Raw genomic sequence first — 57,458 nt, 5'->3', positions numbered from 1 at the left:
GCTACGACTCGCACAAAGGCCCGGTAGTGTTCCGTCACCGTGAACATATGCAGCGTCTGCACGACTCCGCAAAAATCTATCGTTTTCCCATCAAAGCCAGCGTCGATGAGCTGATGGAAGCCTGCCGCGAAGTGATCCGCGTTAACAATCTGAAGAGTGCCTATATCCGCCCGCTGGCGTTTGTCGGCGATGTAGGCCTGGGCGTTAACCCGCCGGACGGTTTTACCACTGACGTGATTATTGCGGCTTTCCCGTGGGGAGCCTACCTCGGTCCGGAAGCGCTGGAGCAGGGTATCAACGCCATGGTCTCTTCGTGGAATCGCGTGGCGCCTAACACACTGCCTACCGCAGCCAAAGCGGGCGGTAACTATCTCTCCTCCCTGCTGGTGGGCAGCGAAGCACGCCGCCACGGCTATCAGGAAGGGATCGCGCTGGATACGCAGGGCTACATCTCTGAAGGCGCAGGCGAAAACCTGTTTGAAGTCAAAGATGGCATCCTGTTTACGCCGCCGTTTACCTCTTCCGCTCTGCCAGGCATCACCCGTGATGCAATTATCAAGCTGGCGCACGATCTCGGTATTGAAGTGCGCGAGCAGGTGCTGTCACGCGAGTCGCTCTATCTGGCCGATGAGATCTTCATGTCAGGCACCGCTGCTGAAATCACCCCGGTGCGCAGCGTTGACGGCATTCAGGTCGGCGAAGGCAAGCGTGGTCCGGTGACCACCCGAATTCAGAAAGCGTTCTTTGGCCTGTTTACCGGCGAAACCGAAGATAAATATGGCTGGCTGGATCAGGTTAATCCGTAACAAGAGATCAGCGCGGGGGCAGCAGCGCCCGCGTCATTTTTCAGACTGGAGTAAATAGAGCATGCCTAAGTACCGTTCAGCCACCACCACCCACGGCCGTAATATGGCGGGTGCCCGTGCCCTGTGGCGCGCCACCGGAATGACCGATGATGATTTCGGCAAGCCGATTATTGCGGTAGTGAACTCATTCACACAGTTTGTACCAGGGCACGTGCACCTGCGCGACCTCGGCAAGCTGGTTGCAGAGCAGATTGAAGCAGCGGGCGGTGTGGCAAAAGAGTTCAACACCATCGCGGTAGATGATGGTATCGCCATGGGACATGGCGGCATGCTGTATTCACTTCCGTCACGTGAGCTGATCGCCGACTCCGTAGAGTATATGGTCAACGCCCACTGCGCGGATGCGATGGTCTGTATCTCCAACTGCGACAAAATCACCCCGGGCATGCTGATGGCGGCACTGCGCCTCAACATTCCGGTGATCTTTGTCTCCGGCGGCCCGATGGAAGCGGGGAAAACCAAACTCTCCGACCAGATCATCAAGCTGGATCTGGTAGATGCGATGATTCAGGGGGCGAACCCCAACGTCAGCGACGCCGACAGTGAGCAGATTGAGCGCTCAGCCTGCCCAACCTGCGGCTCCTGCTCCGGAATGTTTACCGCTAACTCCATGAACTGCCTGACAGAAGCGCTGGGCCTGTCACAGCCGGGCAACGGCTCGCTGCTGGCCACCCACGCCGATCGTAAAGCGCTGTTCATCAATGCCGGTAAACGCATTGTGAGCCTGACCAAACGCTACTACGAGCAGGATGACGCCAATATGCTGCCGCGTAATATCGCGACCAAAGCAGCATTTGAGAACGCCATGACGCTGGATATCGCCATGGGCGGCTCCACCAATACCGTACTGCATCTGCTGGCGGCGGCGCAGGAGGGCGAGATCGACTTCAATATCTCCGATATCGACCGCCTGTCACGTAAAGTACCGCAGCTGTGTAAAGTGGCGCCCAGCACTCCGAAATATCATATGGAAGATGTGCACCGCGCCGGCGGCGTAATCGGTATTCTTGGCGAGCTGGATCGGGCTGGCCTGATTGACACCAGCGCGCGCAATATTCTGCAGCAGACGATGCGTGAAACGCTGGATCAGTACGACATCATGCTGACGCAGGACCAGGCCGTAAAAGATATGTTCCGCGCCGGTCCGGCGGGCATCCGCACCACGCAGGCTTTCTCGCAAAGCTGTCGCTGGGACACGCTGGATGACGATCGCGCTGAGGGCTGTATCCGTACGCGCGAACACGCCTACTCACAGGATGGCGGCCTGGCGGTTCTGTACGGTAACCTGGCAGAAGATGGCTGTATCGTTAAAACGGCGGGCGTCGATAAAGAGATCCTGACCTTTAAAGGGCCGGCTAAAGTCTATGAAAGCCAGGATGATGCCGTTGAAGCGATCCTGGGCGGTAAAGTGGTGGCCGGTGATGTCGTCGTCATTCGCTACGAAGGGCCAAAAGGGGGGCCGGGCATGCAGGAGATGCTTTATCCGACGACCTATCTGAAGTCGATGGGCCTTGGCAAAAGCTGCGCGCTGATCACCGACGGGCGCTTCTCTGGCGGCACATCTGGCCTCTCTATCGGCCACGCCTCGCCGGAAGCGGCAAGCGGCGGCACCATTGCGCTGGTAAAAGATGGCGATCTGATTGAGATCGATATCCCGAATCGCGGCATTAAGCTGGCGGTACCGGATAATGAGCTGCACGCCCGTCGTGAAGAAGAAGCTGCGCGCGGAGAAGCCGCCTGGACGCCGCATAATCGCGAACGTCAGGTCTCTTTTGCGCTGCGTGCTTACGCCTCACTGGCGACCAGCGCGGATAAAGGCGCAGTGCGCGACAAGTCGAAGCTGGGAGGCTGATGGTATGGCTGAGTCTCAACCCCTGTCTGCGTCGCCTGGCGGCGCGGAATACCTGCGTGCCATTCTGCGTGCGCCGGTTTATGAAATTGCGCAGGTAACGCCGCTGCAGAAGATGGAGAAACTCTCATCAAGGCTCGGCAACACCGTTCTGGTGAAACGTGAAGATCGGCAGCCGGTGCACAGCTTCAAGCTGCGCGGTGCCTATGCGATGATCGCCGGATTAAACGAAGAGCAGAAAGCGCGCGGCGTGGTGACCGCTTCTGCCGGTAACCACGCGCAGGGGGTTGCACTCTCAGCCAGCACGCTGGGAATTAAATCGCTGATTGTCATGCCGGTCACCACGGCGGATATCAAAGTCGATGCGGTGCGGGCGTTTGGCGGCGAAGCCTTTCTGTTTGGCGCAAATTTCGATGAGGCGAAAGCCAAAGCGATTGAGCTGGCGCAGCAGCAGGGGTACACCTTTGTGCCGCCGTTTGACCATCCGGCGGTGATTGCCGGGCAGGGCACGCTGGCGATGGAGCTGCTGCAGCAGGATGCGCATCTTGATCGCGTATTTGTTCCGGTTGGCGGCGGCGGGCTGGCAGCCGGCGTGGCGGTGCTGATTAAACAGCTGATGCCGCAGATCAAAGTCATCGCGGTGGAGTCTGAAGACTCCGCCTGCCTGAAAGCTGCGCTGACGGCGGGCGAGCCGGTGGATCTGCCGCGCGTCGGGCTGTTTGCCGAGGGCGTGGCGGTGAAACGTATCGGCAGCGAAACTTTCCGGCTCTGCCAGGAGTATCTCGACGACATCATCACCGTTGACAGCGATGCCATCTGTGCGGCGATGAAAGATCTGTTTGAGGATGTGCGGGCCGTGGCGGAACCCTCAGGTGCGCTGGCGCTGGCGGGAATGAAAAAGTATATCCAGCAGCACGACATCAAAGGCGAGCGCCTGGCACACGTGCTGTCGGGCGCCAACGTCAACTTCCACGGCCTGCGCTATGTTTCCGAACGCTGCGAGCTGGGAGAGCAGCGGGAAGCGCTGCTGGCGGTGACCATTCCTGAGCAGCAGGGCAGCTTTCTGACGTTCTGTCAGACGCTGGGCGGCCGATCGGTCACGGAATTCAACTACCGCTATGCGGATGCGGACAGCGCCTGCATCTTTGTCGGCGTGCGTCTGACGCGCGGCCTTGAAGAGCGCGGCGAGATCATCAGTCAGCTTACTGAAGGGGGCTACCAGGTGGTGGATCTCTCTGATGATGAGATGGCCAAGCTGCATGTGCGTTATATGGTCGGCGGGCGTCCGTCAAAACCGCTGCGCGAGCGGCTGTTCAGCTTTGAGTTCCCGGAGGCGCCGGGCGCGCTGCTGAAGTTTCTGCAGACGCTGGGCGCGCACTGGAATATCTCACTGTTCCACTACCGCAGCCACGGCACCGATTTTGGTCGCGTGCTGGCGGCATTTGAAGTGAATGATAAAGAACCCGATTTTGAAACTCACCTGACGGCACTGGGTTACGAGTGGCACGATGAGGCGAATAATCCGGCGTTCCGTTTCTTTCTCGCCGGGCAGTAATCAGAGCAGGTGCCAGAACGCGTGAATCAGCGGCTCCCCGAGCCGCTTTTTTTGTACGCAAACGCCCAGCTGCAGCGGCGCCACTGACTCCACGTTCTCCAGCGTCATAACCCGGTTTCGCACCGGCTCAGGGCTGTTCTCCAGCACCACATCCGGCACCAGCGCAATTCCGCAGCCCAGCGCCACCATAGAGATAATCGCCTCATGGCCCGCCACCGTAGCGTAGATCTGCGGATTAGCGAGACGATAGCGCCGGAACCAGAGATCGATGCCGCGCCGCGCCGGTCCCTGATCCGGAATAATAAACGGGATCTGCGACCAGTCGGGCTCCGTCTGCGTGGCCTGGCTGCGTACCGGGCAGGGCAGCGCCGGTGCAATCAGCACCAGCGGGATCAGCCCCAGCGGTGTAAAGCCGATGCTGGCGGGCAGCGACTCCGGCCGGCCGGCGATGGCCAGATCCGCCTCGCCAGACTGCACCATCTCAATGGCGTCCGCCGCGTCGCCGGTCGTGAGCTTGATCTCCACCTGCGGATGTTCAGCGCGAAAGCGATCGAGAATCGGCGGCAGATGGCTGTAAGCGGCAGTCACCGAGCAGAACAGACGCAGCTCACCGCTTAGCGAGGGGCCGTTGAGATCCATGACGTGACGCAGCTGCTGATACTGCAGCAGCGTCTGCTGGGCAAACTGGCGCAGCCGCTCACCCGCTTCCGTCAGCGTCACGGTGCGGTTATCACGCAGAAACAGCGCATGGCCGACATCCTCTTCCAGCCGCTGGATCTGGCGCGACAGCGTAGAGGGGCTGACGTGCATGGCGCGTGCCGTACGGCCAAAATGGCAGCTTTCTGCCAGATGCAGAAAGAGTTTTAAATCGCGTAAATCCATCCGGGATCTCCTGACATTTCGTATTGCAAAAATTGCAACGTAACGTTGTTAATATATCAATTTAAGCAATGGATTTCCTGTCATATGATGGGGTCATTCGCAGCGCTGAAACAGGCGCCGCTATCAGACAATAATGCAAACACAACATTGATGCGGAGTACCCCATGGCTAACTACTTCAACACATTAAACCTGCGCAATCAGTTAGCGCAGCTGGGCAAATGTCGCTTTATGGCGCGCGATGAGTTCGCCGATGGCGCCAGCTTCCTGAAAGGTAAAAAAGTAGTGATCGTGGGCTGCGGCGCACAGGGCCTGAACCAGGGGCTCAATATGCGCGACTCCGGGCTGGATGTAGCCTATGCGCTGCGTGCAGAAGCAATTGCAGAGAAGCGCGCCTCGTTCCGCAAAGCAACAGAAAACGGTTTTAAAGTCGGTACCTATGAAGAGCTGATCCCGCAGGCGGATCTGGTGGTTAACCTGACGCCAGACAAACAGCACTCTTCTGTTGTAAAGGCGGTTCAGCCCCTGATGAAAGATGGCGCTGCGCTGGGCTACTCGCACGGCTTTAACATTGTTGAAGTGGGCGAAACCATCCGCAAAGACATCACCGTGGTGATGGTGGCACCGAAGTGCCCGGGTACAGAAGTGCGTGAAGAGTATAAACGCGGTTTTGGTGTTCCGACGCTTATCGCCGTGCACCCGGAAAACGATCCGAAAGGCGAAGGCATGGCTATCGCGAAAGCCTGGGCTGCGGCTACCGGCGGTGACCGCGCAGGCGTGCTGGAATCCTCCTTTGTAGCGGAAGTAAAATCGGATCTGATGGGTGAGCAGACCATTCTGTGCGGTATGCTGCAGGCGGGTTCGCTGCTCTGCTTCGACAAGCTGGTGGCTGAAGGGCACGATGTCGCCTATACCGAAAAACTGATCCAGTTCGGCTGGGAAACCATCACTGAATCACTGAAGTTTGGCGGTATTACGCTGATGATGGATCGCCTGTCTAATCCGGCAAAAATCCGTGCCTGGGCGCTTTCTGAGCAGCTGAAAACGATCATGGCTCCGCTGTTCCAGAAGCATATGGATGATATCATCTCGGGTGAATTCTCCTCCGGTATGATGGCTGACTGGGCGAACGATGATAAAAACCTGCTGACCTGGCGTGAAGAGACCGGTAAAACGGCGTTTGAAAATGCGCCACAGTTTGAGGGCAAAATCGAAGAGCAGGAGTACTACGACAAAGGCGTGGTGATGGTCGCGATGGTAAAAGCGGGCGTTGAGCTGGCGTTTGAAACCATGGTAGATGCCGGCATCATTGAAGAGTCTGCATACTATGAGTCGCTGCATGAGCTGCCGCTGATTGCTAACACCATCGCACGTAAGCGCCTGTATGAGATGAACGTGGTGATCTCCGATACCGCTGAGTATGGCAACTACCTGTTCTCATTCGCCGCTGTACCGCTGCTGGAGGAGTTTATGACCACGCTGCAGCCGGGCGATCTGGGCAAAGCGACAGAAGGCACTCAGGTTGATAACGCACAGCTGCGCGACGTTAACGAAGCGATTCGTCAGCATCCGATTGAAACCGTTGGTCGCAAGCTGCGTGGCTACATGACCGATATGAAACGTATCGCGGTAGCTGGCTAAGTTCCCACCGACAATTTTCAGCCTTATCAAACCCCGGCTTGCCGGGGTTTTTTATTGCGCCACACCTCCCGTAGGGGCGCCATTAATGGCGCCCAACGCCGCACCGTCCCGGTACAACGGGCCGCATAAATGCGGCCCCTGTACGATATACCCCGCGCCGCACCGTCCCGCGGCATTACGCAATAAAAAACCCGGACTGGCCGGGTTTTTATGCTGCATCAGGATACGCGTTTACGCCGCATCATACAGCGTCTGGTGCCGCGTCTCTTTACAGGCGATCAGGGCAATCAGCGTCAGCACCGCCATGGCGGCAAGATAGAAACCCACTGCCTGCAGGCCATAGTTTGCATTGAGCCAGGTGGCGATATAGGGTGCTACGGACGCTCCCAGAATAGATGACAAATTATAAGAGAAAGAGGCACCGGTATAGCGCACTTCGGTCGGGAACAGCTCCGGCAGCAGCGCACCCATCGGGCCAAACGTCAGGCCCATAATGCTCAGGCCCAGCAGCAGAAAGCCCATCACCAGAATCTGCGAGCCGGAGCCGAGCAGCAGCGGGAACATCAGCGCAAAAGCGATAATCATCAGCGTGATAGTGATCATCGTTCTGCGGCGACCAAAGCGATCGGCCAGCAGACCGGCAATGGGCACCATCACGCCAAATCCGATTACCGCCACCATCAGCATCCACAGGAAACTGTTGCGCGAGTAGCCCAGTCCGACCGGCGCCGGCGCGGTGCCGTAGCTCATTGAGTAGACGGTCATGATGTAGAACAGCGTGTAGGTAGCCAGCATGATAAAGGTGCCGAGTATGGTCGCCGTCATATGTTTGCTCAGCAGCGTGCCAATAGGCATACGCACCTGCTTCTGCTCCTTCTGCACTTTGGCAAAAACCGGACTCTCATGCAGCGAGACGCGCACGTAGAGGCCGATCAGCACCAGTACTGCAGAAAGGATAAACGGCACGCGCCAGCCCCACTGCATAAACTGCTCGTCGGTCAGCAGCCAGGAGAGCAGCAGGAACGTACCATTGGCAAAGAAAAAGCCAATCGGCGCGCCCAGCTGGGGGAACGATCCATACAGCGCGCGCTTTTTCGCCGGCGCATTCTCCGTTGCCAGCAGCGCGGCACCGCCCCATTCGCCGCCCAGTCCCAGCCCCTGACCGAAGCGCGCCAGCGCCAGCAGCAGTGGCGCGGCAACGCCAATGGTTTCATAGCCAGGCAGCAGGCCAATCAGCACCGTTGAGACGCCCATCGTCAGCAGCGAAGCGACCAGCGTCGCCTTACGACCGACGCGATCGCCAAAGTGACCAAACACCGCTGAGCCGATTGGCCGCGCGACAAAGGCGATGGCAAAGGTTGCCAGCGACTGCAGCGTCGCAACCGTGGCGTCCCCCTGAGGAAAGAAAATATGCGGAAAGACGATAACCGCTGCGGTGGCGTAAATATAGAAATCGAAGAACTCGATAGCCGTACCGACCAGAGAAGCTACGACAACTTTACCGCGCGAATTGACCGGCGCTTCGTCGTGCAGCGCGTCAGGTGTTTCTGTGATGGAGGCTTGCATAAATGTTTCTTAATTGTAAATGTAAACCAGAAATATTACGCACCTGGTATGCGGCATTCAATGAGCAAAAAGCGTCGCAAAACGACGATTTTCGGCGAAAAAGAGGATAATGTCTGAGTTAACCGGAATGGTGGCGAATGGCAGCGGCAGGAAACGTTTTTCTGGCGTGAATCGCTGCTAAACCGCTAAATAAAAGTGACTGGCTGGCGTTTCCTGCTGGCGGGAGCGCTAAAATTCGCCAGCAGGAAACAGGTTTTACTGTTCAGGTGGTTGCCCTGTGCCCGTTGTCAGGAGGGCTGGCGCGGCTGCGGCATCTCCGTATCACCTTTATATTTCGCCGTGGCGATCCACGCAGCGCAAAACAGCGTCAGGCGGGCAAAGAAGTAGAAAAATGCCATCAGGCCGAGTACTGAACCAAAGGCAGCGCCTGAAGGAGAGGTCGCCAGCTTCGGCAGCGTCAGCGTCATAACAAATTTAATCACCTCAAAGCCGATAGCTGCCAGCAGCGTACCGCGCAGCAGCGCTCTTTTACGCGGCTTATGGCGCGGCAGGATCCAGAAAATCCACAGGAACAGCAGATAGTTCGCCAGCACGGAGATGGAGAGGGCAATAATTGTCATTACCGGACGCAGCCAGTCGATGCCATCCAGCCCCAGCGCGCTGACGATCGCTGCCTGAGCCGCACCGGCAATCGACGTCAGCGAAAGGGTGATCACCAGCGCCAGCATCAGCCCCAGGAGTGAGAAGAGATCGCGCAGATATTTTTTCCAGAACACCTCTTTATCATCCGGCGTTCGCTCCCAGACATCGCGCGACTGCGCGCGAACCGCTTCGCGCAGGTTGCCCATCCAGTTGATACCGGAATAGAGTGCCAGCAGCAGACCGGTCAGACCCACGGTAGCGCGCTGCTGAATCGCAGTGTTCACGGTATTTTTTAACGTGGTGGCGAGCGTAGGATCGCTGATGCTGCTGACAATTTTGTTAATCAGCTCCGACAGCAGATCCTGATTAGAGGCCAGCACAAACCCCACGGCGGCAAACGACACCATCAGAATCGGGATCAGCGATAAAAAGGAGAAGTAGGTGATCGCCGCGCCAAACTGGCTGCCCAGCCGGTCATTAAAGCGATCCAGCGCCCGGATAAAGTGCGCGACGGCCGGAATAGACTGAAACCACGTGGCGAAGCGCGACACGCGACGAATTGAGCCATCCACGGTTTTGTTACCGGTGTGGATATCGATCAGCGGCTTTGGATCGGCGGCTGACTCCTGGGTTGTTTTGTCTGTCATAGACGATAGGCATCCTGTTCACTGCGAAACTGAAATTATATACCGTAAATAACGGCGGCGGCGGATGTGTCAGGTGACATACTCCTGCAGCACCTGACTCAGCCACTCCATAAACACCCGCACGCGGCGCGCCACGTTGCGGCGGTGCGGATAGAGCAGCGTAATCGGCATCGGTTTTGCCGGAAAAGCGTGCAGCACTTCCACCAGATGACCCGACTCCAGCAGCGGCTGAACGCCCATTGCCGGCACCTGAATAATCCCCAGCCCGGCGAGGCAGGCGGCACGGTAGGTTTCAGTACTGTTTACCGTCACCACGCCGCCGGTCTGCACATAGTGACACTGGCGGCCATCGAAATATTCAAATCCCGGCGCAGGCTGACCCAGCTGCTGGGTATAGTGCACCATGGCGTGCTGCGACAGCTCCTCCAGCCGTATCGGACGGCCAAAGCGGGAAAGGTAGTCGGGACTGGCGCAGTTGATCAAGGCATAGGTGCCAATTTTTCGCGCAATCAGACCGGAATCTTTCAGCTCGCCCACGCGCACTACGCAGTCAAATCCTTCCCGAATCACATCCACCTCGCGATCGCTGCTGCTCAGCTCAATCTCAATGCCGGGATAGTGCTGCAGAAACTCCGGCAGGCGCGGCAGAATAAAGCTGGTGGCCATCGCCACCGACATATCGACCCGCAGCTTGCCGCTCAGCGTCGCCGGGTCATGCTGAAACAGACTGTCCATATCCTCCATCATCGACAGCAGATCGAGGCAGCGATCGTAATAGACCAGTCCATCCTGGGTGAGGTGCACGCGCCGGGTGGTGCGATGCAGCAGGCGCGTGCCCATCTGGTTCTCCAGCGCCTGCAGCTGACGCGACACACTGCCTTTTGGTAAACCCAGACTTTCCGCTGCCCGGGTAAAACTGCCCATCTCCGCGACCCGTACAAAAACCTGCATTGCATGAATTTTATCCATGTTGTTCACCGATTGTTGTTGTTATTGAAACAGTGCTGCGCAGTTATCTGCGTTTATAGATCACTTTGGTTTGAATATCTTTATCAGACGTTCACTTTTGCAGCAGGAGAGAGTTATGAATCACAAAATAGCGCTGATTACCGGCGGAAACCGCGGCCTGGGACGTAATGCAGCCCTGAAACTGGCCGCACGCGGCACGCATATTGTGTTTACTTACCGAAGTCACGCTGATGAAGCGCAGAAAGTGGCAGAGGAGATCGAAGCGCTGGGCGTGCAGGCGGCTGCGCTGCCGCTGGACGTTGGCGACAGCAGCCAGTTCGCTGCCTTTGCACAACAGCTTACGCAGACGCTGCAGCGCGTCTGGCAGCGCGACCGGTTCGATTTTCTGGTGAATAACGCCGGTCATGGTCACTATCAGCTGCTGACCGATACCACTGAGGCGGAGTTTGATGCGCTGGTCAATGTGCACCTGAAAGGCCCGTTTTTTCTGACCCAGGCGCTGCTGCCGCTGCTGAACGACGGCGGCCGTATTCTGAATATCTCCAGCGGGCTGACCCGTATCACGCAGCCTGGCTCCGGAACCTATGCCGCAATGAAAGGCGCCATGGAGGTGCTGACGCGCTATCAGGCGAAGGAGCTGGGCGCGCGCCGCATTCGCGTCAATATTCTGGCACCGGGCGCCATTGAGACTGACTTTGGCGGCGGACGGGTGCGCGATACGCGTGAACTTAACGCGCAGATTGCGTCCGTCACCGCGCTGGGGCGGGTCGGGCTGCCGGACGACATTGGGGACGCTATCTGCATGCTGCTGAGCGAGGAGAGCGGCTGGATCACCGCCCAGCGCATTGAAGCATCGGGCGGTCAGGCGTTGTGATCGCCTGCTGACGTAAGAGCGGCGCGTCAGAGCGTGATGGTACCGTCGATAACCGTTACCGTCTGGCCGCCGATCCAGATCGCCTCTTCCGTATAGGTAACGTCAATACGGCCGTTGCGCTGGATCGCGCTGCCCTGGCGCGCCCGGTAGCTGCGCGTCTGGCCCTGGGCCGCCAGGTAGCGAGCCAGACAGGCGTTGGCGCTGCCGGTGACCGGATCTTCAGTCAGGCTGCCATTCTCCACAAGCAGCGCGCGGACCTCATACTGCTCCGGTTCCCCCGGCGGCAGCGCGCCGAAAATCAGCGCGCCGCTGACGCCCGCCCGCTGCTGCAGCTGCTGCAGATCGGCCACGGAAGCCGTGACGTCGACGACCGCCTGCGCGCTGCTGAGCGGGATCAGCAGCCAGCGAATACCCATATCCGCTACGGCAGGCGACTGCGTCAGATCAAAGGCCTCGCTGTTAAGCGCGCGGCTCATCAGCGCATCGCTGAACGGCGTCAGGGTTGCCGCAGGGGCAGCGAATGCCAGTGCGCCATCGGCGGCGATACGCACCTCAACCAGTCCGACACCGCACTCCTGAACAATACAGCCGGCGTTTTTCCGCGGCCAGCCCGCTTCCAGCAGCGCATGGGCTGTACCCAGCGTCGGGTGACCGGCAAACGGCAGCTCACCCGAAGGGGTAAAAATGCGGATGCGATAGTCCGCCGCGCTGCTCTCTGGCGGCAGCACAAACGTGGTCTCTGACAGATTGGTCCAGCGCGCAATCGCTGCCATCTGTTCGTCAGCTAATCCCTGTGCATCCATAATCACGGCCAGCGGATTTCCCCGAAATGCCGTTGCGGTAAAGACATCCACCTGTTTAAACGCCACTCTCATAACAATTCCTTTTCTGTCAGCCAATATGTGGAATGATACCCTGCGCATGGTAAAAGCGCGCTAACAGGGCTATGAATAGATTAATAATTCTGCAGGCGGAGTCCGCGATGTTAAAAATTTTAGGCCGTAAAACGTCAATCAACGTGCGCAAGGTGCTGTGGCTCTGCGCTGAGCTGAATATCACCTATAAGCATGAAGCCTGGGGCGACGAGGGTCTGTCGCTGCATGCACCGCAGTTTATGGCGCTGAACCCCAACGCCCTGGTGCCGGTCATCATCGACGACGGGCTGGTGATATGGGAATCCAACGCTATTCTGCGCTACCTGGCCAACAGCTACGGTGGTGCATGGCTCTATCCGGAGGAGCCGCGCTTACGCGCGCCGGTGGATCAGTGGATCGACTGGCAGGCTACCGAGCTTAACACCTCCTGGCGCTACGCCTTTATGTCGCTGGTACGAAATTCACCAGCGCATCAGGATCCCCGTCTGCTCGCAGCAGCGGTGAAAGGCTGGACGCACACCATGGGGATACTCAATCAGCAGCTGGAAAAATCGGGCCGCTATGTGGCCGGGCGTCACTTTAGCCTGGCGGATATTCCCATTGGACTGGCCGTAAACCGCTGGTTTGAAACGCCGCTGGATCACCCCGATTTTCCGGCAATACAGACCTACTATGAGCGGCTGACCGAGCGCCCCGGATTTACCACCTGGGGACGCAACGGCACGCCTTAAGACGCAGCAGGGGCAATGCCGCTCATCTCGCACGCCAGAGCACCCGTGCGCGCTAAGGCACGGGTGTAACGCGCGTCGAACGGATAACAGCAGGAGAGGCGCAGCGCATGCCGGTAGCGTTCGCTCAGCGTGTAGAGCGCGCCTGGCGTGACGCAGATCTGCTCCTGCAGCAGACGATTAAACAGCAGCACGGTATCAATCTTACCCGGCAGCTCGACCCAGAAGACAAAGCCACCGCGCGGCAGCGTGGCGCGTGTTCCCTGCGGAAAATGGCGCGCCAGAATGCCCCGCGCCGCATCCAGATTTGCCGCATAGCGCCGGCGCAGCGAGCGCAAATGATGATCGTACCCCCCGCTGGCGAGGAACTCTGCCAGCGTCTCGCTCAGCAGCCGCGATTCAGTCATCGACGAGACCGCTTTCAGCCGCGCAATGCTGGCATGAAACCGGCCCGCGGCGGTCCAGCCGATACGAAAATCAGGCGCCACGGTTTTGGTAAAGCTGGTGCAGTAAATCACCCAGCCATCGCGATCGAACGCCTTAACCGGCGGTGACAGCGGCCAGTCAAACTGCAATTCATCGTAGAGCCCGTCTTCAATCAGCGGAATGCGATAGTGATTCATCAGCGCAGCGAGCCGTTTTTTGTTCTCCAGCGGCATCACGTAGCCCAGCGGGTTTTGCGCGCCCGGCATAGCGATCAGCGCCTGAATGCGCTGCTCCTGCAGCAGCATCTCCAGCGCGTCCAGCGAAAGACCGCGCTGCGGATCGGTGGGGATCTCCAGCGCTTTCAGTCCGAGCGAGGCGAGCAGCGGAAACAGGAAAAAATAGGTGGGGGATTCCAGTCCGATACAGTCGCCGGGCTGCGTGACAGCGCGCAGCGCCAGCTGCAGCGCCTCCATGCAGCCGTGGGTCAGGGTAATCGCCTGAGCGGTAAGGTTCAGTCCGGTATGCACGCTGCGCCGGGCGATCTCCTCGCGCAGCCGCTCGCTGCCGGGAGGCAGCGCATAACGACCGATAATGTCGCCCTGGCGCCGGATCAGCGCGGCGGTGATACGGCCCAGCTTCGCTGAAGGAAAAAGCTCACTGTCCTGCGGACAGGCCAGCGAAATATTGGTGTAGTCGGGATTATTCTGCGCGGCAAAAACCTGTTCAATCAGCGCCAGCTTCTGTGCATCCGGATCGCCACTCTCTGCGGTGGGCGGCTGCGGCTGCAGCGTAACGGCAGGCAATACGCCGCGAACGTAATAACCTGACTGCGGCCGCGCCTCAATCAGGCCGCGATCTTCCAACAGTTGCCAGGCGCTGATCACGGTATTTACGCTGAGCTGGTGCGACTGCGCCACTCGCCGGATAGCGGGCAGGCGGGCACCCGGCCGCAGCGAACCCTGATGAATAGCGTCGGCAAATTTTGCTGCCAGCTGCTGGTAGCGCGGTTGATCGTCAGTAAACGCGAGGGACACAATGGCCTCCGGAAGTGACAGGTACAAAGCAGAAAAAGTGTGACTGTACCCATTACAATACTGAATTACTGTCTCTGTTGCCATTGCGGTGACGGCATTACGATGGAGTCAGCTTATTCAGTCCGGAGAACGTCTATGCTCGATCCCGCCTTTTTCAGTTATGTCACCATCATGTCTATTACGCCCGGCCCGAACAATCTGCTGCTGGCCACATCAGGGGTCAATTTCGGCTTTCGTCGCACGCTGCCAGTGCTGGGCGGTATACTGCTCGGCTGCGCGCTGCAGATGCTGCTGGCAAGCGTGGCGCTGGAGCTGCTGCTGACGTGGATGGCAGCCGTGCGCCTGCCGCTGACGCTGGCGGGCTGCGGCTATCTGCTGTGGCTGTCATGGAAAATTTTTCGCGCCGGTGCGCCGCAGGCCAGCGTCCGTCCGCGTCCGATGACGCTGCTGGGCGGCATGGCTTTTCAGGCGGTTAATCCCAAGGCCTGGCTGATGGTGACCAACGTTGCGCTGCTTTACGCCAGCAGCAGCAACGTCTGGCTGGTGCTGACCGGTTTTGCCGCGCTCAATCTGCCCTGCATTCTGCTCTGGGCAGCGCTGGGCGATCGGCTGCGGACGTACCTGCAGACGCACTGGAAGCGGCGCCTGTTTAACACGCTGATGGCGCTATCGCTGCTGGCAACGACCGGCTGGATGGGGTATGACGCGCTGAGCGCAATATAGAGCAGGTGCGCCGGGCGGCGCACCTGAGCAGTCAGCTATTTGCCGACCACGTGAGCGGTGATCCGCGCTTCGTCGTTTGCCGCATGCGAGGTGATCACCGGCTCATATTCCAGCTGCAGTATGCGACTGGTATCGGCCAGTACTTTCTCAGTCAGCGCCACGTCACCATTAAGTTTGCGGCCCCAGGACGGAATAACGGCCCGGATTTTAGTCTGCCACTCCGGTGAGCGCATCTGCTCAGGGAAAGCTTTTGCCATCAGCTCCAGCATAATCGGTGGCGCGGTCGATGCGCCTGGTGAGGCGCCCAGCAGCGCAGAAATAGAGCCATCAGCAGACGTCACCACTTCAGTGCCGAGGCGCAGCACGCCGCCTTCCAGCTCATCATTTTTGATGATCTGCACGCGCTGGCCCGCCGTGACCAGGCGCCAGTCTTCCTGTTTCGCCTGCGGCACATAGGCGCGCAGCGCCTCCATGCGATCGGCATCGCTCTGCAGCACCTGATCAACCAGATATTTCACCAGGTCAAAACTCTTCAGGCCGACCTGCATCATCGGCAGCAGGTTGCTGGTGTTCATCGCGCCAAACATATCCAGCAGCGAACCCTGTTTCAGGAACTTAGTGGAGAAGGTGGCGAACGGGCCAAACAGCAGCACCTGTTTGCCATCCAGCACGCGCGTATCAACGTGCGGCACTGACATAGGCGGTGCGCCGACGCTGGCTTTGCCGTAGACCTTGGCCATATGCTGCGCGACCACATCCGGATTTTCAGTGACAAGGAAAGAGCCGCCTACCGGGAAGCCGGCGTAACCTTTGACCTCAGGAATGCCTGACTTCTGCAGCAGCGGCAGCGCCGCACCGCCGGCACCGATAAACAGCTGGCGGGTAATCAGGGTGCGCTGTTCACTGGTATCCAGGTTCATCAGCGTAACCTGCCAGCGGCCATCGTTCAGGCGCACCAGGTCACGCACTTCCTGCCGCATACGCAGGCGGAAATGCGTTTTTTTCTCCAGGGCGGCGATCAGCTGACGCGTCACTTCACCAAAGTTGACGTCTGTACCCATATCGGTCCAGGTGGCGGCTACCTTCTGCTGCGGATCGCGTCCTTTCATCACCAGCGGGATCCACTGCGCAATCTGATCGCGATCTTCGGAATAGCGCATGCCGCGAAACAGCGTGCTCTTCTGCAGCGCCTGGAAACGCTTGCGCAGGAAGTCGACGTTAGCGTCACCCCAGACAAAACTCATGTGTGGCGTGGTATGGATAAAGCTTTTGGGATCCTGCAGGTTGCCTTTCTGCACATGATGCGCCCAGAACTGACGCGACATCTGGAAAGATTCGTTGATGGCTACTGCTTTAGCGATATCGATCGAACCATCCGCCTTTTGCGGCGTGTAGTTAAGCTCCGCCAGCGCGGCGTGACCGGTACCGGCATTATTCCAGCCGTTAGAGGACTCCACTGCGACGTCATTCAGACGCTCAACCATTTCAATGGACCAGTCTGGCTCCAGCTCCTGCAGCCAGGTGCCGAGCGTAGCGCTCATCACGCCTGCGCCAATCAGCAGGACATCAACTTCTTTCCGTTCCTGACGTTTTGCACCATCCATTGCAGCGCTGCTCAGCGCCAGGTTTACCGCAGTGTTGCTCATGAGGCGACATCTCCTCTTCTGTTGACCTGAAGCTCAACAGGTTGGCAGGCAAAATAGCCGCGCGGCTTACGCGCGCTGCGCTATCTCAAAGGGTTAAGACTCAGGTTAAGCCAATGGGGCGATAACGGTTAACTACACGTTATGCATATGCTTCTGAATATAACATTCTCGTATTGGAATTAAACGTTTGTTTATTTTTTAAATGCCGAAATGATTCAGCATAAGAATTAATCAGCCTGAGCGGCAGCTTATAAGATATTTTTATCCGCTAATCAGCAGGTTATGCAGATATCAATGTTATGTAATTGTGACGAGGTCGCAGAGGTTGAAAGTTGAACAGTGACAGGTATCACAAAATAACATTCTGAATAATAAGAAATATTTATGGTGAGCTGGAAACGGGGATTTTTTGTTGCGTGATATGTCGCCCGTTTGTGTAAAAATAGTGTTACATTTCTGTGATTCTGATTTTAACGGGCGAAGCGTTTGAGAGAGGGGTCAGCGCATCTGAAACCAGCGACGCCAGATAAAACGGATAACAAAAAACTCCAGCGTGCCAAGCAGCAAAAACCACAGGCAAAATACCAGCGTATAGAGCTGGTTGAGATCCTGGAGGTGTAAGCTCTGCTGCAGTCGCTGCGCCCATATCAGACCAAAAGAGGGGGCGGGCAGCAGAAGCGCCGAAAGAAAGCCCAGCAGCAGGATCCCGCCTGGAATAATCAGTGTTTCGAAAGGGTTTTTCATCGCTCTTTTCCTGTCAATATTGCGCGTGCATTAGCGCATAAAAGGGGCGGGCAGTGCAATCTGTGAATCAGATGACGCCAGGAAATTTCTGCGATTCCATCAACTTAGCGTTAAAAATAGCGGCAGTTAAGAGTTATAGCCTTTGCTATACTTAAGCCCCTGATTTTGTTGTCTTTTTTTTGGGGTATTTGCATGCTAGACTGCGCGCACTTTTTTATGACTGACTTATTAATACGAACAAAGCAGAGGATTTACGCATTTGTTCGCTAACTGGCTAAAAACCCATGACATTCATCGCAACCCTGATCCTGGCTTTTGGCATGTCAATGGACGCCTTTGCCGCTGCACTGGGTAAAGGTGCGTCGTTGCACCGTCCGGGAATAAAAGAAGCCTTACGCACTGGCCTGATTTTTGGTGCCATCGAAATGCTGACGCCGCTGATCGGCTGGGCAATCGGCCTGGCGGCCAGTCACTACATCATGGCGTGGGATCACTGGGTGGCCTTTGGTCTGCTTAGCGTACTGGGCGGCCGTATGATTATGGAAGGGTTCCGCCAGACAGCAGATGAGCCCTGCGAAGCGCCGCAGCAGCACGGCTTTATGGTGCTGGCGCTGACGGCGGTTGCCACCAGCCTTGATGCGCTGGCCGTCGGCGTCGGTCTCGCTTTCCTGCAGGTTAATATTTTGTTCACCGCGCTGACCATTGGTGCTGCAACCACGCTGATGGCGACAACCGGTGTGCTGGTGGGACGCTTTATCGGCCCGGTGCTGGGCAAGTGGGCAGAAGTGCTGGGGGGTGTGGTCCTGATCTGTATCGGCAGCACGATTCTGATCGAGCATCTGGGATTGATGAGCTGAACGTTAATTTTGTGATCTGGCTCAAATAAAATTGCATGAAAAACGTGCTGCCGCTATAATTTGCGCGTAATTTTTCAACAATATTTGAGTCAGGTGTTTCATGAAAGCTTTTTTCCGTTATGTGTTTCGCGCCTATGTCGCAACCTTTAAACACGTACCGCCGGGCGCGCTTTCTTAAGCGTCCAGAGTTACCCTCGATAATCGCCTTCAGGGATCGAAGGATGATTATCACCTCTCATCTTTGTCCTTTCCCGCACGCAGACTGACACAAACCTTCACCACTTTCTTTGCAGGTCATACCGCATTTCTGGCTGGCTTTTGATACGCTGCGCGCCATTTCTTATTATAACGAGGCGGTTATGCAGCTTTGCAGTTTTTATCTGATTGATTGTGCACGCAAAAGCTATGGCATCGTGCAGGAAGAGGGTGTTGTTGATCTTGGGCTGCGCCTGGGTGACGCCTGTTCCGATCTGAAAACCCTGCTGGCGCGCGGCGGTATCAGCGATCTGGCCGCATTTGAGCATCTGCCAGCGGATCATGCGTTTAGTGCCATTCGTTTTCTGCCGGTCATTGAGCAGCCGGGAAAAGTTTTCTGCGTCGGTATGAACTATGCCGATAAACGTAAAGAGTTTGCGGAAACGCTGGAGGCGCCCACGCTGTTTGTCCGTTTCGCTGACTCACTGGCGGCGCATGAACAGCCGCTGCTGAAGCCTGCGACCACCGAAGAGTTTGATTATGAGGGCGAGCTGGCCGTGATTATCGGCAAAGCCGCCTCGCAGGTGTCGGCAAGCGACGCGCTGGCGTATGTGGCGGGCTATGGCTGCTTTATGGATGCCACTGTCCGCGATATGCAGTTTACCTGGTTTACCGCCGGAAAAAACTGGCAGCAGACCGGCGGCTTTGGCCCGTGGATGACCACGGCTGATGAGATCCCCGATCCGCAGCAGCTGGCGATCAAAACCTGGCTTAACCAGCGCGAAGTGCAGAACGACACCACGGCCAGTATGGTGCATCCGGTGGCGAAAATTATTGAGTATATCTCTGCGTTTAGCCCACTCTCGCCGGGAGACGTTATTATTACCGGATCGCCCGGCGGCGTCGGCAAAAAGCGTACGCCACCGCTGTTTATGTTCCCGGGTGATGAGATTGAAGTGGAGATTGAAAAAATCGGTCGTCTGCGTCACCGGGTGGTCTGACCGTAACCCGGCGCTGCTGCCGGCAGGGTGATCGTTTACCGGCGATAGCGTATTATCTCAGCACGGGTGATGGCGTACCACCCGATCCAACCGCCGCTGTTTTCAGACGGCTGATGACGCCTGACTATACGCTTATCCCTGCGCGGAGAGGGCGGCGGGTCAGGCGTTTTTCGTATCCTGCTGCCGTTACGCGCGCTTCATTCCGGAGATCAAATTATGCTGAAGTCGCTGTGTGCCGTAATCGTCGGCGGAGCTGCTGGCTGCACCCTGCGCTGGCTTATCTCGCTACGTTTTAACGCGCTGTTTCCTGATTTGCCGCCAGGCACGCTGATCGTCAACCTGGTGGGCGGTTTCATTATTGGCGCCGCTCTGGCGTGGTTTATGCGTTACCCACAGCTCGATCCGGCATGGAAACTGCTGATCGTTACCGGTCTGTGCGGCGGCCTGACCACGTTTTCTACCTTCTCAGCAGAAATTGTCAGCCTGCTACAATCAGGTAAATACCTGTGGGCAATGTCGAGCGTGCTGGTGCATGTCGTGGGTTCGCTGCTGATGACCTTTGCGGGCTTTGCAGTGGTTAACCTGCTCGGCTGAGCGCCCGCCAGCGGCCCGTCAGGGAAGATTCTGTTCAGACGCAAAGGAGCGTAACCATGCCGGGCAATCCACTTTTTCTTAATCTGGTCCTGCTGCAGGGCGAGCCTGCAGCAAAGCTGCGCGCGGCGCAGGATGCAGGGTTTGATCAGGCTGAAATCTGGCGCGAGGATGTAGAAAAGATGGAGACGGCGCACTTAGCGCACTCCGCGATCCGTTTCACTAATCTGCAGGTGCTGCGCGATTTTACCGGCGCGCCGGACAGCGAGCGCCAGCAAAAGCGTGAGGAGCTGCAGCAGTTTATCCGGCTGGCGCGTGCGATTGGCTGCGACACCATCCAGGCGCCTGCCACCACGCGACAGGATTGCATCCCGGAACGCATTGATGACGATCTGCGCTGGCTGGCGGCGGAAGCGGCGAGCCATGAGATGCGCATCATGTATGAGCCTATGGCGTGGAGTAGCGTGGACAATACGCTGCCGCTTGCCTGGCAGCGCCTGCAGCGTCTTGATCTGCCTAATGTTGGCCTGGTGGTGGATCTGTTTCATATCTGCGCGCTGGGTGGTGACGCGTCGCACCTTGAGGGCATCCCGGCCAGCCGTATCTATGAAGTCCAGCTGTGCGATATGGCTGAACAGCCGCCGCAGAATAATCAGGCGCTGAGCGACTATGCGCGTCACCAGCGGCTGCTGCCGGGCGACGGCATTATTGATGTGGCCAGCTTTGTCAGTCGCCTGCAGCGAGCCGGTTATGCTGGTCCGGTTGGCATTGAAGTATTCAATGACCAGCTGAAAGCGCAGCCGGCGGCAGAGAGCGCACGGCGCGCCTGGCAGGCGCTGAATCGCTGCTGGCGCTAATCCTGCAGGCACTGCGCAATATAGGTTACCGCCTCTCTTGCGCCCTGCGGCGAGATGGTGTGCCCGGTGGTGGCTTCGAAAGCGGCCGTTACGTTAACGCCTGCCGCCTGTAACCGGCTGACGGCGGACGCTGTTTCGCTGAAGGGGATCACCTCATCCGCTTTGCCGTGGATCAGCAGCGCGGAAGCGCAGGACTGCGGGGTTAGCGGTTCGTCGAATGCCAGCCGGCCGGAAAATGCCACCACGCCGGCCAGCGGGTAGCGTCCTGAAGCCAGTGCATCCAGCGCCATGATCGATCCCTGCGAGAAGCCGACCAGAATAACGTTTTCCCAGGCATCCGGCATGCCGTGCTGCGCCATCAGGCGCTGCAGCGTATCATCAAATGCATCGCGCGCCGCACGCACGCGCGCCGGACGATTCTCCGGCGTAACGCCGGTCAGGCTGAACCACTGATAGCCCATCGCATGCTCAAATGGCCAGGGCGCGTCGGGGGAAGCAAACGCCACGTCGGGCAGCAGCCCGCTCCAGTGCTCACCGAGCACCGCCAGATCGTCACCGCTGCTGCCAACGCCATGCAGAAAAATAACCAGTGCTTTTGCCATGCCTGCTCCTTAAAAACCGTACGCTGCCATATCCGGCCCGGCGGGCACGATGCCGTTGGGGTTCAGAGCGTTAATCGAATAGTAACCCTGTTTGATATGGTCCATGTTCACCGTCTGTCGTATGCCCGAGACCGCCAGAACGCTTTTCAGATAGCGATCCAGCAGCGGATAGTCGCACAGACGACGCAGGTTGCATTTGAACAGGCCATAGTAGGCGGCGTCAAAACGAATCAGCGTGACAAACAGCCGGATGTCGGTTTCAGTCAGGCGTTCGCCCAGCACAAAGGTACGGCCATCTTTCAGCAGCGCTTCCAGCTCGTCCAGCTGCGCAAAAACGTCGCTGAAAGCCTGCTGATAACTTACCTGGGTAGTGGCAAAGCCGGTACGATAAACGCCATTATTTAACCGGGTGTAGATCGTTTCATTCAGCGCATCGATCTCCGTGCGCAGATCGGCAGGATAGAGATCCAGGCGATCGTCAGCCAGATCGCCAAAGCCGCTGTTCAGCATGCGCAGAATATCGGCCGACTCGTTATTGACGATAGTCTGCGTCTTTTTATCCCATAGCACCGGGACGGTGGCGCGTCCGGTAAAAGCGGCATCGGCGCGGGTATAGAGTTCATGCAGATACTCAGCCTGGTTCAGCGTGTCGCGCTGCGCCCCCGGATAATCGCCAAAGCGCCAGCCGGCGCTGCCCAGCTGCGGTTCAACCACGGAAACAGTAATCACCTGTTCCAGACCTTTCAGGCTGCGCGCAATCAGCGTACGCGATGCCCACGGGCAGATCAGCGCCACGTAGAGATGGTAGCGATCCGGCTCTGCGGCAAATTCGGTTGTGCCATCAGCACTGATCCAGTGACGAAACTGCGAGGTCTGTCGTACAAATCCACCCTGCCGATCGGTGGCCTGTACCGGATGCCAGGCTTCACTCCATTTGCCATTCACTAACATAACGCTGCTCCTGTGTAATCAGGGCGCAGAGAGTAGCGCGCCGCGGGCCTGGTGATAATCCAGGCAAAACGGCTTTCATTCTTTCCGAAATGGAAGTAATCAGGCGGGCGGCTGATGGAGGAAGTGGCTGGCCAGAAAGTCGATCAGCAGCCGGGTTTTCTGCGCCAGAAAACGGGCAGAGGGGTAAAGTGCAAACAGCCCCATGGGCGGCGGCGCAAACTCCGCCAGCATCGTAACAATCTCCTGACGCTGCAGAGCGGGCGTGGCGATAAAGCCGGGCAGGCGGGCGATACCGAGCCCGGCGACGGCAGCGTGCAGGCACGCTTCGGTGTTGGAAAAACAGAGGCGGCCGCGGATCGGTACCGTGGCGCTGTCGCCTGCAGCCGTGACAAAAGGCCAGTTCCACGGATCGCGAAAGTTGGTGTCGCTGATGCACTGGTGTCGGGCGAGATCGCGCCAGTGCTGTGGCGTGCCATGCCGGAGCAGGTAGGCCGGCGATGCGGCAATATGTACCGGCACGTCACCCAGTCGCCGGGCGATCAGGCTGCTGTCATCGAGGCGGCCGATGCGCACCGCCAGATCGAACCCTTCATCCACGATATTGACAGCGCGATCGGAAAAGCTGACGTCCAGCTCGATTAGCGGATAGTGACGGGCAAACGCGACCAGCACCGGTGCCAGTACCGCCGTTCCAAAGGTGCCAGGCGCGCTGATACGCAGCCGGCCAGAGGGCAGGCTGGCATTTTCGCGCATAGCGTCATCCAGCGCATCAAACGCATCCAGCAGCGTTTTAATGCGTTCATAGTAAGCGCGGCCCGCATCGGTCGGAGAGAGCGCCCGCGTGGTACGTTTGAGCAGCTGAACGCCCAGCAGCTGCTCAAGCCGCGACACCAGCTTTGACGCCTGCCCGCTGCTGGCGCCAAGGCGCATTGCCGCAGCGGCAAAGCTGCCCGTCTCCAGTACAGCGACAAACATCCGGTCACAATCAAGTCGATCCATCTTCTCTCCAGGCAGGCCAAAGCCAGAGTATACGCATCAACCGGCGCTCCCGGGCGGGAATTCCGTCGCAGGGAGCGCATTAATGCGTCCCTGCCCGCAGCCCGCACCGCGCCGGCGTCATCGCGTTTCGCACGCGCATTAACCCGGGCGCCATAAATGGCGTCATCACGTTCCCCCCGCGCATTAACCCAGGGCGCCATTAATGGCGCCCCTGCGGGGGCATCGCAGGGGGTGCATTAATGCGCCCCTGGCCGCAGCTCGCACCGCCCCTGCATTGCATCATGGCGGGAAAGGGCGTCGTGACGTATCGTATACGCATTCATCCGGGCGTCATAAAGGGCGCCCCTGGCCGGGAGAGCTGCATGTCACTGCATTTTCTATCATCACTGACGGAGATCGCGGCTGCTGAATGGGACGCGCTGCTGCCTGACGATCAGCCCTTTTTACGCCACGCCTTTCTGACCACCCTTGAGGAGAGCGGCAGCGTGCGCGCTGAAACGGGCTGGCAGCCGGCACACCTGCTCTGGCGGGAGCAGGGCAAAACCGTCGCTGCGCTACCGGGCTATGTTAAATCCCACTCGCGCGGAGAATATGTCTTCGATCAGGCCTGGGCCGAGGCGTGCCAGCGCGCGGGGATCCGCTACTACCCCAAATGGCTCGGTGCCGTTCCGTTCAGTCCGGTAACGGGGCAGCGTCTGCTGGGCGAAGCGTCCGCCATCACTCAGCTGCTGACCGCGCTGCCGGACGCGCTGCTGGCGCGACAGATAAGCGGGGCGCATATCAACTTCACCACGCCGCCCGCCAATGCCCTGATCGCAGAGCAGTCCGACTGGCTGATGCGCCTCGGCCTGCAGTATCACTGGCACAACCGTCACTACCGCGACTTTGCCGACTTCCTTGATACGCTGATGTCGCGTAAACGCAAGCAGCTGCGCAAAGAGCGGGAGCTGGTGCAGCAGAGCGGCTTTGTCTTTAGCTGGTATCGCGGTGATGAACTGCGGGAGGATCAGTGGGATTTTGTCTACACCTGCTACGTCAGCACCTATGCGGTACGCGGCCAGCGTCCTTACCTGACGCGTGCATTTTTCAGTCTGCTGGCAGAGCGTATGCCGCAGGCGATTCGCGTGGTTATCGCCACGCTGGATGAGCGGCCTGCCGCGATGGCCTTTTACCTGTGCGACAGTACCACGCTTTATGGCCGCTACTGGGGCTGTCTGGCAGAGTTTGACCGCCTGCATTTTGAAACCTGTTTCTATCAGGGCATGGAGTTTGCTATCGCAGAAGGGCTGCAGCGCTTTGATGCGGGAGCGCAGGGTGAGCACAAACTGGTGCGCGGTTTTGAGCCGGTGATAACGCACTCGTGGCACTATCTGGCGCATCCGGGACTGCGCGCGGCGGTGGAGGATTTTCTGCAGCAGGAACGGGCAGGGGTGCACGACTGGGCCGATGAGGCGCGTGCAGCCCTGCCGTTCCGGCGCGGCGATTAATCGGTGCCGACAAAACCGCCGGTCTGATGCTGCCACAGGCGGGCATAGAGACCGTTCTGCGCCAGCAGCTCGTGATGATTGCCCATCTCCACGATCTCCCCCTGCTCCAGCACCACCAGCCGGTCCATCTTCGCAATGGTCGACAGACGATGGGCGATAGCGATCACCGTTTTGCCCTGCATCAGGCTCTCCAGGCTCTCCTGAATGGCCGCTTCCACTTCAGAGTCCAGCGCCGAGGTGGCTTCATCCATAATCAGAATCGGCGCATCTTTGAGCAGCACGCGGGCGATAGCGATACGCTGTCGCTGACCGCCGGAGAGCTTGACGCCGCGCTCACCGACGTGCGCCTCCAGCCCGGTGCGCCCCTGAGAATCAGAGAGCAGCGGAATAAACTCATCGGCACGCGCCTGCGTGATGGCCGCCTGCAGCTCCGCTTCCGTGGCGTCGGGACGACCATAGAGCAGATTGTCGCGGATGGAACGGTGCAGCAGTGAGGTATCCTGCGTGATCATACCAATCTGCCCGCGCAGGCTCGCCTGAGTCACATCCGCAATGTTTTGATCGTCAATCGCAATGCGGCCGCCGTTGAGGTCATACAGGCGCAGCAGCAGATTCACCAGCGTGGATTTACCGGCACCGGAAGGGCCAATCAGGCCGATTTTTTCACCCGGTTTAATCGTCAGATTCAGCCGGTTAATCACCTGACGGTTAGTGCCATAATCAAAGCGCACATCTTCAAAGCGGATCTGACCGCGCGTCACCCGCAGCGGTGGCGCCGCCGGCGCATCCTGGACGCTGAGCGGCTGCGCAATAGTACCCAGCCCATCCTGCACCATGCCGATATTTTCAAAAATACCGTTCACCACCCACATGATCCAGCCTGACATATTCACCAGCCGGATCACCAGCCCGGTCGCCAGTGCAATGGCACCGACGCTGATCAGCGACTGGCTCCAGAGCCACAGCGCCAGCCCGGAGGTGCTGACAATCAGCAGGCCATTGAGCGCAGAGAGCGTGATGTCCATGCTGGTCACCATGCGGCTGGCGTGGCGGGTTTTGTCGGTCTGGTCCTGAATCGCCTCGCGTGCGTAGCGCTTCTCCAGATCGGTATGCGCAAACAGCTTGATGGTGGCAATGTTGGTGTAACCATCCACAATGGTGCCCATCAGGCGCGATCGCGCCTCTGAAGAGACCACCGACCGCTGCTTCACGCGCGGGACAAAAAAGCGCAGTGACAGGCTGTAAGCGATCAGCCAGATTACCAGCGGGATCATCAGCCGCCAGTCCGCTTCTGCAAACAGCACCAGCGAGGTACCGGCGTAAATCACCACATGCCAGATGGCGTCCACCAGCTGTACCGCTGAATCGCGCAGCGCGTTGCCGGTCTGCATGATGCGCTGGGCGATGCGGCCGGCAAAATCGTTCTGAAAGAAGTTCAGGCTCTGGCGCAGTACATAGTTATGATGCTGCCAGCGGATCATGCTGGTCATGCCAGGGTTGATGCTCTGGTGAACCAGCAGGTCGTGCAGGGCGATCACCACCGGCCGCAGGATCAGCGCCACCGCCGCCATCCAGAGCAGAGTCGGCCAGTGTTCACTGAAGAGCGTCGCCGGCGTGGCATGGCTGACGAGGTCGATAATGCGGCTGAGATAGCTGAACAGCGCCACTTCAATCAGCGCCTGCGCCAGGCCCACTACCAGCAGCGCGGCGAAACCTGGCCATACCTGACGCAGATAGTAGCGATAGAACGCGCCGAGGGTGGCGGGGGGAGAATCCGTTGGTGCATCCTGAAAAATATTGATAAAACGTTCAAAACGGCGAAACAACATAGGGTCACTCTTTCCGGAAGGTCAGAGTTAACAGCTTAGTGCAATCAGACGGAGATCACGGATATGGAGATAAAGATTCGCGGCCGCGAACCGCGCGACGCCGCGGCTTACCAGCGTCTTTACAGTCAGCCAGAGGTATATCGCTGGACCACGCAGCTGCCCTTTCCCAGCGTAGCCACGTGGGAGAAAAAATTTGAGCGCATGGACGCTGAAGGCTATATCGCATTTGTCGCTGAGCTGGATGGGCAGCTGGTGGGCGAACTGACGCTGTTTACCGAACAGCGGCTGCGCACCCGCCACAGCCTGAGCTTTGGCATCAGCGTTGATCCGGCGTTTGCCGGACGCGGCATCGGCGAGCAGCTAATCCGCACCGGGCTCGACTACGCCTTTAACTGGATGGGGATTATCCGCGTGGAGCTGGAAGCGTTTCATGACAACGCGCGCGCGCTGCGCCTCTATACGCGTCTGGGCTTTGAGCATGAGGGCGTAAAGCGCAAAGCGTGCCTGCGCGATGGCGACTATCACGATATTGTGGTGATGGCGAAACTGCGCGACCGTCAGTGACGCTGCGCGCGCCTTCTGAAGCGCGCGAAAAGAAGAGCTGACAGCAGAGCCGCCGCACCGTGCGGCTCTGCTGCGTTCTCAGGCGGGACTACTGGCTCTTTTTAACGTAGTTCTGCATATTCTCTTTGGTGACCAGCTCAAACGGGATCCAGACGTGAGAAGCGACTTTTTCACCGGCAATCAGCTTTTGCGCGACCTCAACAGAGGTTTTGCCCTGGCCGATAGCGTCCTGAAATACGGTGACCTGAATTTTATCCTGCGCCAGCGCCTGCAGACCATCCGGCGTGGCGTCAATGCCGCCAATCAGCAGCTTTTTGTTGCTTTTTGCCAGCGCCATGGCTGCGCCAATCGCCATCTCATCGTTGTTCGCCGCGACAATATCAATCGTCTCGCCGTTGCCAAGCCAGTTAAGCATTAAATCCATGCCTTCGTTGCGCGCATAGTTAGCCGGCTGTTTCTGCACCACTTTCATGCCGGGATATTTTGCTACCACCTGCTCCACATCTTTCGTGCGCTGCAGGGCACCGGCATCAGTGAGATTGCCGATCATAATCGCCACATTGCCTTTGTAATCAGCCATTTTAGCCAGCGCTTCCATCTGCAGCGTGCCCGACTCACGCTCATCCGAGCCCACGAACACCACTCCCGGCGGCAGCGTTTTATCGCCCGGCGTACGGTTCACATACACCAGCGGAATTTTTGCCTGCTGTGCCAGACGGGTCAGCTGCGGCGTGCTGGCCGAGTCCACCGGATCGACAATGATGGCATCCACGCCCGCGCCGATAAAACTCTGTACCTGATCGGTCTGACGGCCGACATCGCCGCGTGCATCTTCAAACTGCACCGCCAGCCCGCGCGCTTTCGCCTCTTTATCGATCGACTGGCGGATGATGGTTAAAAAGTTCTGATCAAAGTAGGCCATCGACACGCCGATTTTATCCGCCAGCGACGACGCAGAAGCCGAAAGCAATCCCACCAGCAGCACCGCTTTTACTGTTTTCATTGCGTACTCCAGAGCATGAGAGAAGAGAGGATGGAACAAATGTTTCAGTAAAATTAAAAATGACCTGTTGCAACCATTTGAGACTACGATCGGCGCGCAAGCCTGACAATCTGCCGGTGCGCGTTTTGCTGCCGGGAGCACAGATCGGCTCCCACATAGCCAGCGCCAGCCGCCTTTTCTTTCGCCTGGCGCACACTCTGCGGCGGTCACCGGAGAAAGATCGGCAATCTGTGCGGCACAGCACGCGGCATTGTGCCAAACGCTGAAAGCGGGACCGTTTTTAACCTGCCGATCCCTGCAACCGCACAATGACCGCGCACCAGCCCGCTTTCTATAGTTGCTGAACAGTAAAGATTGCGCGGTATTGCTGATCCCTGTCGCATCGCGACAGGACGCTTCCCCTTTCAAGGAACTGAGCCTATGTTGCAACGTCAAACCCGCAGTGAAACCAGCCGTGTGCGCCTCTGGATCCTGTGTCTGATCCTGTTTCTGTCGGTGGTGGCCTATGCTGACCGTTCGATCCTGTCGATCTCCGGTTCCGCAATTAAAGAGGAGTTTGGTCTTTCAGCGATCCAGCTTGGCCTGATCCTCTCCGCCTTCAGCTGGGCTTACGTGATTGGTCAGATCCCCGGCGGCCTGCTGCTCGACCGCTTTGGCACCAAAAAAGTCTACGGCGCGACGCTGGTGCTCTGGTCGGTCTCCACGCTGCTGATGGGCTTTGTCGGTGAGTTCTCCGCCGGCGTAACCATGACGCTGACGCTGATGTTTGCGCTGCGTTTTGCGCTGGGGCTGATAGAAGCGCCGAGCTTTCCCGCCAACGCCCGCGCGGTCATTATGTGGTTTCCCGGAGCCGAACGCGGCCGCGCCTCATCGCTGTTTGCCTCGGCGCAATATTTTGCCGTCGCCATTTTTTCGCCCATCTCAGGCTGGCTGGTCATGCGGTTTGGCTGGGAGTGGCCGTTCTTTGTGCTGGGCACCATCGGCATTCTGGCCGTGTTTGGCTGGATGGCGTGGATGCACACGCCGCGTCAGCATCCGCGCGTGACAAAAAGCGAGCTGGACTACATTGAGCAGGGCGGTGCGCTGGTGGATATTGATGCCGCAGAGACGCTGAAAGCCCGTCCTCCGGTCGATAAACGCATGTTTAAACTGCTGCTCAGCAGCCGCATGCTGTGGTGCGCCTATCTGGGGCAGTACTGCACGATTGCACTCAGCTACTTCTTCATTACCTGGTTCCCTATCTATCTGGTTCAGGCGCGCGGCATGAATATCATGGATGCCGGTTTTGCCACCATTGCGCCGGCGCTGTTTGGATTTCTTGGCGGCATCAGCGGCGGTTTCCTCTCTGACAGGCTGCTGGCGCGCGGCTGGAGCCTCTCTTGGGCGCGCAAGGGGCCGTTTATCGCCGGTATGGTGATGGCGGCTTCGCTGACGCTGGCCGCGGTGATCCCGAGCAACGCCGGTATTATCGCTATCATGTCTTTCGCGTTCTTCGGCAAGGGCGTGGCGGCGGGCGCGGGCACCTGGACCATTGTCAGCGATACCGCGCCAAAAGAGGCGGTAGGGCTGGCTGGTGCCATCTTCAACGGTATCGGCAATATGGCTGGCTTCATCACGCCGCTACTGTTTGGCATTATTGTCGGCCTGACCGGCAGCTACAGCGTTGGCCTGCTGTTTGTTGGCGCGCACTGTATTATCGCGGCCCTGCTGTTTCTGCTGGTGATGGGACCGATTCAGCGCGCAGAGAGCCAGACGCCTGCGGGCCAGACGCGCACGCCGCGCCGTGAGCAGGGCGAAGGCGCTCTGAGCCGGTAGTCTGTTCACCGCCACCGGTAAAGGGCACCAGCGGGAAAATGTGCGCTTTACCGGCGGGCTCACAGCCGCACAAAACGCCTCTGAAGATTTTTTGATCAGCTGCCGATACCCCTCCTGACCATCCACAGCGAGTCAGGAGAGTACGTGTGATAAAGCTGATTTCCGTGGACGAACTGCAAGAGGGCATGTTTATCCACAAACTTGAGGTCTGGTGGCTGAAAGATCGGCGCATTCGCAACCTTATGCTGATCACTGACCGCCGCCAGATCGCCATGATCCGCAGTGAAGGGATCCGCCAGGTCTGGATCGATCTCGATAAGTCGGTGCCGATCCCGCACAGCCAGCCCGTCAGAGCGCCGGTTGCGGAGAGTGCCTTTTTCCGCGAGCTGGATCAGGCGCAGCAGATTTTCGCCCAGGGCAAGCCGCGCGTGCTGGCGATGTTTAATGAGGCCCGTATGGGGCAGCGCCTCGATCTCAGCTTCACGCTCGATCTGGTTGATCAGATAGCGGGATCGATTGCGCGTGAGCCTTCAGCGCTGCTCAGCGTGGCGCGCCTGAAAAATCACGATGACTACACCTATCTGCACTCCATGGCGGTGTGCGGGCTGATGATCTCGCTCGGGAAGAAACTGGGGCTGGAGGCCGACCGGCTGCGTCGCGCAGGCATGGCTGGCCTGCTGCACGACGTTGGCAAAGCGGCCGTGCCGCTGGCGATCCTCAATAAGCCCGGCAAGCTGAGCGACGATGAGTTCGCGGTCATGCGTGAACACCCGATTGTTGGCGCGCAGATGCTGATGGAGGCGGATGCGGGCTACGATCTGCTGGATGTGGCGCTGCATCATCACGAAAAATTTGATGGCAGCGGCTACCCGCACGGCCTGCGCGGCGAGGAGATCACGCTCTATGCCCGCATGGCCTCCGTCTGTGATGTCTATGACGCGCTCACCTCGCATCGTCCCTACCGTAAAGGCTGGACGCCTGCAGAAGCGATGCACAATATGCTGAGCTGGCGCGGCCATTTCGATCCCGCGCTGCTGCACAGTTTTGTACGGTCGATTGGCATCTATCCGGTCGGATCGCTGGTACGTCTGGCGTCGGGACGGGTCGCGCTGGTGGTGCAGGCGGGTGAAAAATCGCTGCTGAAGCCTAAACTGCACGTCTTCTGGTCGCTGCATGCCCGGCGCGAAGTGAAACCGGAAATTGTCGATTTAGGCGACAGCTTCTGTACCGACAGCATTACCGGTGCTGAAGAGGGGTCGCTGTGGCAGAACATCGACCTTAACCGCGTCTGGGCGCTGGAAAGCGCTTAATTTTACGCCATATTTATACTTTCTTTACGCCCGTCCTCCGCCTTTTTATCCCTTCTTTATGCCGCGCCGCGCATGCTTGCCGCACTACTGACTACTCCGGAGGTTGCTGTGAGCGTGGGCGTAATAGCGGGCATTGTGCTGCTGATTTTGTTGCTGGGCTATCTGGTTTATGCCCTGCTTAATGCGGAGGCATTCTGATGGCGGCGAATGCATTCTTACTGATCGCGCTGTTTCTGCTGGTGCTGATGGCGCTGGCGCAGCCGCTGGGTCGGTTTCTGGCGCGGCTGGTGGCGGATAAACCGCTGCTGCCGCGCACCGAGCACCTGCTGTGGCAGCTGACGGGCAGCGGCACAGCGGCGATGCGCTGGCAGCACTATCTGCTGGCGCTGCTGCTGTTTAACGCCGTGGGCTTCGTGGTGCTGCTGGCGATACTGATGCTGCAGGGGGCGCTGCCGCTTAATCCGCAGCAGATGCCGGGCCTGAGCTGGGATCTGGCGTTTAACACTGCGGTAAGCTTTGTCACCAATACCAACTGGCAGGCGTATGGCGGTGAGAGCAGCCTGAGCTACTTCAGCCAGATGGCGGGGCTGACGGTACAAAACTTTCTCTCTGCGGCAACCGGTATCGCCGTAGCGTTTGCCCTGATGCGCGGGTTTGCTAACCGCTCGCTGGCGACGCTCGGCAACGCCTGGCGTGACCTGACGCGCATCACGCTCTACGTCCTGCTGCCGCTCAGCCTGGTGATTGCGCTGTTTTATGTCAGCCAGGGCACCATCCAGAGCTTTGCGGCGTATCACACCCTCACCACGCTGGAGGGCGCACAGCAGACGCTGCCGCTCGGTCCGGTAGCCTCACAGGAAGCCATCAAGATGCTCGGCACCAACGGCGGTGGGTTCTTTAACGCGAACTCTGCCCACCCGTTTGAGAATCCGACCGCCCTGACCAACTTTGTTCAGATGCTGAGCATTTTCCTGATCCCGGCGTCGCTCTGCTTTACGTTCGGGCAGCACCTGAACGATCGCCGGCAGGGCCATATGCTGCTGTGGAGCATGAGTATTCTGTTTGTCCTCGCGGCCTCGGCGGTGATGTGGGCAGAGGTACGGGGCAACCCGCATTTCCTGGCGCTGGGCGCTGACAGCGCGCTCAACATGGAGGGCAAGGAGACGCGCTTCGGCATACTCAACTCGGGCCTGTTCGCGGTAATTACCACGGCAGCCTCCTGCGGCGCGGTTAATGCAATGCATGACTCCTTTACCGCGCTGGGCGGCATGGTGCCGATGTGGCTGATGCAGCTGGGCGAAGTGGTATTCGGCGGCGTGGGCGCAGGGCTGTACGGCATGCTGCTGTTCGTTCTGCTGGCGGTGTTTATCGCCGGGCTGATGATCGGGCGCACGCCGGAGTATCGCGGTAAAACAATCGACGTGTGGGAGATGAAAATGACCGCGCTGGCGATTCTGGTCACGCCTGCGCTGGTGCTGCTGGGTACCGCACTGGCGCTGATGACCGATGCCGGTCGCGCGGCGATGGCCAACCCCGGCATTCACGGATTCAGCGAAATACTCTATGCGGTCTCATCTGCGGCAAATAACAACGGCAGCGCTTTTGCCGGACTCAGCGCCAACACGCCGTTCTGGAACCTGCTGCTCGGCGTCTGCATGCTGGCTGGCCGCTTCGGCATCATTATTCCGGTTATGGCGATTGCCGGATCGCTGGCGGCGAAAAACGTTCAGCCCGCGGGTAACGGTACGCTGCCGACGCACGGCCCGCTGTTTATCGGCCTGCTCACAGGCACCGTGCTGCTGGTGGGTGCGCTGACCTTTATTCCCGCGCTGGCGCTTGGGCCGGTCGCGGAACATCTGCAACTGATTCAGGAATAACGCAATCATGAGTCGTCAACAACTGGCGCTGTTTGATGCGCAGCTGACCCGCACCGCGCTGCTGGATGCGGTAAAAAAACTCGATCCGCGCGTGCAGTTTCGCAACCCGGTGATGTTTCTGGTATGGCTGGGCAGCGTGCTGACGTCGCTGTTGGCCGGCGGCATGCTGGCGGGCTGGCTGAGCGGCAGCGCCGGCTTTACCGGCGCCATTGCCTTCTGGCTCTGGATAACCGTGCTGTTCGCCAGCTTTGCAGAAGCGCTGGCGGAAGGGCGCAGCAAGGCGCAGGCCAACAGCCTGAAAGGCATTAAGAAAACCAGCGAGGCGAAGAAGCTTGCGGCAGCGCACTATGGTGCTGCATGGCAGCCAGTCTCTGCGGATACGCTGCGCAAAGGTGACGTGGTCCTGGTTGAGGCGGGCGATGTGATCCCGTGCGACGGCGATGTACTGGAGGGCGGCGCGTCGGTAGATGAGAGCGCCATTACCGGCGAATCGGCGCCGGTGATACGCGAGTCCGGCGGTGATTTTGCTTCCGTTACCGGCGGCACGCGCATTCTGTCTGACTGGCTGGTGATCCGGTGCAGCGTCAATCCGGGCGAAACCTTTCTCGATCGGATGATCGCCATGGTGGAGGGCGCAAAACGTCGTAAAACCCCGAATGAGGTCGCGCTGACCATTCTGCTGGTTTCACTGACCATCGTATTTCTGCTGGTGACCGCCACGCTGTGGCCATTTTCCGCGTACGGCGGTACACCGGTCAGCGTCACGGTACTGGTGGCGCTGCTGGTCTGTCTTATTCCCACCACGATTGGTGGCCTGCTGTCGGCCATTGGCGTGGCGGGCATGAGCCGCATGCTGGGGGCAAACGTGATCGCCACCAGCGGACGCGCGGTGGAGGCGGCAGGGGACGTTGACGTGCTGCTGCTGGATAAAACCGGCACCATCACGCTCGGTAATCGCCAGGCGACGCAGTTTCTGCCCGCGCCAGGCGTCAGCGAAGAGCAGCTGGCGGATGCGGCACAGCTCGCCTCTCTGGCAGATGAAACGCCGGAAGGACGCAGCATTGTGGTGCTGGCGAAGCAGCGGTTTAACCTGCGCGAACGCGATCTCAGCGCAATGGGCGCCAGCTTTATCCCTTTTTCCGCTCAGACCCGCATGAGCGGCGTGAACGTGCAGGATCGGCTGATCCGTAAAGGCGCCGTGGACGCCGTGCGCCGCTATATCGACGCCGGCAATGGACGCTTTCCGGCGGAGGTCAACGCCCGGGTTGAGGAGGTCGCGCGCGCGGGCGGCACGCCGCTGGTGGTAGCCGAAGGCGCGCAGGTTCTGGGCGTGGTGGCGTTGAAAGACATTGTCAAAGGCGGCATCAAAGAGCGTTTTGCTGAACTGCGCCGGATGGGCATTAAAACCGTGATGATCACCGGCGACAATCCGCTGACCGCAGCGGCTATCGCCGCAGAGGCGGGCGTGGATGACTTTCTGTCAGAAGCGACGCCGGAGGCTAAACTGGCGCTGATCCGTCAGTATCAGTCAGAAGGACGGCTGGTCGCGATGACCGGCGACGGCACCAACGATGCGCCTGCGCTGGCGCAGGCGGATGTCGCGGTGGCGATGAACTCCGGCACCCAGGCGGCGAAAGAGGCGGGGAACATGGTCGATCTCGACTCGAATCCGACCAAGCTGCTGGAGGTGGTGCATATCGGTAAGCAGATGCTGATGACGCGGGGGTCGCTGACCACCTTTAGCATCGCCAACGACGTGGCGAAATATTTTGCCATCATTCCGGCGGCGTTTGCCGTGACCTACCCGCAGCTCAGCATGCTCAATATCATGGCGCTGCACTCTCCCGCCTCCGCGATCCTGTCGGCGGTGATCTTCAACGCACTGGTGATTGTGTTTCTTATTCCGCTGGCGCTGAAAGGGGTGAGTTACCGGCCGGTGAGCGCGGCAGCGCTGCTGCGACGCAATCTGTGGATTTACGGTGCGGGCGGGCTGGTGGTGCCTTTTATCGGTATTAAAGCGATTGACCTGCTGCTCACGCTGTCAGGCCTGGTGTAAGGAGAAGAGAGATGAGTCAGTTACGTCCGGCTGTTGTATTGTTTATGGTGCTGATGCTGTTTACCGGTGTTCTCTATCCGCTGCTGACCACCGGGCTGGCACAGTGGTGGTTTCCGCAGCAGGCGAGCGGTTCGCTGCTGAGGCAGGCGGGCAGCGTGCGCGGCTCAGCGCTGATTGGGCAGCAGTTCACTCAGCCCGGCTATTTCCAGGGTCGGCCATCGGCTACGGCGGAGCGGCCTTATAACGCGCAGGCTTCCGGTGGCAGCAACCTGGCCGGGAGTAACCCGGCGCTGGACAGCGCCGTCGCCGCGCGCGTGGCCGCGCTGCGGGCGGCGAATCCGCAGGCGCCGTCAGCGGTGCCGGTGGAGCTGGTCACCGCTTCAGGCAGCGGCCTGGATCCGGATATCTCTCCTGAAGCCGCGCTGTGGCAGGCACCGCGCATTGCGGCAGCGCGCAATATGACGCTGAAAGACGTTGAGGCGCTGATTGCGCGTAACACCGGGCGTCCGCTGCTGCCGTTTATCGGCGAAGAGACGGTGAACGTGCTGCGGCTCAATATGGCGCTGGATAATTTGCAGGGATGAGGCACATTCGGTGCGCATAAATGCGCACCCTGCAACGCAGGGTCGCCATGTATGGCGACCCTTTCACTGATCGTACGGAATTCACTATTTGAACGACATGAATGATGAACTGCCTCGTCCGGACCCCGATGCGCTGCTGCTCAGCCATAGCGACAGCCATCGCGGCAAGCTGAAAATCTATTTTGGCGCCTGTGCCGGCGTGGGCAAAACCTTTGCGATGCTGCAGGAGGCGCAGCGGCTGCGCGCGCAGGGGCTGGATGTGCTGGCCGGTATCGTGGAAACCCACAATCGCGCAGAAACGGCCGCGCTGCTGCATGGCCTGACGCTGCTGCCGCGTCGCACCACCGGTCGCTCGCACCACACGGAGTTCGATCTGGATGCGGCGCTGGCGCGTCATCCGGCGGTGATCCTGATGGATGAGCTGGCGCATACCAACGTTCAGGGCGCGCGCCATCCCAAACGCTGGCAGGATATTGACGAGCTGCTTGATGCCGGCATCGATGTCATCACCACGGTAAACGTGCAGCACCTCGAAAGCCTCAATGACGTAGTAGCCGGTATCACCGGAATTCAGGTGCGCGAAACCGTGCCCGATCCCTTTTTTGACAGCGCAGATGAGGTAGTGCTGGTGGACCTGCCGCCGGACGATCTGCGTCAGCGGCTGAAAGAGGGCAAAGTCTACGTCGGCGACCGGGCCGAGCGCGCGATTGAAAACTTTTTCCGCAAAGGCAATCTGTTTGCGCTGCGTGAACTGGCGCTGCGTCGCACCGCCGATCGCGTGGACGATCAGATGCGCGCCTGGCGTGACCAGCAGGGACGCGATCGGGTCTGGCATACGCGGGATGCGATTCTGCTCTGTATTGGTGATGATACCGGCAGCGAAAAGCTGGTGCGAACCGCCGCACGTCTGGCCGCGCGGCTCGGCAGCGTCTGGCACGCCGTTTATGTGGAAACCCCGCGCCTGCATCGCCTGCCGGAGGCGCAGCGGCGCGCGATCCTGCGTACGCTACAGCTGGCGCAGGAGCTGGGCGCGGAAACGGCCACGCTCGCCGATCCCGATGAGGTGCGCGCGGTGCTGCGCTACGCGCGGGAGCATAATCTGGGCAAAATTGTCGCCGGACGCCAGCCGCACCGGCGCTTCCGCCGCGACAGCTTCGCCCAGCGTCTCGGCGAGCTGGGGCCGGATCTCGATCTGCTGGTCGTGGCGCTGGATGAGCCGCTGCGCCCGGCGCTGCATGCGGCCAGCAGCAAACCGGTCAGCAGCGATAAGTGGCGGCTGCGGCTGCGCGGCTGCATCATGGCGCTGCTGCTCTGCCTTGCGGTGACGTTTATCGGACGCGGCCTGCTTGCAGAGTTCGATAGCGCCAACGCCGTCATGATCTATCTGCTGTCGGTCGTGCTGGTGGCACTGCGCTACGGGCGCTGGCCCTCGGTGTTTGCCACCGTGATCAATATCGTCGCGTTTGATCTGATGTTTGTCGCGCCCACCGGCACCGTCGCCGTCTCTGACCTGCAGTATCTGGTCACCTTTGGCGTGATGCTGGCGGTCGGCGTGATCGTAGGAAATCTCACCGCCGGCGTGCGCTACCAGGCCAGGGTGGCGCGCTATCGCGAGCAGCGCGCCCGCTATCTCTATGAAATGGCGAAATCGCTCGGCAGCGCGCTGACGCCGCAGGATATTGCCGCTACCGCACAGCGAGTGATTGAGGTGACGCTGCAGGCGCGCAGTCAGCTGCTGCTGCCCGATGAGCAGGGGGAGCTGCAGGCAACCGGACCGGACTTACGCGGCACGCCGCCCGATGCCGGAATCGCAAAATGGAGCTACAGCAAAGGTCAGCCTGCCGGCGCCGGCACCGATACGCTGCCGGCCGTGCCCTACCAGATTGTTCCGCTGAAGAGCGGCCAGCAGTGCCGGGGTCTGCTGGTGGTTGAGCCGGAGAACCTGCGCCAGCTGATGATCCCGGAGCAGCAGCGGCTGGTGGAGACGTTTACCGTGCTGATCGCCAACGCGCTGGAGCGCATGGCGCTGACGCAGAGCGAAGCGGCTTCGCGCCTCGCAGCAGAGCGCGAGCAGCTGCGCAATGCGCTGCTATCGGCACTGTCACACGATTTACGCACGCCGCTGACGGTGCTGTTTGGTCAGGCAGAGATGCTGATGCTCGATCTGGCGCATGCGCAGTCGCCGTTTGTCGCGCAGGCCGGCCAGATCCGTGAACAGACGCTGAGCACGATTCGTCTGGTCAGCAATATGCTGGATATGGCGCGCATTCAGTCCGGCGGCCTGCAGCTGCGCGAAGAGTGGGTGGCGCTGGATGAGGTGATCGATGGCGCGCTGCGCAGCATGGGGCCGATGCTTAAAGGCCACGCGTTTGAGCTGGCGCTGCCGTCAGAGCTGGTATTGATTAAAGGCGACAGCGCGATGCTGGAGCGGGTGTTTTCCAATCTGATTGAGAACAGCCTGAAGTATGCCGGTAATGCGGCGCAGCACGGTATTCGCGCCTGGCGCGACGGCAGCCGGCTGGAAATTGGCGTCTGGGACAGCGGGCCGGGCATCGCGGGCGACAGCCTGACGCAGATTTTTGAAAAGTTTGCCCGGGGTGATAAAGAGTCTGCCGTACCGGGGGTCGGACTGGGGCTGGCGATCAGCAAGACCATCACTGAAGCGCATCGCGGACGCATCTGGGCGGAAAACCGTGCCAGCGGCGGCGCTGAGTTTCGTCTGTCGCTCCCGCTCCCGGCGCCGCCGGAAATTTCCGAGGCCGCACTTAAATAACTTCACACAAGTTCGGGTATACTCGGCAGCTTCGCTGCTAACTTATGGAAACTTATGGAACGTTTTACCGAAAACCTGATGTATTCATCCCGCTGGCTGCTGGCACCGGTTTACATTGGACTTTCGCTGGGCCTGCTGGCGCTGACCGTTAAATTTTTTCAGGAAATTTTCCATCTGCTGCCGAACATCCTCAGCATTGCGGAAAACGATCTGATCCTGCTGCTGCTGTCGCTGGTTGACATGACGCTGGTCGGAGGGCTGCTGGTGATGGTGATGCTCTCAGGCTATGAAAACTTTGTCTCGAAGCTCGATATCGCCGAACACAAAGAGAAGCTGAGCTGGCTGGGCAAGATGGACTCCGGCTCGCTTAAAAATAAAGTCGCCGCCTCCATTGTGGCGATCTCCTCTATCCATCTGCTGCGTATCTTTATGGATGCGCGCAACGTCGCCAACGACAAGCTGATGTGGTACGTGATCATCCATCTGACCTTTGTGCTCTCCGCGTTTGTTATGGGCTGGCTGGATAACATGTCAAAAATGGAGAAAAAGCACGCTGGCTGATCTGCTCAGCGTGCCGGGGGGCGGGTGCCGAGCAGCTGCGGCATGACCGTTTTAATCAGCGTAAAAAAATGGCGCAGCCTTGCCGGATAGTAGCTGGCCCACGGGTAGGTCAGCCAGACCGGCAGCGGCGGCGCCTGCCACGCCGGCAGCAGCTGCACCAGCGCGCCGCTCTCCAGATCGTCCTGTACCACCCACGATGAAACCAGCGCCACGCCCATTCCGGCCAGCGCGGCCTTGCGCACCGCATAAAGGCTGTCGCTGGCGAGCCGCGGCGCGATCGCCAGGTTCACCATTGCGCTATCGCTGACGCGCTGCAGCGCAATCTCATTGCGATAAAAGCTGGTCAGCGCCAGCCACGGCAGCTGTGTCAGTTCTTCTGCCTGCGTCACGGGCGGATGGGCGGCCAGCAGCGCCGGCGCTGCCACTACAATACGCGGCACTTCCGCCAGCAGCACGGCCACAATGCCCGGATCGTCCGGCGCACCAACCTGAATCGCACAGTCCACGTTTTCACTGATAAAGTCCGGCGTGCGATCGTTAAGCATCCACTCTACATTCAGACGCGGATAGCGCTCCAGCCAGGCGACCAGCGGCGTAATCAGCTGATCCTGCCCGAAAGCGTGCGGTGCGCGCACCCGCAGCGTGCCCGCTGGTTCGTCATGTGAGCCGGTCAGTTCATCCTCCAGCGCATACCACGTTGCCAGCAGCTGGCGCGCCTGCGTATAGCAGCGCTCCCCGTCATCGGTCAGCTTGAGCGCATGGGTGGTGCGCAGTATCAGCTTCAGGCCGAGATAGTGCTCCAGCGCCTGCAGCCGGCGGCTGACGGTAGGCTGGGTGGTATTAAGCTGCCGCGCGGCGGCGGAGAGGGAGCCACTCTCAACGATACGGATAAAGGTCTGCATCAGGGCAATACGATCGGTGCTGGTCAGGTTATTCATACGTACCACGCATAACGGTTGTGTCCTGTCACACTCTACCGCGTATGGCTGCCGCGCGCTTTAATAGGCGCAACTTTTCAGGAGAGTCACCTATGTCTGTTTTATTGTCATCTGCCCGTCGCGCAGAAACGCTTCCCGCTCCGCTGCTGTTTACGCTTGCCGCCGGTGCCGGCCTGAGCGTCGCCTCTATCTACTACAGTCAGCCCATGCTGGATATCATCAGTAAAACGTTTAATACCGGCATCAGCAGCACCGGTATGGTGCCGATGCTGACGCAGGCGGGCTATGCGCTGGGGATCCTGCTGCTGGCCCCGCTGGGCGATCGCCACGACCGGCGGACCATTATTCTGATTAAAGGTCTACTGCTGGTGGCCTCGCTGCTGCTGTGTGGCTTTGCCGGCGGAATCGGCGCGCTGCTGATCGCCAGCTTTGTCACCGGGCTGACCGCTACCGTCGCGCAGGATATTGTGCCCGCCTCTGCCGCGCTGGCACCGGAGCATCGCCGGGGCAAGACGGTTGGCGTGGTAATGACCGGGCTGCTGGCGGGCATTCTGCTGTCGCGCGTGATCAGCGGCCTGGTGGCGGAGTATGCCGGCTGGCGTACGCTCTATTTTATCGCTGCGGGTGCCATGCTGCTGATGACGCTGGCGCTCTGGCGCGTGCTGCCGCGCTTCACACCCGGTACCGCCGTCAGCTATCCGCGCCTGCTGCTGTCGCTGGCGCAGCTGTGGCGTCAGCATCAGACGCTGCGCTGGCACAGGGGCTGCTATCGGTGGGATTCAGCGCCTTCTGGTCAACGCTGGCGCTGATGCTGAGCGAGCGCTTTCATTTCGACAGTGCCATCGCGGGTGCGTTTGGCCTGGCGGGCGCGGCAGGGGCGCTGGCTGCTCCGCTGGCCGGCAGCGTAGCCGATCGCATCGGTCCGGCGCGGGTGACGCAGTATGGCTCTGCGCTGGTGATGGTGTCGTTCGCGCTGATGTTTCTGCTGCCGCTGCTGCCGCTGGCGGCGCAGCCGGGCGTGATTATCCTGAGTACGGTGGGATTTGATCTGGGGGTGCAGGCGACGCTGGTGGCGCATCAGACGCTGGTCTACAGCCTGGCACCTGAGGCGCGCAGCCGCCTGAATGCCCTGATGTTTACCGTGGTGTTTGTCGGCATGGCCGCCGGCGCGGCCCTCGGCAGCCTGGCGCTGGCGCATTTTGGCTGGAACGGCGTGGTCACCCTGGCAACGACGGCGGCGCTGCTGGTACGCCTGGGCAGTGCGCATCTCAGACACTAATTTCCAATCCTGTGCCAGGCTTAAGGGAGTTATGTTTTTGAAAAGCGGAGCGTTATGAATTTCCTTGCCTGGACCGCCGTTGTCGGCGGTCTGTTACTGATCATGTCACTGGCCTCCGGCTGGATCCACCGCGGGCCGGTGACCTCATTTGGCCTCTATCTTATCGCCGGGATTATCTGCGGTCCCTGGGTGCTGGACCTGCTGCGTATCGATATTGTTGGTCACTCTGAGCTGGTGGCGCATATCACCGAAATCACCATGGCCGCGTCGCTGTTTATCACCGGTCTGAAGCTGCGCCTGCCGCTGAAAGCGCACGCCTGGCGGGTCGGACTGCGGCTGGCGTTTCCGGCGATGCTGCTGACGGTAGGCGGCATGGCGTGTCTGGTGCACTGGATCACCGGCTTTAACTGGCCGCTGTCGCTGGCGTTTGGCGCCATTGTTGCGCCAACCGATCCGGTGCTGGCCAGCCTGATTTCAGTCAACGATGCGCGCGATGATGATGCGCTGCGCGTTGCGCTCTCCAGCGAGGCGGGAATGAACGATGGCTCGGCGCTGCCGCTGCTGATCCTGGCGCTGCTGCTGATGCGCCCGGAAGGCTTTGATCTCGCCAGCCTAGGGGAGTGGGCGACGCTGGATGTGCTCTGGTCTATTGGCGGGGGTATTGCAATTGGCTATCTGCTGGGGCGTGTTATCGGCCAGCTCGCGGCGCGGCTGCGCAGCGCGCACGACGATGTGGCGCCAAACGATTTTCTCGCGCTGGCGCTTATTGCGTTCAGCTATGCCGCCTCGCAGGCGCTGGATGCCTCCGGCTTCCTGGCAACCTTTGCTGCAGGCGTCGGCCTGCGGCGCGCTGAACTGCGCGTCACGCGCTGTTTTCCGCTGGAAGATCTGCCGGAGGAGAAGCAGCATTTGCCGGCTGAAGTCATGGTGAATCCTAATCAGCGCGTGCGGCAGAGCGGCGGCGGCATGGTTAAGTCCGTGGGTCTGGTCATTGGCGATGCGCTCTCATTTGGCGATACGGTAGAGCGCCTGCTGGCTGCCGCGCTGATGGTGGTGCTGGGCATTACGCTGGCGCACCACTGGAATCCGATGGGCATCGGCCTGGCGCTGCTGCTGTTTGTCGTGGTGCGGCCGCTGGCGGTCTGGCTCACCACCTGGCGCTGCGAAATGCCGCGCGCGCGCCGGCTGCTGATTGGCTGGCTCGGCATTCGCGGGATCGGCAGTATCAACTATATCGCTTTTGCCTGGGTGCACGGCCTGCAGGGCGCTGAAGCGCAGCAGATGGTGGATATGGCCCTGACCATTGTAGTATGCAGCGTGGTGCTGCACGGTATCACGGTGACACCGCTTTTAAACTGGCGTGCTGCCCGCCAGGCGGCACGCACGCAACAGGATGAAACCTGAGTTTCCGGAAACAACAGGAGCCTTTATGAAACGCTTATTGATTGCCCTGACGGGCTTAACCCTTTCCGCCAGCGCGCTGGCGGCAGATGCGGATGCGCAGGAAAATGTCTACGCCGGCCAGCTCTGCCATCTGGTCAGCAGCGAACAGAAAACCGGTGACATGGAGAGCTATACCGCCAAGCTGAAGGCGCAAATGGCCGCCAGCCAGTCACCTTCTGCCATGAACAAGACTGAATTTGATGAAGAGATCGCGCAGGAAGTGATCAACGGCTGGCTGGAACTCGGCGAAGAGGAGCGCGGTAAGCTGCGCCACGATCAGCAGCAGTGCGAGCAGACCGTCATGACGCAGTTTCAGCAGCAGGATTAAGCCGCCGCTTTGCGGTATGTGCCACCGCGGCAGCAGCGGCAGCCATCACGTTATACGCGCCTTTTATGTCGCGTTTTTTTATGGCTTTTTGGTGCGGAATGCGTACATTATCGCCGGATAGAAATCAGACTTTCGTCATACCAATAATCTGACCCGTGGCCGGGTGTTTCCTGAGAGTGGCTGGCACGCAACATGATGACACGTCGTCGTTTTTTACAGGCGAGCGGGGCAACCGTTCTCGCGATGACCACCGGCAAGCTGTTTGCCCGTGATGACATCATTCCGCTCTGGCCGGATGAGCCGCCGGGTGGGGGCGGTCCGTCCGGCCTGTTAAGGGTCAATACTAAAGGCTCATGGACCAATATCGTTTCACCCGCTATCCAGCGCTTTCGTCCGGAAAACCCCAACGGCGAGGCGGTACTGATTGCCGCGGGCGGTGGCTATCGCTTCATCGGCATGGGCCGGGAGGCGTGGCCGGTGGCGCGCTGGCTGAATGCCAATGGCTATACCGCCTATGTGCTGAGCTATCGCCTGCCCGGTGAAAAGTGGCAGGCGGGCAATCTGGCACCGCTGCAGGATGCACAGCGCGCCATTCGCATGGTACGCGCGATGGAGTCGAAAGTGCACCTGCTCGGCTTTTCGGCCGGCGGCCATCTGCTGGGCATGGCCGCCGCGCGACCTGACTTTCGCACTTATCCGCAGCAGGACGCGCTGGATGAGATCGTGCCTTCAGCCAGCAGCGTGGGGCTTATCTACCCGGTGATCACGCTGGAAGCGCCGTTTCAGCATACGCAGACCCGCCTGATGATGGTGGGGGCGCACGCCACTGCGACCCAGGCGGCGAACTGGTCCGTGCAAAACTATGTTACCCGCGCCTATCCGCCGACGTTTCTCGCCCAGGCAGAGGACGATCGCACCTCTAATCCTTACAACACCGAACTGATGCGCGACGTCTGCCGGCGCATGCGCGTACCGGTTGAGCTGATTGAGCTCAGCAGCGGCGGGCACGGATTTGGCCTGGGTAAAGCGGGCACGCCTGCTGCGCTCTGGGACCAGGCGTATGTGCGCTGGCTCGATAAACTGAGCTGATCGCTGCGGCGCACCTGCCGCACACCCTACCAGGCGGGAATGCTGTTGCACTGCCACACTCAGTAACCGGTAACGCGTTATTGTGTCCTGACAGGAGAAAAGCGAATGAAAGCGATGATTCTTAACCAGCCCGGCGGGCTGGATAATCTGCAGCTGGTGGATCTGCCCGATCCCGGCAAGCCCGCCGCTGACGAGATCCGCGTCCGTATCCACGCCACCTCACTTAATTATCACGATCTGCTGGTTGCCGACGGATCGATCCCGACCGAAGCGGGGCGCATTATGATGGCGGACGGCGCCGGCGTCGTGGAGGCGGTGGGCAGCAGCGTCAGCGAATTCCGCCCCGGCGACCACGTGGTTTCCTGCTTTTTCCCGCAGTGGCAGGATGGCCTGCCTTACGCCCGCGTGGGCGACTTCACCCGCACGCCGGGAGATGGCGCGCAGGGCTTTGCCGCGGAAACCGTGGTGCGCCCGGCGCATCACTTCACCCTGGCGCCGCGCGGCTGGAGCCATGCTGAAGCGGCCACTATCACCACCTCCGGGCTGACGGCGTGGCGGGCGCTGGTAGGCGATGCGCAGATCAAGGCGGGCGATACTATCGTTACGCTCGGCACCGGCGGCGTCTCCATTACCGCACTGCAGATCGCTAAAGCGATGGGCGCGCGGGTGATTGTCACCTCATCCTCTGATGAGAAGCTGGCGCGTGCGCGCGAGCTGGGCGCCGATGCCGGCATTAACTACCGCACCACGCCCGGGTGGGGCAGCGAAGTACAGCAGCTGACGGATGGGATCGGTGCGGACGTGGTGATTGAGCTGGGCGGACCGGGCACCATGGCAGAGTCGATCAAAGCGGTGCGTATCGGCGGACATATCGCGCTGATTGGCGTACTGACCGGCCATGAAGGCGTGATCCCGACCTCGCTGTTGATGGCGAAGCAGGCGCGGATCCAGGGGCTGATAGTGGGCCATCGCCGGCAGCAGCAGGAGTTTGTGCGGGCGCTGGAGCAGATTGCGGTGCGGCCGGTGATTGGTGAGCATTTTGCGGCGCTTGACGATCTGCCGGCGGCGTTCCGCCATCAGCAGGGCGCCAGCCACTTTGGCAAAATTACCGTCTCCTGGTAACCGGCTACGGCGATCAAAAAAGGCGCCCGTCCGGGCGCCTTTTTGTTAACGCATCGTCACAAACTCTTCCGCTGCGGTGGGGTGAATCGCCACGGTATTGTCGAAATCTTTTTTCGTGGCACCCATCTTCAGCGCCACGGCAAAGCCCTGCAGCATCTCATCCATGCCGCTGCCGATGCCGTGAATACCGACAATCTTCTCTTCCGGGCCGACGCAGACCAGCTTCATGCGGCACGGCTGGCGATGCTGCGTGACCGCGGTGTACATGGCGGTAAAAGAGGATTTATAGACTTTCACCTGGTCATCACCATACTGCTCGCGCGCCTGCGGTTCGGTCAGGCCCACCGTGCCAATCGGCGGATGGCTGAACACCACTGTCGGAATATTGCTGTAGTCGAGATGCTCATCCGGTTTGTTGTTAAACAGACGCTCAGAGAGACGACGGCCTGCCGCCACCGCTACCGGCGTCAGCTCGACGGCACCGGTGTTATCTCCTACCGCATAAATGCCTGCGACGCTGGTATTCTGAAACTTATCGACGCGGATATAGCCTTTCTCATCGAGCGCAACGCCGGTCACGTCAAGGTTAAGATTATCGGTTGCCGGTTCACGACCCACCGCCCAGACCAGGCAATCCACCGTCTGTTCGCTGCCATTTTCCAGCTGCAGCGTCAGGCTGCCGTCAGCATTTTTAACCACGGCTTTTGGCGTCGCTTCGGTATGCAGCTGCGGGCCTTCCGCCTGCATCACCTCCACCAGCGTTTCGCTCAGGAGCGGATCAAAACTGCGCAGCGGAGCGTGTTTACGCACGAACAGATGCGTTTCCGCGCCCAGCGCGTTGACCACGCCTGCCAGCTCGACGGCGATATAGCCTGCACCCACTACGGCCACGCGCCGCGGTAAGGATCCCAGCTCAAAGAAACCGTCAGAATCGATACCATATTCGGCACCTGGCACAGCAGGGCGCACCGGGCGTCCGCCGGTGGCGATCAGAATATGATCGGCGGTGATCGTTTCACCATTAACTTCCACCGTGTGCGCATCCACAAAGCGGGCAAAGCCTTTGATGACTTCGACTTTGTTTTTGCCCAGCACGTTGTCATAAGAGGTGTGAATGCGATCGATATAGGCGCTGCGGTTCTTTACCAGCGTGGCCCAGTCAAAGCGGTTCACCGTAGTATCAAAGCCGTAATCGGGTCCATACAGATGAATGGCTTCGGCGATCTGTGCCGCATGCCACATCACTTTTTTGGGCACGCAACCGACGTTAACGCAGGTGCCACCCAGCTCTTTCGCTTCGATCAGCGCACACGTCTGGCCGTGCATGGCTGCACGATTAATGGAGGCGATGCCGCCGCTGCCGCCGCCGATAGCGAGGTAGTCAAAATGTCTGGTCATCCGTTGTTTCCGTCTGTTGAGAAAATATGGCGTAAAGTTTACCGCTACCTGGCGGAGCGGCGCAAAGGTTCCGCCTATGATTATGATAGAGTGAAATCCAGGTTTCGCTTACAGGTAAGGCTATTATGCATCTGACTTTTTTAGGCACCGGCGCGGGCGCGCCCAGTTTACAGCGCAATGTCAGCGCGATCGCCCTGACGCTCTCAAAGCGTGGCGACACCTGGCTGTTTGACTGCGGTGAGGCGACGCAGCATCAGTTTATGCGCTCGGCGCTTCGCCCTGGCAAACTGGAGAAGATTTTCATTACGCACCTGCATGGCGATCACATTTTTGGCCTGCCGGGCCTGCTTACCAGCCGCTCGATGGCGGGCATGCTCGATCCGCTGACGCTGTATGGCCCTGAGGGGCTGAAGGCATTTGTTGAAAACGCGCTGAGCCTGAGCAGTTCATGGACCACTTATCCGCTGGAAATCGTGGAGATTGAGGCGGGTCTGGTACTGGATAACGGCGAGTTCCGGGTGACCGCTTATCCGATGAATCATGTCGTAGAGTGCTACGGCTACCGCATTGAGCAGCATGATAAGCCCGGATTTCTGGATGCCGCACGGCTTAAAGCAGAGGGCGTGCCGCGCGGCCCCTGGTATCAGGATCTAAAGCAGGGAAAAGTTATCCGGCTGGAGGATGGGCGCGAAATTAACGGCGCAGACTATCTGGGGCCCGCGACGGCAGGTAAGGTGCTGGCAATATTTGGCGATACCGCGCCGACCGACGCCGCGCTGGCGCTGGCGGCCAACGCCGATGTCATGGTGCATGAAACCACGCTTGAGGCAGCAATGGCGGAGAAGGCCAACGGGCGCGGTCACTCAACGACGGTGCAGGCGGCAGCCGTGGCGCAGCAGGCGGGGGTTAAGCGTATGATCGCGACGCACTTCAGCTCGCGCTATCTCTCTGCAGATCGGGACAAGCTGCTGGCGGAGTGCCAGTCGGTGTTTGCGGCAACCGAACTGGCACACGATTTTGCTGTTGTGGAGATTTAACGCGCCGGACGGTTACTCTGGTACTACCTGCGTCACGCTATAGTGCCCGGTGCCGGCAGGGACCAGCGTTTTATGCAGCCACGGCAGCAGCTCTTCCATCTGCGCTTTGAGTTTCCACGGCGGATTAATGACTATCATGCCGGAGGCGGTCATGCCGCGCTGGTCGCTGTCCGGACGCACCGCCAGCTCAATCTGCAGAATATTGCGGATACCGGTAGCTTCCAGATCGCGCAGCATATGTTTGATTTGCTGGCGCATTACCACCGGATACCAGAGCGCATAGATACCGGTAGCAAAGCGCTTATAGCCTTCCTGAATCCCTTTCACCACATCCTGGTAGTCGCTTTTCATCTCATAAGGGGGATCGATCAGGATCAGGCCGCGCCGCGCCGGCGGTGGCAGTTTCGCCTTCAGCTGCTGATAGCCATCGCCGCGTTCCACGCGCGCGCGCGCATCTTTGCTGAACTCGGTGCGTAGTAGCGGATAGTCGCTGGGGTGCAGTTCGGTCAGCTGCAGCTTATCCTCTTCGCGCAGCAGGTAACGGGCGATCAGCGGTGAACCTGGATAGTAGCGCAGGGTGCCACCGGGATTCAGGTTACGCACCGCGTTCAGATAGGGTTTCAGCAGCGCAGGCGCGTCAGGCTGCTGCCAGATGCGGGCGATGCCTTCCAGATATTCACCCGTGCGCTCGGCGTGCGCGCTGCTCAGCTGGTAGCGTCCGGCACCCGCGTGCGTATCCAGATAGAGAAAGGGCTTATCCTTCTCCATGAGCGCGGTGAGGATCAGGCTTTCAACGGTGTGTTTCAGCACGTCGGCGTGGTTGCCGGCGTGAAAACTGTGGCGATAACTCAGCATAAAAGATGGGGGTCCGCAGTTGGATCAAAGGAGTTGACGATTGAATATGGCGCGATTATAGCCGGACCGTACAGAAATTGCTGGGCTTTTGCGGCCTCCGCCCCGGCGCTGCGGCAGCGCAGTACGCATCGGGCCAGCCGCGGGAAAGCGGGCAGGGCACGGCAAAATAGTGACAGGCCGATTCAGGCTCACGCTTAATTTGCTGCCAGATCGCGCCTGGAAATGCAATTTTGAGCGTTTTTTCCTACTTCTATTCCATTTTACGGCATTGATTTTAATGTCCGGCGCCCGCATTTTAGTAAAATTGCGTAGCGCGAGTATTCGCGCCCATAATTCCATGATGAAAGGATCGCGCTTATGACTAACCCATTACTTACCCCTTTTACCCTGCCCCCTTTTACCGCCATTAAACCCGAGCATGTGGTGCCTGCCGTGACTCAGGTTCTTGAAGAGTGCCGTGATACGGTAGATCGTGCGGTAACGCGGGGAGCGCCTTACACCTGGGAGAGCCTGGTTCAGCCTATTGCAGAAGCAGACGATCGTCTGAGCCGCGTATTTTCACCTGTCAGCCATCTGAATGCGGTAAAAAATAACCCCGATCTGCGCGACGCCTTCGACAAAGTGCTGCCGCTGCTTTCTGAATATTCTACCTGGGTTGGACAGCATGAGGGCCTCTACAAGGCGTATCGCAGCCTGAAGCAAAGCGAAGGCTTTGCTGCACTCAGCCCGGAGCAGCAGCGCGCTATTGATAACAGCCTGCGTGATTTCGAGCTGTCAGGCATCGGGCTGGAAAGAGACAAACAGCGGCGCTATGGCAAAATTATGGCGCGCCTGTCAGAGCTGGGCTCAGCCTATAGCAACAATGTGCTGGATGCGACCATGGGCTGGACCAAACTTGTCACCGATAAAGCGGAGCTGGCGGGTGTACCTGAAGATGCGCTTGCCGCTGCCGAGGCGCAGGCTAAGCTACGCAAGCAGGAAGGCTGGCTGCTGACGCTGGATATCCCGAGCTATCTGCCAATTATCACCTATTGCGACAACGCCGCCCTGCGTGAAGAGATGTACCGTGCGTACGCTACGCGCGCTTCCGATCAGGGACCCAACGCAGGCAAATGGGATAATGGCCCGATAATGGAAGAGCAGCTGGCGCTGCGCCACGAGCTGGCCCAGCTGCTTGGCTACGACTCCTACGCGGATAAGTCGCTGGTAACCAAAATGGCCGACAGCCCGTCTCAGGTCATCGACTTCCTGGGCGATCTGGCAAAACGCGCCCGTCCACAGGCTGAGCAGGAGCTGGCGCAGCTGCGTGAGTTCGCTAAAGAGGTGTACGGGGTTGATAACATGCAGCCCTGGGATATCACCTATTTTAGTGAAAAGCAGAAGCAGCATCTCTTCGCGATCAGTGATGAACAGCTGCGTCCCTATTTTCCGGAAGCCCGCGTATTAAAAGGCCTGTTTGAAGTCGTAAAACGTATCTACGGCATCAACGTTAAAGAGCGCAAGGGCGTTGAGATCTACCATCATGATGTCCGCTTCTTCGACCTGTTTGATGAAAGCGGCGAACTGCGCGGCAGTTTCTATCTCGATCTCTACGCGCGCGAGCATAAGCGCGGTGGTGCCTGGATGGATAATTGCGTTGATAAAATGCGCAAGGCGGACGGCAGCCTGCAGAAGCCTATCGCCTATCTGACCTGTAATTTCAGCCAGCCGCTGTCGGATAAGCCTGCCCTGTTTACGCACGACGAAGTTATCACGCTGTTCCACGAATTTGGCCATGGTCTGCACCACATGCTGACGCAGGTTGAAGTCCCGGGAATATCGGGTATCAACGGCGTACCGTGGGATGCGGTCGAACTGCCGAGCCAGTTTATGGAAAACTGGTGCTGGGAACCGGATGCGCTGGATTTTATCTCCGGTCACTACCAAACCGGTTCATCCCTGCCGGACGAGCTGCTGGAAAAAATGCTGAAAGCGAAGAATTACCATGCGGCGCTGTTTATCCTGCGTCAGCTTGAATTCGGCCTGTTCGATCTGCAGCTTCACACGGGTTTTGACCCGCAGCAGGGGCCGAAGGTTATGGATACCCTGCATGCCGTCAAGAAGCAGGTTGCCGTTGTGGAATCGCCGCAGTGGGGACGCTTCCCGCATGCGTTCAGCCATATCTTTGCAGGCGGATATGCCGCCGGTTACTACAGCTATTTATGGGCCGATGTGCTGGCAGCAGATGCGTGGGCGCGCCTCAGCGATGAGGGCATTTTCAATCGCGAAACCGGCCAGGCGTTCCTTGACAATATCCTGACGCGCGGCGGTGCTGAAGAGCCAATGGAGCTGTTCAAACGCTTCCGCGGCCGCGAGCCGCAGCTTGATGCCATGCTGAAAAGCTACGGCATCCAGGGATAAACCGGCTTGTGAAAATCGGTTTAGTGGATGAAACAGGCGCCGGAGACGGCGCCTTATTACAGCTGGCAACGCGCTGGGGCCTTGAGCAGGATGAGAACGCGCCGCTGGCGCTGGTGCTCACGTCTGCGCATCTTGAGCTGCGCAAGCGCGATGAGCCTAAGCTGGGCGGTATTTTTGTCGATTTTGTCTCCGGTGCCATGGCGCACCGGCGCAAATTTGGCGGCGGACGCGGCGAAGCGGTGGCCAAAGCCGTGGGCATCAAAGGCGGCTATCTGCCGGATGTGGTCGACGCAACGGCCGGTCTCGGACGCGATGCGTTTGTGCTTGCCGCGCTGGGGTGCCGGGTGCGGATGCTGGAGCGCCACCCGGTGGTCGCCGCGCTGCTTGAGGATGGCCTGCAGCGTGGCTACGCCGACAGCGAAATCGGCGGCTGGCTGCGCGAGCGGCTGACGCTGCTGCACGTGGCGAGCCAGCAGGCGCTGAGCGATATCGCGCCCGCGCCGGATGTGGTCTATCTCGACCCCATGTATCCGCACCGGCAGAAAAGTGCGATGGTAAAAAAAGAGATGCGCGTATTTCATTCGCTGGTGGGGGCTGATGAGGATGCCGATGCGCTGCTGGAGCCTGCGCGGCGTCTGGCGAAAAAGCGTATCGTGGTCAAGCGTCCTGATTACGCACCGCCGCTGGCAGGCGTGGTGACACAGTCTGCCGTGGTAACAAAAAGTCACCGCTTTGATATCTATCCGCCGCTAACCTGAAGCGGCAGAGCAGGGCGTCAGATATAAAACAGGCCGGTTATCCCGGCCTGTTTTTTTATTCTTCTTCTGCGTCGCGCAGCGGCACAATCAGCATATCGATATGCACGGTATTGATCAGCTGACGCGCGGATGACATCAGCTTGCTCCAGAAATCCTGGTGATGTCCGCAGACCACCAGATCCACATCATATTTCCGGATAGCATCCACCAGCACCTGGCCCAGATCGCCGCTGCCGCTCAGCGTTTCGCCAACCGGATAGCCTGCGCTGACGGAGAGGGCTTTCAGGGCGCTGTGCGTCTCCTCTGAAATGCGCTTCTGCATATCGCCGAGATTTACGTCAATCAGGCCGGTATAGAGATCGGAATAGTTAACGTCAACGTGGATCAGCGAGATTTTGGCATCATAAGGACGCGCCAGCGATACCGCTTTATCCACCAGCAGCTGGCTTTCCGGAGAGAGATCGACTGCAATCAGGATATGTTTATAGGCCATGATAAAACTCCTTTCTCAATATTCTGGGGGGCTACCCTCCCGCAAACCACGGCGGGCGTTTTCCTTAGCGCGAAGCGGCGATGATGCGCCGGTGACTCAATGAAACTGCAGGATCTGTTGTTATCTGCTGAGTATAGCCAGTGTCACCGGCAAATGCTGCACCGCTGCGCCTGAGCGTGATAACGATCCACTGAGCAGGGGGTTATGCATATATTGACGAAGCGCGTCGCTGGAAAAAGTTTGAGCAGATATTCTACACTGAAATTGCGTGCCACTTTTCTCTGGTGGCGAGGCGCAGATCTGTAAAACAACAACGCCAATCTGCTTATCGATGGCTGGCTTATTTTCCACAGGGCGTCTGCAGCACTTCCCCGCTGCATATCACGTCATTGCGGTACCAGCCAGAAGGGGGAAATATGATCAGCACTATCGCGCTTTTTTGGGCTCTTTGTGTGGTTTGTCTGGTAAATATGGCGCGCTACTTCTCTTCCCTGCGTGCGCTGCTCTACGTATTGCGCGGCTGCGATCCGCTGTTGTACCAATATGTTGATGGTGCCGGCTTTTTTACGTCTCACGGCCAGCCGGGTAAACAGGTGCGGCTGGTGCGCTATATCTGGTTAAAGCGCTATCTTGACCATCATGACGATGAGTTTATCCGCCGCTGTGAACGGGTGCGCAGTCAGTTTGTACTGACCAGCGGACTCTGTTTTCTGGTCGTGGTGAGCCTGGTGGCGATGGCGATCTGGCAGTAAAGCGACACCGTTATTCCGCGCGCAGGCAATAAAAAAGGGCGACACTGCTGTCGCCCTTTTGCCGGAATAGTGCGGTATCAAATCAGATGCAGCGCAATCCAGTAGAGTCCGCCCGAGAGCAAAATACAGACCGGCAGCGTGAAGATCCACGCCATGGCGATATTTTTGATGGTGCGACTCTGCAGTCCGCCGCCGTCAACCAGCATGGTGCCGGCCACAGAGGAGGAGAGGATATGTGTGGTTGAAACCGGCATACCGGTATAGCTTGCCACGCCAATCGATACGGCGGCAGTCACCTGCGCCGACATACCCTGCGCATAGGTCATGCCTTTCTTACCGATTTTTTCACCGATGGTGGTCGCCACACGACGCCAGCCAATCATGGTGCCGATACCCAGCGCCAGCGCCACGGCCACGATAATCCAGACCGGGGCATACTCGATGGTGCCAAGCAGATCGCCCTTCAGCTTGCTGAGGAAGCGCTTATCATCCGCGCCGGTTTCCGGCAGCTTGGCCGCCTTATCCGCCGTGTCAGAGATGCACAGCAGCAGACGACGCATCTGGCTGCGCTGATCGACAGAGAGCTGATCGTAGCTCTGCAGATTGTTCAGCAGGCCCTGGGCCCGGCCGATAGCCTGCAGCGCACGGGCGCTGTCACAGTGGAACTCCTGCGGACCGCTCGGCACTTCTTCCGGCGTCGGCAGCGCAGGCGGTGCCATCTGCACAATATGCGTCAGCGAATCGCCGTGCTGGCGGTAATACTGCTCCAGATGATTAACCGCATCGCGCGTGCGGGTGATGTCATAACCGGACGCGTTCATATTCACGACAAAACCTGCCGGAGCTACGCCAATCAGCACCAGCATGATCAGACCAATGCCTTTCTGTCCGTCGTTAGCGCCGTGTGAATAGCTGACACCGATGGCCGAAACAATCAGCGCGATGCGCGTCCAGAACGGCGGCTTTTTCTTGCCATCGATCTTTTCACGGTCAGCGGGGGTCATATGAATACGCGCGCGTTTTTTCGTACTGCTCCAGTAGCGGCGCAGCAGGAAAATCAGGCCGCCGGCGATGATCAATCCAATAATCGGTGACAGGATCAGCGACAGGAAGATATTGATCACTTTTGGCAGATTGAGCGCATCCACTACAGAGGTGCCGGTCATCAGCGCATTGGTGAGACCAATACCGATAATGGCGCCAATCAGCGTATGGGAGCTGGAGGCCGGCAGGCCCAGATACCAGGTGCCGAGGTTCCAGATAATGGCAGCCAGCAGCATGGAAAAGACCATGGCGAGGCCGTGCGCCGAACCGACATTCAGGAGCAGGTCGGTAGGAAGCATATGTACGATGGCGTAGGCCACGCTCAGACCGCCGAGCAGCACGCCAAAAAAGTTAAACACACCTGCCATCACCACTGCCAGCTGCGCCCGCATCGCACGGGTGTAGATGACGGTAGCAACCGCGTTGGCTGTGTCATGGAAGCCGTTGATTGCCTCATAAAACAATACAAACAGCAGGGCAAGAACCAATAACAGGCCGGTACTCAGGTCAAGACCAGCAAACAGATGTAGCATAAACGTTACGCCATTTTGGAGGACATGAACGCGGCGCATTATCTGCGACAACGCACTGTATGGGAAAGAGAAATATAGCCTTTTTTTGTCTTAAATTGGTAACTCAGAGGACAAAACAAGGTAAAAGAGCCGAAAAATGAAACAGTTACATTATGACATATTTACGGCATTTTTTTGAAGGTGGCGCAAAAAGCCGCAGATCACTACAATCAGCGCCTTTCGTAATCAGGTGGACATCGCAGTGGAAAAGTTTGACGTTATCGTAATAGGGGCAGGTGCTGCCGGGATGTTCTGTGCAGCGCAGGCGGGACAGCGCGGGCGCCGCGTACTGCTGCTGGATAACGGCAAAAAAGCGGGCCGTAAGATTCTGATGTCAGGCGGCGGCCGCTGCAACTTTACCAATCTGTATACCGAGCCGGCGGCCTACCTGTCGCACAACCCGCACTTCTGCAAATCTGCGCTGGCGCGTTATACCCAGTGGGATTTTATCGATCTGGTCAACCGGTACGGTATCGCGTGGCATGAAAAAACGCTGGGTCAGCTGTTCTGTGATGACTCCGCGCAGCAGATTGTCGATATGCTGCTGAAAGAGTGCGAGGCGGGTGCGGTGACGCTGCGGCTGCGCAGCGAAGTGCTGAGCACGGAGCGTGACGGCGGGGGATTCCGGCTGCAGCTTAATGGCGCAGAAGTATGGGCAGAGAAGCTGGTGATCGCCAGCGGCGGGCTGTCGATGCCGGGGCTGGGTGCGTCGCCGTTTGGTTACAAAGTGGCGGAGCAGTTTGGTCTGCGCGTCTACCCGACCCGCGCCGGACTGGTGCCGTTTACGCTGCATAAGCCGCTGCTGGAGCAGCTCAGCACCCTGTCGGGCGTCGCGCTGCCGGCCACCATCGAAGCGCAGAATGGCACGCTGTTTAAGGAAGCGATGCTGTTTACCCATCGCGGTCTCTCGGGTCCGGCAGTGCTGCAGATTTCCAGCTACTGGCAGCCAGGCGAGTTTATCAGCGTCAACCTGCTGCCTGCGCTGGCGCTGACCGACTACCTTGATGAGCAGCGCAGTGCGCATCCTAATCTCAGCCTGAAAAACAGCCTGGCGAAAATCCTGCCGAAGCGACTGGTGGAAGTTCTGCAGGCGATGAATTCGATTCCGGATGCCACCCTGAAGCAGCTCAACAGCAAACAGCAGGCTGAACTGGCGCAGTTACTGCACCAGTGGCGGGTACAGCCAAACGGCACCGAAGGTTATCGCACCGCAGAGGTCACGCTGGGAGGCGTCGATACCACCCAGCTCTCTTCAAAAACCATGGAGGCGCGCGATGTGCCGGGCCTCTATTTCATTGGTGAAGTTGCGGACGTGACCGGCTGGCTGGGGGGCTACAATTTCCAGTGGGCGTGGAGTTCCGCCTGGGCCTGCGCCCAGGCGCTCTGAGCATTACCGGCGGCTCAGCAGCAGCTGTCCCAGCAGGCTGTCGCGGTTGACCACGCCATATTTCAGGTTGGTGGCGAGATATTTGCGATCGAAGCCGGTGAGTTTGGTTAACGGCGGCAGCACCTCAGGCAGACGATCGACCATCAGCATGCGGCTCAGCCGGACCGGACGCCACTCGCTCAGGCTTTGATAAAGCAGCGCGCTGGCTTCGCACTTGCGCAGATAAAGATTGTAATGATTGCTTTCGCGCAGCGCCTGCTGCTGCGCCAGATAGACTACCAGATAGTCGGGTGGCGTAATCCCCTGCACCAGGGTGTCATAGTCAGGCTGCGCCAGCAGCTGCCGGAAGAAAGCCTCCGCCCCCAGCGTCACAATCGGGCGGAAATAGTGCAGCCAGCGGCCAATAAAGGCATTGTTCGCCGGAGCCGCAAGAAACCACGACTCAATCACCGGATAAGCCATATCGTGCGTTGAACCGGCACGATAAAACGCAATCAGGTCGTAACGCGAGTCGGCGTTAACGGCCAGCAGCGTATCCAGCGTACGGTTGAGGATAATGGTGGCATCCATCCAGATGCCGCCATAGCGGTAAAGCAGCTCCAGGCGGATAACATCGCTTTTGTGCGACGGACGCATATCGGGATGCGTAAACTGCAGGTCCGGCAGATAGTGGGCGAGATTGCGATTGTTAATCACCGTCATCTGGTAACCCGGGTTTTCCCGGACAATTTTATCCACAAAAATCTGCACTTCAGCGGGCAGCGTTTCGCTCTCCCAGTACATCCAGATCTGCTGCGGGATCGGCGTGCCGGTGGCGGGCTGGCTGCACATATCGATATCCTGCTCATCGCGCGGATTATAGCTTGCCAGCTGTTTACGCCGCGTCAGCATCTTCTCTGCCCGCAGACCCAGCGAGACCAGATGGGTTTTAACGTTATTTTTGTTCATGCTTTTTCCTGTCGCAGGCCGTCAGCTATCGCAGTTT

Annotated in this window: 49 protein-coding genes, 1 pseudogene and 1 riboswitch (1 of these 51 only partly in view); of the genes and pseudogenes, 31 read left to right on the top strand and 19 right to left on the bottom strand. The window is 59.1% G+C overall.

Annotated features, from left to right (window positions below):
* From LAC65_RS15265 to ilvA, 3 genes are all read left to right on the top strand, one after another.
* A protein-coding gene (locus tag LAC65_RS15265) for a branched-chain amino acid transaminase (protein WP_039381127.1) crosses the window boundary here: on the top strand, positions 1-806 show its 3' portion. It extends 124 nt beyond the left edge of the window; the window shows 806 of its 930 coding nt (coding positions 125-930); the start codon falls outside the window, past its left edge; its stop codon occupies positions 804-806.
* 61 nt (positions 807-867) lie between these two features.
* Positions 868-2,718: a dihydroxy-acid dehydratase gene (gene ilvD / locus LAC65_RS15260; RefSeq protein WP_039381124.1), complete on the top strand. Its 1,851-nt coding sequence runs from the start codon at positions 868-870 to the stop codon at positions 2,716-2,718.
* Between the two features lie 4 nt (positions 2,719-2,722).
* Entirely contained in the window at positions 2,723-4,270 is a 1,548-nt protein-coding gene (ilvA, locus tag LAC65_RS15255; protein WP_071669255.1) for a threonine ammonia-lyase, biosynthetic, read from the top strand.
* Here ilvA and ilvY read toward each other — a convergent pair whose 3' ends face one another.
* On the bottom strand, positions 4,271-5,152 hold the full coding sequence (gene ilvY / locus LAC65_RS15250) for an HTH-type transcriptional activator IlvY (RefSeq protein ID WP_039381119.1): 882 nt from the start codon (positions 5,150-5,152) through the stop codon (positions 4,271-4,273).
* A gap of 164 nt (positions 5,153-5,316) precedes the next feature.
* On the opposite strand from ilvY, the gene ilvC reads away from it, so the two are divergent.
* The gene (ilvC, locus tag LAC65_RS15245) at positions 5,317-6,792 is read left to right on the top strand and encodes a ketol-acid reductoisomerase (RefSeq protein ID WP_039381116.1); all 1,476 of its coding nucleotides are present in this window, start codon (positions 5,317-5,319) and stop codon (positions 6,790-6,792) included.
* 231 nt (positions 6,793-7,023) lie between these two features.
* Here ilvC and LAC65_RS15240 read toward each other — a convergent pair whose 3' ends face one another.
* From LAC65_RS15240 to LAC65_RS15230, 3 genes are all read right to left on the bottom strand, one after another.
* Positions 7,024-8,358 carry an MFS transporter gene (locus tag LAC65_RS15240; protein WP_039381113.1) on the bottom strand — a complete coding sequence of 445 codons (1,335 nt, stop codon included), beginning with the start codon at positions 8,356-8,358 and terminating at the stop codon, positions 7,024-7,026.
* Positions 8,359-8,645: 287 nt separating this feature from the next.
* Entirely contained in the window at positions 8,646-9,647 is a 1,002-nt protein-coding gene (yhjD, locus tag LAC65_RS15235; RefSeq protein ID WP_039381111.1) for an inner membrane protein YhjD, read from the bottom strand.
* Between the two features lie 69 nt (positions 9,648-9,716).
* Positions 9,717-10,616, bottom strand: coding sequence for a LysR family transcriptional regulator (locus LAC65_RS15230; RefSeq protein ID WP_039381108.1), 900 nt, complete (start codon positions 10,614-10,616; stop codon positions 9,717-9,719).
* 115 nt (positions 10,617-10,731) lie between these two features.
* Between LAC65_RS15230 and LAC65_RS15225 the strand changes: the two genes are divergently transcribed.
* The gene (locus LAC65_RS15225; protein ID WP_039381106.1) at positions 10,732-11,490 is read left to right on the top strand and encodes an SDR family NAD(P)-dependent oxidoreductase; all 759 of its coding nucleotides are present in this window, start codon (positions 10,732-10,734) and stop codon (positions 11,488-11,490) included.
* Between the two features lie 26 nt (positions 11,491-11,516).
* Here LAC65_RS15225 and LAC65_RS15220 read toward each other — a convergent pair whose 3' ends face one another.
* Complete coding sequence (locus tag LAC65_RS15220) at positions 11,517-12,365, bottom strand: PhzF family phenazine biosynthesis protein (RefSeq protein WP_039381103.1); 849 nt, start codon at positions 12,363-12,365, stop codon at positions 11,517-11,519.
* Between the two features lie 107 nt (positions 12,366-12,472).
* Here LAC65_RS15220 and LAC65_RS15215 point away from each other — a divergent pair, with 107 nt between their 5' ends.
* Positions 12,473-13,096 carry a glutathione S-transferase family protein gene (locus LAC65_RS15215; RefSeq protein ID WP_039381100.1) on the top strand — a complete coding sequence of 208 codons (624 nt, stop codon included), beginning with the start codon at positions 12,473-12,475 and terminating at the stop codon, positions 13,094-13,096.
* On the opposite strand, the gene LAC65_RS15210 is transcribed toward LAC65_RS15215, so the two are convergent.
* A complete protein-coding gene (locus LAC65_RS15210) occupies positions 13,093-14,553 on the bottom strand; it encodes an aminotransferase-like domain-containing protein (protein ID WP_071669258.1) in 1,461 nt (486 codons plus the stop codon). The two genes, LAC65_RS15215 and LAC65_RS15210, sit on opposite strands and share 4 nt — an antisense overlap.
* A gap of 135 nt (positions 14,554-14,688) precedes the next feature.
* Between LAC65_RS15210 and LAC65_RS15205 the strand changes: the two genes are divergently transcribed.
* Positions 14,689-15,276, top strand: coding sequence for a LysE family translocator (locus LAC65_RS15205; protein ID WP_039381094.1), 588 nt, complete (start codon positions 14,689-14,691; stop codon positions 15,274-15,276).
* Between the two features lie 35 nt (positions 15,277-15,311).
* Here the strand turns inward: LAC65_RS15205 and mqo are convergent, their stop codons facing one another.
* Both mqo and LAC65_RS15195 read right to left on the bottom strand, forming a co-directional pair.
* Positions 15,312-16,922 (bottom strand): malate dehydrogenase (quinone), encoded by a 1,611-nt coding sequence (mqo, locus tag LAC65_RS15200; protein WP_039381091.1) that lies wholly within the window; start codon positions 16,920-16,922, stop codon positions 15,312-15,314.
* Positions 16,923-17,420: 498 nt separating this feature from the next.
* Positions 17,421-17,666 carry a DUF1158 domain-containing protein gene (locus LAC65_RS15195; RefSeq protein ID WP_039381087.1) on the bottom strand — a complete coding sequence of 82 codons (246 nt, stop codon included), beginning with the start codon at positions 17,664-17,666 and terminating at the stop codon, positions 17,421-17,423.
* 284 nt (positions 17,667-17,950) lie between these two features.
* Here LAC65_RS15195 and mntP point away from each other — a divergent pair, with 284 nt between their 5' ends.
* The 4 genes from mntP to LAC65_RS15175 all read left to right on the top strand — a co-directional run bounded on the left by mntP (position 17,951) and on the right by LAC65_RS15175 (position 21,167).
* Positions 17,951-18,523 carry a manganese efflux pump MntP gene (gene mntP / locus LAC65_RS15190; protein WP_039381085.1) on the top strand — a complete coding sequence of 191 codons (573 nt, stop codon included), beginning with the start codon at positions 17,951-17,953 and terminating at the stop codon, positions 18,521-18,523.
* A gap of 359 nt (positions 18,524-18,882) precedes the next feature.
* The gene (locus LAC65_RS15185) at positions 18,883-19,719 is read left to right on the top strand and encodes a fumarylacetoacetate hydrolase family protein (RefSeq protein WP_039385664.1); all 837 of its coding nucleotides are present in this window, start codon (positions 18,883-18,885) and stop codon (positions 19,717-19,719) included.
* Between the two features lie 56 nt (positions 19,720-19,775).
* A riboswitch (Fluoride riboswitch) is annotated at positions 19,776-19,849 on the top strand.
* Positions 19,850-19,935: 86 nt separating this feature from the next.
* Positions 19,936-20,313, top strand: coding sequence for a fluoride efflux transporter CrcB (crcB, locus tag LAC65_RS15180; protein ID WP_039381082.1), 378 nt, complete (start codon positions 19,936-19,938; stop codon positions 20,311-20,313).
* A 56-nt stretch (positions 20,314-20,369) separates the two neighbouring features.
* Positions 20,370-21,167 carry a sugar phosphate isomerase/epimerase family protein gene (locus tag LAC65_RS15175; protein WP_039381080.1) on the top strand — a complete coding sequence of 266 codons (798 nt, stop codon included), beginning with the start codon at positions 20,370-20,372 and terminating at the stop codon, positions 21,165-21,167.
* Here LAC65_RS15175 and LAC65_RS15170 read toward each other — a convergent pair.
* From LAC65_RS15170 to LAC65_RS15160, 3 genes are all read right to left on the bottom strand, one after another.
* Positions 21,164-21,769 (bottom strand): alpha/beta hydrolase, encoded by a 606-nt coding sequence (locus LAC65_RS15170; RefSeq protein WP_039381077.1) that lies wholly within the window; start codon positions 21,767-21,769, stop codon positions 21,164-21,166. The genes LAC65_RS15175 and LAC65_RS15170 overlap by 4 nt on opposite strands.
* Before the next feature lie 9 nt (positions 21,770-21,778).
* Positions 21,779-22,720: a glutathione S-transferase family protein gene (locus tag LAC65_RS15165; RefSeq protein ID WP_039381074.1), complete on the bottom strand. Its 942-nt coding sequence runs from the start codon at positions 22,718-22,720 to the stop codon at positions 21,779-21,781.
* Between the two features lie 99 nt (positions 22,721-22,819).
* Positions 22,820-23,719 carry a LysR family transcriptional regulator gene (locus tag LAC65_RS15160; RefSeq protein ID WP_039381072.1) on the bottom strand — a complete coding sequence of 300 codons (900 nt, stop codon included), beginning with the start codon at positions 23,717-23,719 and terminating at the stop codon, positions 22,820-22,822.
* A 362-nt stretch (positions 23,720-24,081) separates the two neighbouring features.
* Between LAC65_RS15160 and LAC65_RS15155 the strand changes: the two genes are divergently transcribed.
* Positions 24,082-25,206: a GNAT family N-acetyltransferase gene (locus LAC65_RS15155; RefSeq protein ID WP_039381070.1), complete on the top strand. Its 1,125-nt coding sequence runs from the start codon at positions 24,082-24,084 to the stop codon at positions 25,204-25,206.
* Here the strand turns inward: LAC65_RS15155 and LAC65_RS15150 are convergent.
* Positions 25,203-27,035 carry an ABC transporter ATP-binding protein gene (locus LAC65_RS15150; RefSeq protein WP_039381067.1) on the bottom strand — a complete coding sequence of 611 codons (1,833 nt, stop codon included), beginning with the start codon at positions 27,033-27,035 and terminating at the stop codon, positions 25,203-25,205. The genes LAC65_RS15155 and LAC65_RS15150 overlap by 4 nt on opposite strands.
* A 63-nt stretch (positions 27,036-27,098) precedes the next feature.
* On the opposite strand from LAC65_RS15150, the gene LAC65_RS15145 reads away from it, so the two are divergent.
* Positions 27,099-27,599 carry a GNAT family N-acetyltransferase gene (locus LAC65_RS15145; protein ID WP_039381066.1) on the top strand — a complete coding sequence of 167 codons (501 nt, stop codon included), beginning with the start codon at positions 27,099-27,101 and terminating at the stop codon, positions 27,597-27,599.
* A gap of 88 nt (positions 27,600-27,687) precedes the next feature.
* Here LAC65_RS15145 and LAC65_RS15140 read toward each other — a convergent pair whose 3' ends face one another.
* Positions 27,688-28,602 carry a sugar ABC transporter substrate-binding protein gene (locus tag LAC65_RS15140; RefSeq protein ID WP_039381064.1) on the bottom strand — a complete coding sequence of 305 codons (915 nt, stop codon included), beginning with the start codon at positions 28,600-28,602 and terminating at the stop codon, positions 27,688-27,690.
* Positions 28,603-29,022: 420 nt separating this feature from the next.
* Between LAC65_RS15140 and LAC65_RS15135 the strand changes: the two genes are divergently transcribed.
* From LAC65_RS15135 to LAC65_RS15100, 8 genes are all read left to right on the top strand, one after another.
* On the top strand, positions 29,023-30,417 hold the full coding sequence (locus LAC65_RS15135) for an MFS transporter (RefSeq protein ID WP_039381061.1): 1,395 nt from the start codon (positions 29,023-29,025) through the stop codon (positions 30,415-30,417).
* 146 nt (positions 30,418-30,563) lie between these two features.
* Positions 30,564-31,727: an HD-GYP domain-containing protein gene (locus LAC65_RS15130; protein ID WP_039381059.1), complete on the top strand. Its 1,164-nt coding sequence runs from the start codon at positions 30,564-30,566 to the stop codon at positions 31,725-31,727.
* Between the two features lie 108 nt (positions 31,728-31,835).
* Positions 31,836-31,925: a K(+)-transporting ATPase subunit F gene (kdpF, locus tag LAC65_RS15125; protein ID WP_071669265.1), complete on the top strand. Its 90-nt coding sequence runs from the start codon at positions 31,836-31,838 to the stop codon at positions 31,923-31,925.
* The gene (gene kdpA, locus LAC65_RS15120) at positions 31,925-33,604 is read left to right on the top strand and encodes a potassium-transporting ATPase subunit KdpA (protein ID WP_039381053.1); all 1,680 of its coding nucleotides are present in this window, start codon (positions 31,925-31,927) and stop codon (positions 33,602-33,604) included. The genes kdpF and kdpA overlap by 1 nt, the downstream gene beginning before the upstream one ends.
* Positions 33,605-33,611: 7 nt before the next feature.
* Positions 33,612-35,660 (top strand): potassium-transporting ATPase subunit KdpB, encoded by a 2,049-nt coding sequence (gene kdpB, locus LAC65_RS15115; RefSeq protein ID WP_039381051.1) that lies wholly within the window; start codon positions 33,612-33,614, stop codon positions 35,658-35,660.
* A gap of 11 nt (positions 35,661-35,671) precedes the next feature.
* Positions 35,672-36,244 carry a potassium-transporting ATPase subunit KdpC gene (gene kdpC / locus LAC65_RS15110; protein WP_039381048.1) on the top strand — a complete coding sequence of 191 codons (573 nt, stop codon included), beginning with the start codon at positions 35,672-35,674 and terminating at the stop codon, positions 36,242-36,244.
* A gap of 97 nt (positions 36,245-36,341) precedes the next feature.
* Positions 36,342-39,017, top strand: a complete 2,676-nt coding sequence (gene kdpD / locus LAC65_RS15105) for a two-component system sensor histidine kinase KdpD (protein WP_039381045.1) — start codon at positions 36,342-36,344, stop codon at positions 39,015-39,017.
* Positions 39,018-39,071: 54 nt separating this feature from the next.
* Positions 39,072-39,578: a TIGR00645 family protein gene (locus LAC65_RS15100; protein ID WP_039381043.1), complete on the top strand. Its 507-nt coding sequence runs from the start codon at positions 39,072-39,074 to the stop codon at positions 39,576-39,578.
* Between the two features lie 5 nt (positions 39,579-39,583).
* On the opposite strand, the gene LAC65_RS15095 is transcribed toward LAC65_RS15100, so the two are convergent.
* Positions 39,584-40,516: a LysR family transcriptional regulator gene (locus LAC65_RS15095; RefSeq protein WP_039381040.1), complete on the bottom strand. Its 933-nt coding sequence runs from the start codon at positions 40,514-40,516 to the stop codon at positions 39,584-39,586.
* 92 nt (positions 40,517-40,608) lie between these two features.
* Here LAC65_RS15095 and LAC65_RS15090 point away from each other — a divergent pair.
* From LAC65_RS15090 to LAC65_RS15070, 5 genes and pseudogenes are all read left to right on the top strand, one after another.
* Positions 40,609-41,795, top strand: a pseudogene (locus tag LAC65_RS15090) (MFS transporter).
* Between the two features lie 54 nt (positions 41,796-41,849).
* Entirely contained in the window at positions 41,850-43,199 is a 1,350-nt protein-coding gene (locus LAC65_RS15085; RefSeq protein WP_039381038.1) for a cation:proton antiporter, read from the top strand.
* A 25-nt stretch (positions 43,200-43,224) separates the two neighbouring features.
* Positions 43,225-43,566: a hypothetical protein gene (locus LAC65_RS15080; protein ID WP_039381035.1), complete on the top strand. Its 342-nt coding sequence runs from the start codon at positions 43,225-43,227 to the stop codon at positions 43,564-43,566.
* Positions 43,567-43,758: 192 nt separating this feature from the next.
* Positions 43,759-44,655, top strand: a complete 897-nt coding sequence (locus LAC65_RS15075) for an alpha/beta hydrolase (protein ID WP_039381033.1) — start codon at positions 43,759-43,761, stop codon at positions 44,653-44,655.
* A gap of 105 nt (positions 44,656-44,760) precedes the next feature.
* Entirely contained in the window at positions 44,761-45,777 is a 1,017-nt protein-coding gene (locus LAC65_RS15070; RefSeq protein ID WP_039381031.1) for a zinc-dependent alcohol dehydrogenase family protein, read from the top strand.
* A gap of 45 nt (positions 45,778-45,822) precedes the next feature.
* Here LAC65_RS15070 and gorA read toward each other — a convergent pair whose 3' ends face one another.
* Positions 45,823-47,175: a glutathione-disulfide reductase gene (gene gorA, locus LAC65_RS15065; RefSeq protein ID WP_094112215.1), complete on the bottom strand. Its 1,353-nt coding sequence runs from the start codon at positions 47,173-47,175 to the stop codon at positions 45,823-45,825.
* Between the two features lie 125 nt (positions 47,176-47,300).
* On the opposite strand from gorA, the gene rnz reads away from it, so the two are divergent.
* Entirely contained in the window at positions 47,301-48,212 is a 912-nt protein-coding gene (gene rnz / locus LAC65_RS15060; protein ID WP_039381026.1) for a ribonuclease Z, read from the top strand.
* A 12-nt stretch (positions 48,213-48,224) separates the two neighbouring features.
* On the opposite strand, the gene LAC65_RS15055 is transcribed toward rnz, so the two are convergent.
* The gene (locus LAC65_RS15055; protein WP_039381025.1) at positions 48,225-49,067 is read right to left on the bottom strand and encodes a 23S rRNA (adenine(2030)-N(6))-methyltransferase RlmJ; all 843 of its coding nucleotides are present in this window, start codon (positions 49,065-49,067) and stop codon (positions 48,225-48,227) included.
* 357 nt (positions 49,068-49,424) lie between these two features.
* On the opposite strand from LAC65_RS15055, the gene prlC reads away from it, so the two are divergent.
* Together prlC and rsmJ are read left to right on the top strand one after the other, a co-directional pair.
* Entirely contained in the window at positions 49,425-51,467 is a 2,043-nt protein-coding gene (gene prlC, locus LAC65_RS15050) for an oligopeptidase A (protein ID WP_039381023.1), read from the top strand.
* Positions 51,468-51,475: 8 nt separating this feature from the next.
* Positions 51,476-52,225, top strand: coding sequence for a 16S rRNA (guanine(1516)-N(2))-methyltransferase RsmJ (rsmJ, locus tag LAC65_RS15045; RefSeq protein ID WP_039381021.1), 750 nt, complete (start codon positions 51,476-51,478; stop codon positions 52,223-52,225).
* Positions 52,226-52,280: 55 nt separating this feature from the next.
* Here the strand turns inward: rsmJ and uspA are convergent, their stop codons facing one another.
* Complete coding sequence (uspA, locus tag LAC65_RS15040) at positions 52,281-52,718, bottom strand: universal stress protein UspA (protein ID WP_039381019.1); 438 nt, start codon at positions 52,716-52,718, stop codon at positions 52,281-52,283.
* Between the two features lie 416 nt (positions 52,719-53,134).
* Between uspA and uspB the strand changes: the two genes are divergently transcribed.
* Positions 53,135-53,470, top strand: coding sequence for a universal stress protein UspB (gene uspB, locus LAC65_RS15035; RefSeq protein ID WP_039381017.1), 336 nt, complete (start codon positions 53,135-53,137; stop codon positions 53,468-53,470).
* A gap of 77 nt (positions 53,471-53,547) precedes the next feature.
* Here the strand turns inward: uspB and pitA are convergent, their stop codons facing one another.
* Positions 53,548-55,047, bottom strand: a complete 1,500-nt coding sequence (pitA, locus tag LAC65_RS15030; RefSeq protein ID WP_039381015.1) for an inorganic phosphate transporter PitA — start codon at positions 55,045-55,047, stop codon at positions 53,548-53,550.
* Between the two features lie 241 nt (positions 55,048-55,288).
* Between pitA and LAC65_RS15025 the strand changes: the two genes are divergently transcribed.
* On the top strand, positions 55,289-56,473 hold the full coding sequence (locus tag LAC65_RS15025; RefSeq protein WP_039381013.1) for a BaiN/RdsA family NAD(P)/FAD-dependent oxidoreductase: 1,185 nt from the start codon (positions 55,289-55,291) through the stop codon (positions 56,471-56,473).
* 3 nt (positions 56,474-56,476) lie between these two features.
* On the opposite strand, the gene LAC65_RS15020 is transcribed toward LAC65_RS15025, so the two are convergent.
* Complete coding sequence (locus LAC65_RS15020) at positions 56,477-57,421, bottom strand: glycosyltransferase family 32 protein (protein WP_052246458.1); 945 nt, start codon at positions 57,419-57,421, stop codon at positions 56,477-56,479.
* Positions 57,422-57,458: the final 37 nt, after the last annotated feature.

It is taken from the genome of Pantoea eucrina (genome assembly GCF_020079945.1).
Lineage (GTDB): Bacteria > Pseudomonadota > Gammaproteobacteria > Enterobacterales > Enterobacteriaceae > Pantoea > Pantoea eucrina.
Note: the sequence above shows the minus strand (reverse complement) of the source record. Positions and strands in the feature narration are given on the sequence as shown.

Excerpts from the sequence above, each read along its gene's own strand:
- kdpB (WP_039381051.1), top strand. The coding sequence starts at position 33,612 with ATGAGTCGTCAACAACTGGCGCTGTTTGATGCGCAGCTGACCCGCACC.
- uspA (WP_039381019.1), bottom strand. The coding sequence starts at position 52,718 with ATGGCCTATAAACATATCCTGATTGCAGTCGATCTCTCTCCGGAAAGC.
- yhjD (WP_039381111.1), bottom strand. The coding sequence starts at position 9,647 with ATGACAGACAAAACAACCCAGGAGTCAGCCGCCGATCCAAAGCCGCTG.
- prlC (WP_039381023.1), top strand. The coding sequence starts at position 49,425 with ATGACTAACCCATTACTTACCCCTTTTACCCTGCCCCCTTTTACCGCC.
- ilvA (WP_071669255.1), top strand. The coding sequence starts at position 2,723 with ATGGCTGAGTCTCAACCCCTGTCTGCGTCGCCTGGCGGCGCGGAATAC.
- ilvC (WP_039381116.1), top strand. The coding sequence starts at position 5,317 with ATGGCTAACTACTTCAACACATTAAACCTGCGCAATCAGTTAGCGCAG.
- LAC65_RS15160 (WP_039381072.1), bottom strand. The coding sequence starts at position 23,719 with ATGGATCGACTTGATTGTGACCGGATGTTTGTCGCTGTACTGGAGACG.
- LAC65_RS15220 (WP_039381103.1), bottom strand. The coding sequence starts at position 12,365 with ATGAGAGTGGCGTTTAAACAGGTGGATGTCTTTACCGCAACGGCATTT.
- LAC65_RS15205 (WP_039381094.1), top strand. The coding sequence starts at position 14,689 with ATGCTCGATCCCGCCTTTTTCAGTTATGTCACCATCATGTCTATTACG.
- LAC65_RS15070 (WP_039381031.1), top strand. The coding sequence starts at position 44,761 with ATGAAAGCGATGATTCTTAACCAGCCCGGCGGGCTGGATAATCTGCAG.
- uspB (WP_039381017.1), top strand. The coding sequence starts at position 53,135 with ATGATCAGCACTATCGCGCTTTTTTGGGCTCTTTGTGTGGTTTGTCTG.
- LAC65_RS15080 (WP_039381035.1), top strand. The coding sequence starts at position 43,225 with ATGAAACGCTTATTGATTGCCCTGACGGGCTTAACCCTTTCCGCCAGC.
- LAC65_RS15240 (WP_039381113.1), bottom strand. The coding sequence starts at position 8,358 with ATGCAAGCCTCCATCACAGAAACACCTGACGCGCTGCACGACGAAGCG.
- LAC65_RS15135 (WP_039381061.1), top strand. The coding sequence starts at position 29,023 with ATGTTGCAACGTCAAACCCGCAGTGAAACCAGCCGTGTGCGCCTCTGG.
- LAC65_RS15165 (WP_039381074.1), bottom strand. The coding sequence starts at position 22,720 with ATGTTAGTGAATGGCAAATGGAGTGAAGCCTGGCATCCGGTACAGGCC.
- LAC65_RS15075 (WP_039381033.1), top strand. The coding sequence starts at position 43,759 with ATGATGACACGTCGTCGTTTTTTACAGGCGAGCGGGGCAACCGTTCTC.
- LAC65_RS15230 (WP_039381108.1), bottom strand. The coding sequence starts at position 10,616 with ATGGATAAAATTCATGCAATGCAGGTTTTTGTACGGGTCGCGGAGATG.
- LAC65_RS15155 (WP_039381070.1), top strand. The coding sequence starts at position 24,082 with ATGTCACTGCATTTTCTATCATCACTGACGGAGATCGCGGCTGCTGAA.
- kdpA (WP_039381053.1), top strand. The coding sequence starts at position 31,925 with ATGGCGGCGAATGCATTCTTACTGATCGCGCTGTTTCTGCTGGTGCTG.
- LAC65_RS15100 (WP_039381043.1), top strand. The coding sequence starts at position 39,072 with ATGGAACGTTTTACCGAAAACCTGATGTATTCATCCCGCTGGCTGCTG.
- LAC65_RS15055 (WP_039381025.1), bottom strand. The coding sequence starts at position 49,067 with ATGCTGAGTTATCGCCACAGTTTTCACGCCGGCAACCACGCCGACGTG.
- LAC65_RS15170 (WP_039381077.1), bottom strand. The coding sequence starts at position 21,769 with ATGGCAAAAGCACTGGTTATTTTTCTGCATGGCGTTGGCAGCAGCGGT.
- LAC65_RS15140 (WP_039381064.1), bottom strand. The coding sequence starts at position 28,602 with ATGAAAACAGTAAAAGCGGTGCTGCTGGTGGGATTGCTTTCGGCTTCT.
- LAC65_RS15145 (WP_039381066.1), top strand. The coding sequence starts at position 27,099 with ATGGAGATAAAGATTCGCGGCCGCGAACCGCGCGACGCCGCGGCTTAC.
- LAC65_RS15175 (WP_039381080.1), top strand. The coding sequence starts at position 20,370 with ATGCCGGGCAATCCACTTTTTCTTAATCTGGTCCTGCTGCAGGGCGAG.
- mqo (WP_039381091.1), bottom strand. The coding sequence starts at position 16,922 with ATGAGCAACACTGCGGTAAACCTGGCGCTGAGCAGCGCTGCAATGGAT.
- mntP (WP_039381085.1), top strand. The coding sequence starts at position 17,951 with ATGACATTCATCGCAACCCTGATCCTGGCTTTTGGCATGTCAATGGAC.
- rnz (WP_039381026.1), top strand. The coding sequence starts at position 47,301 with ATGCATCTGACTTTTTTAGGCACCGGCGCGGGCGCGCCCAGTTTACAG.
- ilvY (WP_039381119.1), bottom strand. The coding sequence starts at position 5,152 with ATGGATTTACGCGATTTAAAACTCTTTCTGCATCTGGCAGAAAGCTGC.
- pitA (WP_039381015.1), bottom strand. The coding sequence starts at position 55,047 with ATGCTACATCTGTTTGCTGGTCTTGACCTGAGTACCGGCCTGTTATTG.
- LAC65_RS15150 (WP_039381067.1), bottom strand. The coding sequence starts at position 27,035 with ATGTTGTTTCGCCGTTTTGAACGTTTTATCAATATTTTTCAGGATGCA.
- LAC65_RS15095 (WP_039381040.1), bottom strand. The coding sequence starts at position 40,516 with ATGAATAACCTGACCAGCACCGATCGTATTGCCCTGATGCAGACCTTT.
- LAC65_RS15185 (WP_039385664.1), top strand. The coding sequence starts at position 18,883 with ATGCAGCTTTGCAGTTTTTATCTGATTGATTGTGCACGCAAAAGCTAT.
- LAC65_RS15225 (WP_039381106.1), top strand. The coding sequence starts at position 10,732 with ATGAATCACAAAATAGCGCTGATTACCGGCGGAAACCGCGGCCTGGGA.
- gorA (WP_094112215.1), bottom strand. The coding sequence starts at position 47,175 with ATGACCAGACATTTTGACTACCTCGCTATCGGCGGCGGCAGCGGCGGC.
- LAC65_RS15195 (WP_039381087.1), bottom strand. The coding sequence starts at position 17,666 with ATGAAAAACCCTTTCGAAACACTGATTATTCCAGGCGGGATCCTGCTG.
- crcB (WP_039381082.1), top strand. The coding sequence starts at position 19,936 with ATGCTGAAGTCGCTGTGTGCCGTAATCGTCGGCGGAGCTGCTGGCTGC.
- LAC65_RS15215 (WP_039381100.1), top strand. The coding sequence starts at position 12,473 with ATGTTAAAAATTTTAGGCCGTAAAACGTCAATCAACGTGCGCAAGGTG.
- LAC65_RS15020 (WP_052246458.1), bottom strand. The coding sequence starts at position 57,421 with ATGAACAAAAATAACGTTAAAACCCATCTGGTCTCGCTGGGTCTGCGG.
- LAC65_RS15085 (WP_039381038.1), top strand. The coding sequence starts at position 41,850 with ATGAATTTCCTTGCCTGGACCGCCGTTGTCGGCGGTCTGTTACTGATC.
- kdpD (WP_039381045.1), top strand. The coding sequence starts at position 36,342 with ATGAATGATGAACTGCCTCGTCCGGACCCCGATGCGCTGCTGCTCAGC.
- ilvD (WP_039381124.1), top strand. The coding sequence starts at position 868 with ATGCCTAAGTACCGTTCAGCCACCACCACCCACGGCCGTAATATGGCG.
- kdpC (WP_039381048.1), top strand. The coding sequence starts at position 35,672 with ATGAGTCAGTTACGTCCGGCTGTTGTATTGTTTATGGTGCTGATGCTG.